This window comes from Amycolatopsis orientalis DSM 40040 = KCTC 9412 (assembly GCF_000478275.1).
GTDB classification, from domain to species: Bacteria; Actinomycetota; Actinomycetes; order Mycobacteriales; family Pseudonocardiaceae; genus Amycolatopsis; species Amycolatopsis orientalis.
In genome coordinates this window covers 339,462-395,359 of sequence record NZ_ASJB01000015.1, presented here as the reverse complement: position 1 = coordinate 395,359, position 55,898 = coordinate 339,462, and the positions used below count along the sequence as shown (strand labels likewise).

At 69.4% G+C, this 55,898-nt stretch carries 56 protein-coding genes and 1 tRNA gene (2 of these 57 cut by a window edge); 35 read left to right on the top strand and 22 right to left on the bottom strand.

The genetic code is table 11. The features are described 5' to 3' along the window. Positions 1-156 carry the 5' end (the start) of a CGNR zinc finger domain-containing protein gene (locus L324_RS04285; RefSeq protein WP_037304250.1) on the bottom strand. 393 nt of this gene lie to the left of the window's left edge, so only the first 156 of its 549 coding nucleotides appear in the window; its start codon is at positions 154-156; the stop codon falls past the left edge of the window. Positions 157-204: 48 nt separating this feature from the next. Between L324_RS04285 and L324_RS04280 the strand changes: the two genes are divergently transcribed. Together L324_RS04280 and L324_RS04275 are read left to right on the top strand one after the other, a co-directional pair. Further along, entirely contained in the window at positions 205-873 is a 669-nt protein-coding gene (locus L324_RS04280) for an AzlC family ABC transporter permease (protein WP_037304483.1), read from the top strand. Continuing rightward, positions 870-1,175 (top strand): AzlD domain-containing protein, encoded by a 306-nt coding sequence (locus tag L324_RS04275; RefSeq protein WP_037304249.1) that lies wholly within the window; start codon positions 870-872, stop codon positions 1,173-1,175. Before L324_RS04280 ends, L324_RS04275 begins: the two co-directional genes overlap by 4 nt. On the opposite strand, the gene merB is transcribed toward L324_RS04275, so the two are convergent. After that, complete coding sequence (gene merB / locus L324_RS04270) at positions 1,172-1,849, bottom strand: organomercurial lyase (protein ID WP_037304248.1); 678 nt, start codon at positions 1,847-1,849, stop codon at positions 1,172-1,174. The two genes, L324_RS04275 and merB, sit on opposite strands and share 4 nt — an antisense overlap. A gap of 137 nt (positions 1,850-1,986) precedes the next feature. Here merB and metF point away from each other — a divergent pair, with 137 nt between their 5' ends. The 3 genes from metF (at position 1,987) to L324_RS04255 (ending at position 5,781) form a co-directional block, all read left to right on the top strand. Further along, on the top strand, positions 1,987-2,871 hold the full coding sequence (gene metF / locus L324_RS04265; RefSeq protein WP_037304247.1) for a methylenetetrahydrofolate reductase [NAD(P)H]: 885 nt from the start codon (positions 1,987-1,989) through the stop codon (positions 2,869-2,871). A 42-nt stretch (positions 2,872-2,913) separates the two neighbouring features. Then, positions 2,914-4,599 carry a DUF885 domain-containing protein gene (locus tag L324_RS04260; RefSeq protein ID WP_037304245.1) on the top strand — a complete coding sequence of 562 codons (1,686 nt, stop codon included), beginning with the start codon at positions 2,914-2,916 and terminating at the stop codon, positions 4,597-4,599. Positions 4,600-4,899: 300 nt separating this feature from the next. Continuing rightward, on the top strand, positions 4,900-5,781 hold the full coding sequence (locus L324_RS04255) for a DMT family transporter (RefSeq protein ID WP_037304244.1): 882 nt from the start codon (positions 4,900-4,902) through the stop codon (positions 5,779-5,781). Here the strand turns inward: L324_RS04255 and L324_RS04250 are convergent. Both L324_RS04250 and L324_RS04245 read right to left on the bottom strand, forming a co-directional pair. Continuing rightward, a complete protein-coding gene (locus tag L324_RS04250; RefSeq protein ID WP_037304242.1) occupies positions 5,778-6,341 on the bottom strand; it encodes a GNAT family N-acetyltransferase in 564 nt (187 codons plus the stop codon). The genes L324_RS04255 and L324_RS04250 overlap by 4 nt on opposite strands. Further along, entirely contained in the window at positions 6,338-6,868 is a 531-nt protein-coding gene (locus tag L324_RS04245; RefSeq protein ID WP_037304239.1) for a YbaK/EbsC family protein, read from the bottom strand. Before L324_RS04245 ends, L324_RS04250 begins: the two co-directional genes overlap by 4 nt. 236 nt (positions 6,869-7,104) lie before the next feature. On the opposite strand from L324_RS04245, the gene L324_RS04240 reads away from it, so the two are divergent. The 4 genes from L324_RS04240 (at position 7,105) to L324_RS04225 (ending at position 10,462) form a co-directional block, all read left to right on the top strand. Next, the gene (locus tag L324_RS04240) at positions 7,105-7,587 is read left to right on the top strand and encodes an SAV_6107 family HEPN domain-containing protein (RefSeq protein ID WP_037304237.1); all 483 of its coding nucleotides are present in this window, start codon (positions 7,105-7,107) and stop codon (positions 7,585-7,587) included. Positions 7,588-7,786: 199 nt separating this feature from the next. Next, entirely contained in the window at positions 7,787-8,551 is a 765-nt protein-coding gene (locus L324_RS04235) for a maleylpyruvate isomerase family mycothiol-dependent enzyme (RefSeq protein WP_037304235.1), read from the top strand. Positions 8,552-8,612: 61 nt separating this feature from the next. After that, positions 8,613-9,281: a VOC family protein gene (locus L324_RS04230; RefSeq protein ID WP_037304481.1), complete on the top strand. Its 669-nt coding sequence runs from the start codon at positions 8,613-8,615 to the stop codon at positions 9,279-9,281. A 95-nt stretch (positions 9,282-9,376) separates the two neighbouring features. Next, positions 9,377-10,462, top strand: a complete 1,086-nt coding sequence (locus L324_RS04225) for a GNAT family N-acetyltransferase (protein WP_037304233.1) — start codon at positions 9,377-9,379, stop codon at positions 10,460-10,462. A gap of 63 nt (positions 10,463-10,525) precedes the next feature. On the opposite strand, the gene def is transcribed toward L324_RS04225, so the two are convergent. Together def and L324_RS04215 are read right to left on the bottom strand one after the other, a co-directional pair. Beyond that, positions 10,526-11,026 (bottom strand): peptide deformylase, encoded by a 501-nt coding sequence (gene def, locus L324_RS04220; protein ID WP_037304231.1) that lies wholly within the window; start codon positions 11,024-11,026, stop codon positions 10,526-10,528. A 37-nt stretch (positions 11,027-11,063) separates the two neighbouring features. Continuing rightward, positions 11,064-15,686, bottom strand: a complete 4,623-nt coding sequence (locus tag L324_RS04215) for an ATP-dependent helicase (protein ID WP_152546676.1) — start codon at positions 15,684-15,686, stop codon at positions 11,064-11,066. Positions 15,687-15,856: 170 nt separating this feature from the next. Between L324_RS04215 and L324_RS04210 the strand changes: the two genes are divergently transcribed. The 7 genes from L324_RS04210 to L324_RS04180 all read left to right on the top strand — a co-directional run bounded on the left by L324_RS04210 (position 15,857) and on the right by L324_RS04180 (position 21,811). Continuing rightward, positions 15,857-17,791: an Hsp70 family protein gene (locus L324_RS04210; RefSeq protein WP_037304229.1), complete on the top strand. Its 1,935-nt coding sequence runs from the start codon at positions 15,857-15,859 to the stop codon at positions 17,789-17,791. A 111-nt stretch (positions 17,792-17,902) separates the two neighbouring features. Continuing rightward, the gene (locus L324_RS04205; protein WP_037304228.1) at positions 17,903-18,097 is read left to right on the top strand and encodes a DUF3046 domain-containing protein; all 195 of its coding nucleotides are present in this window, start codon (positions 17,903-17,905) and stop codon (positions 18,095-18,097) included. Positions 18,098-18,303: 206 nt separating this feature from the next. Next, positions 18,304-19,344 carry a recombinase RecA gene (gene recA / locus L324_RS04200; RefSeq protein WP_020637646.1) on the top strand — a complete coding sequence of 347 codons (1,041 nt, stop codon included), beginning with the start codon at positions 18,304-18,306 and terminating at the stop codon, positions 19,342-19,344. A gap of 62 nt (positions 19,345-19,406) precedes the next feature. After that, a complete protein-coding gene (locus L324_RS04195; RefSeq protein WP_152546688.1) occupies positions 19,407-19,934 on the top strand; it encodes a regulatory protein RecX in 528 nt (175 codons plus the stop codon). Positions 19,935-20,164: 230 nt separating this feature from the next. Continuing rightward, complete coding sequence (locus tag L324_RS04190) at positions 20,165-20,791, top strand: VOC family protein (protein ID WP_037304224.1); 627 nt, start codon at positions 20,165-20,167, stop codon at positions 20,789-20,791. Between the two features lie 50 nt (positions 20,792-20,841). After that, positions 20,842-21,282: an iron chaperone gene (locus L324_RS04185; RefSeq protein ID WP_037304477.1), complete on the top strand. Its 441-nt coding sequence runs from the start codon at positions 20,842-20,844 to the stop codon at positions 21,280-21,282. Positions 21,283-21,373: 91 nt separating this feature from the next. Beyond that, a complete protein-coding gene (locus L324_RS04180) occupies positions 21,374-21,811 on the top strand; it encodes a GNAT family N-acetyltransferase (protein ID WP_037304223.1) in 438 nt (145 codons plus the stop codon). Positions 21,812-21,857: 46 nt separating this feature from the next. Here the strand turns inward: L324_RS04180 and eda are convergent, their stop codons facing one another. After that, entirely contained in the window at positions 21,858-22,478 is a 621-nt protein-coding gene (gene eda / locus L324_RS04175; RefSeq protein WP_037304222.1) for a bifunctional 4-hydroxy-2-oxoglutarate aldolase/2-dehydro-3-deoxy-phosphogluconate aldolase, read from the bottom strand. Further along, positions 22,475-24,364, bottom strand: a complete 1,890-nt coding sequence (gene edd / locus L324_RS04170; protein ID WP_037304221.1) for a phosphogluconate dehydratase — start codon at positions 24,362-24,364, stop codon at positions 22,475-22,477. The genes eda and edd overlap by 4 nt, the downstream gene beginning before the upstream one ends. A gap of 262 nt (positions 24,365-24,626) precedes the next feature. Between edd and L324_RS04165 the strand changes: the two genes are divergently transcribed. The 5 genes from L324_RS04165 to L324_RS04145 all read left to right on the top strand — a co-directional run bounded on the left by L324_RS04165 (position 24,627) and on the right by L324_RS04145 (position 29,143). Beyond that, complete coding sequence (locus L324_RS04165) at positions 24,627-24,914, top strand: Rv0250c family protein (RefSeq protein ID WP_037304220.1); 288 nt, start codon at positions 24,627-24,629, stop codon at positions 24,912-24,914. Continuing rightward, positions 24,911-25,741, top strand: coding sequence for a succinate dehydrogenase subunit SdhC (gene sdhC, locus L324_RS04160; protein ID WP_037304218.1), 831 nt, complete (start codon positions 24,911-24,913; stop codon positions 25,739-25,741). Before L324_RS04165 ends, sdhC begins: the two co-directional genes overlap by 4 nt. A gap of 56 nt (positions 25,742-25,797) precedes the next feature. Next, the gene (locus tag L324_RS04155; RefSeq protein WP_037304216.1) at positions 25,798-27,714 is read left to right on the top strand and encodes a fumarate reductase/succinate dehydrogenase flavoprotein subunit; all 1,917 of its coding nucleotides are present in this window, start codon (positions 25,798-25,800) and stop codon (positions 27,712-27,714) included. Continuing rightward, a complete protein-coding gene (locus L324_RS04150) occupies positions 27,711-28,463 on the top strand; it encodes a succinate dehydrogenase/fumarate reductase iron-sulfur subunit (RefSeq protein WP_037304215.1) in 753 nt (250 codons plus the stop codon). The genes L324_RS04155 and L324_RS04150 overlap by 4 nt, the downstream gene beginning before the upstream one ends. 608 nt (positions 28,464-29,071) lie before the next feature. Continuing rightward, positions 29,072-29,143 (top strand) — tRNA-Glu (locus L324_RS04145). A 147-nt stretch (positions 29,144-29,290) separates the two neighbouring features. Here L324_RS04145 and L324_RS04140 read toward each other — a convergent pair. The 5 genes from L324_RS04140 to L324_RS04120 all read right to left on the bottom strand — a co-directional run bounded on the left by L324_RS04140 (position 29,291) and on the right by L324_RS04120 (position 33,180). Then, the gene (locus L324_RS04140) at positions 29,291-29,734 is read right to left on the bottom strand and encodes a class I SAM-dependent methyltransferase (RefSeq protein WP_037304213.1); all 444 of its coding nucleotides are present in this window, start codon (positions 29,732-29,734) and stop codon (positions 29,291-29,293) included. A 122-nt stretch (positions 29,735-29,856) separates the two neighbouring features. Beyond that, positions 29,857-30,762 carry an amino acid ABC transporter permease gene (locus L324_RS04135; protein WP_037304211.1) on the bottom strand — a complete coding sequence of 302 codons (906 nt, stop codon included), beginning with the start codon at positions 30,760-30,762 and terminating at the stop codon, positions 29,857-29,859. Further along, positions 30,759-31,454: an amino acid ABC transporter permease gene (locus tag L324_RS04130; protein ID WP_235783392.1), complete on the bottom strand. Its 696-nt coding sequence runs from the start codon at positions 31,452-31,454 to the stop codon at positions 30,759-30,761. The genes L324_RS04135 and L324_RS04130 overlap by 4 nt, the downstream gene beginning before the upstream one ends. Before the next feature lie 84 nt (positions 31,455-31,538). Continuing rightward, the gene (locus tag L324_RS04125; RefSeq protein ID WP_173426346.1) at positions 31,539-32,396 is read right to left on the bottom strand and encodes a glutamate ABC transporter substrate-binding protein; all 858 of its coding nucleotides are present in this window, start codon (positions 32,394-32,396) and stop codon (positions 31,539-31,541) included. Positions 32,397-32,451: 55 nt separating this feature from the next. Then, positions 32,452-33,180, bottom strand: a complete 729-nt coding sequence (locus L324_RS04120; RefSeq protein WP_173426348.1) for an amino acid ABC transporter ATP-binding protein — start codon at positions 33,178-33,180, stop codon at positions 32,452-32,454. Between the two features lie 394 nt (positions 33,181-33,574). On the opposite strand from L324_RS04120, the gene L324_RS04115 reads away from it, so the two are divergent. Together L324_RS04115 and L324_RS04110 are read left to right on the top strand one after the other, a co-directional pair. After that, positions 33,575-34,264, top strand: a complete 690-nt coding sequence (locus tag L324_RS04115; RefSeq protein ID WP_037304205.1) for a response regulator transcription factor — start codon at positions 33,575-33,577, stop codon at positions 34,262-34,264. A gap of 4 nt (positions 34,265-34,268) precedes the next feature. Next, positions 34,269-35,678: a sensor histidine kinase gene (locus L324_RS04110; RefSeq protein ID WP_037304203.1), complete on the top strand. Its 1,410-nt coding sequence runs from the start codon at positions 34,269-34,271 to the stop codon at positions 35,676-35,678. Here L324_RS04110 and L324_RS04105 read toward each other — a convergent pair. After that, positions 35,668-36,573, bottom strand: coding sequence for a TAXI family TRAP transporter solute-binding subunit (locus tag L324_RS04105; protein ID WP_152546675.1), 906 nt, complete (start codon positions 36,571-36,573; stop codon positions 35,668-35,670). The genes L324_RS04110 and L324_RS04105 overlap by 11 nt on opposite strands. A gap of 16 nt (positions 36,574-36,589) precedes the next feature. Between L324_RS04105 and miaB the strand changes: the two genes are divergently transcribed. After that, positions 36,590-38,104 carry a tRNA (N6-isopentenyl adenosine(37)-C2)-methylthiotransferase MiaB gene (miaB, locus tag L324_RS04100; RefSeq protein ID WP_173426345.1) on the top strand — a complete coding sequence of 505 codons (1,515 nt, stop codon included), beginning with the start codon at positions 36,590-36,592 and terminating at the stop codon, positions 38,102-38,104. Then, positions 38,092-38,562, top strand: a complete 471-nt coding sequence (locus L324_RS04095) for an Rv2732c family membrane protein (RefSeq protein ID WP_037304198.1) — start codon at positions 38,092-38,094, stop codon at positions 38,560-38,562. The genes miaB and L324_RS04095 overlap by 13 nt, the downstream gene beginning before the upstream one ends. Here the strand turns inward: L324_RS04095 and L324_RS04090 are convergent. Both L324_RS04090 and L324_RS04085 read right to left on the bottom strand, forming a co-directional pair. Beyond that, positions 38,559-39,014 carry a hypothetical protein gene (locus L324_RS04090; protein ID WP_037304197.1) on the bottom strand — a complete coding sequence of 152 codons (456 nt, stop codon included), beginning with the start codon at positions 39,012-39,014 and terminating at the stop codon, positions 38,559-38,561. The two genes, L324_RS04095 and L324_RS04090, sit on opposite strands and share 4 nt — an antisense overlap. 188 nt (positions 39,015-39,202) lie before the next feature. Continuing rightward, positions 39,203-40,516, bottom strand: coding sequence for a DUF349 domain-containing protein (locus tag L324_RS04085; protein ID WP_037304196.1), 1,314 nt, complete (start codon positions 40,514-40,516; stop codon positions 39,203-39,205). A gap of 235 nt (positions 40,517-40,751) precedes the next feature. On the opposite strand from L324_RS04085, the gene L324_RS04080 reads away from it, so the two are divergent. From L324_RS04080 to dapF, 3 genes are read left to right on the top strand one after another with little or no spacing between them, the layout of a single operon-like run. Next, positions 40,752-41,441 carry a class III extradiol ring-cleavage dioxygenase family protein gene (locus L324_RS04080; protein WP_037304195.1) on the top strand — a complete coding sequence of 230 codons (690 nt, stop codon included), beginning with the start codon at positions 40,752-40,754 and terminating at the stop codon, positions 41,439-41,441. Beyond that, entirely contained in the window at positions 41,438-42,340 is a 903-nt protein-coding gene (gene miaA, locus L324_RS04075) for a tRNA (adenosine(37)-N6)-dimethylallyltransferase MiaA (protein ID WP_173426343.1), read from the top strand. The genes L324_RS04080 and miaA overlap by 4 nt, the downstream gene beginning before the upstream one ends. Before the next feature lie 10 nt (positions 42,341-42,350). Further along, positions 42,351-43,178: a diaminopimelate epimerase gene (dapF, locus tag L324_RS04070; protein WP_081736178.1), complete on the top strand. Its 828-nt coding sequence runs from the start codon at positions 42,351-42,353 to the stop codon at positions 43,176-43,178. Here the strand turns inward: dapF and L324_RS04065 are convergent. Further along, on the bottom strand, positions 43,175-44,431 hold the full coding sequence (locus L324_RS04065; protein WP_037304194.1) for an MFS transporter: 1,257 nt from the start codon (positions 44,429-44,431) through the stop codon (positions 43,175-43,177). The genes dapF and L324_RS04065 overlap by 4 nt on opposite strands. 61 nt (positions 44,432-44,492) lie before the next feature. Between L324_RS04065 and L324_RS04060 the strand changes: the two genes are divergently transcribed. The 3 genes from L324_RS04060 (at position 44,493) to L324_RS04050 (ending at position 47,689) form a co-directional block, all read left to right on the top strand. Continuing rightward, positions 44,493-44,990 (top strand): ArsR/SmtB family transcription factor, encoded by a 498-nt coding sequence (locus L324_RS04060; RefSeq protein WP_037304193.1) that lies wholly within the window; start codon positions 44,493-44,495, stop codon positions 44,988-44,990. A 43-nt stretch (positions 44,991-45,033) separates the two neighbouring features. Next, a complete protein-coding gene (gene hflX / locus L324_RS04055; RefSeq protein ID WP_037304192.1) occupies positions 45,034-46,467 on the top strand; it encodes a GTPase HflX in 1,434 nt (477 codons plus the stop codon). 220 nt (positions 46,468-46,687) lie between these two features. Beyond that, positions 46,688-47,689 (top strand): SdiA-regulated/phytase-like domain-containing protein, encoded by a 1,002-nt coding sequence (locus L324_RS04050; RefSeq protein ID WP_037304191.1) that lies wholly within the window; start codon positions 46,688-46,690, stop codon positions 47,687-47,689. 109 nt (positions 47,690-47,798) lie between these two features. On the opposite strand, the gene lexA is transcribed toward L324_RS04050, so the two are convergent. Next, entirely contained in the window at positions 47,799-48,515 is a 717-nt protein-coding gene (lexA, locus tag L324_RS04045) for a transcriptional repressor LexA (protein WP_037304190.1), read from the bottom strand. Positions 48,516-48,849: 334 nt separating this feature from the next. Here lexA and L324_RS43415 point away from each other — a divergent pair, with 334 nt between their 5' ends. From L324_RS43415 to L324_RS04030, 3 genes are all read left to right on the top strand, one after another. Next, the gene (locus tag L324_RS43415) at positions 48,850-49,344 is read left to right on the top strand and encodes a LysM peptidoglycan-binding domain-containing protein (protein WP_037304464.1); all 495 of its coding nucleotides are present in this window, start codon (positions 48,850-48,852) and stop codon (positions 49,342-49,344) included. 301 nt (positions 49,345-49,645) lie between these two features. Further along, positions 49,646-50,134 (top strand): transcriptional regulator NrdR, encoded by a 489-nt coding sequence (gene nrdR / locus L324_RS04035; RefSeq protein ID WP_037304189.1) that lies wholly within the window; start codon positions 49,646-49,648, stop codon positions 50,132-50,134. A 34-nt stretch (positions 50,135-50,168) separates the two neighbouring features. Next, complete coding sequence (locus L324_RS04030) at positions 50,169-52,985, top strand: vitamin B12-dependent ribonucleotide reductase (protein ID WP_037304187.1); 2,817 nt, start codon at positions 50,169-50,171, stop codon at positions 52,983-52,985. Positions 52,986-53,106: 121 nt separating this feature from the next. Here the strand turns inward: L324_RS04030 and L324_RS04025 are convergent, their stop codons facing one another. Genes L324_RS04025 through L324_RS04015 form a run of 3 tightly spaced genes read right to left on the bottom strand, consistent with a single transcriptional unit; the run spans position 53,107 to position 55,170 of the window. After that, a complete protein-coding gene (locus L324_RS04025; RefSeq protein ID WP_037304184.1) occupies positions 53,107-53,463 on the bottom strand; it encodes a DoxX family protein in 357 nt (118 codons plus the stop codon). Positions 53,464-53,502: 39 nt separating this feature from the next. After that, entirely contained in the window at positions 53,503-54,552 is a 1,050-nt protein-coding gene (locus L324_RS04020; RefSeq protein WP_037304182.1) for a DUF2293 domain-containing protein, read from the bottom strand. An 18-nt stretch (positions 54,553-54,570) separates the two neighbouring features. Beyond that, positions 54,571-55,170 carry a CGNR zinc finger domain-containing protein gene (locus L324_RS04015; RefSeq protein ID WP_051173606.1) on the bottom strand — a complete coding sequence of 200 codons (600 nt, stop codon included), beginning with the start codon at positions 55,168-55,170 and terminating at the stop codon, positions 54,571-54,573. A 55-nt stretch (positions 55,171-55,225) separates the two neighbouring features. On the opposite strand from L324_RS04015, the gene L324_RS04010 reads away from it, so the two are divergent. Then, positions 55,226-55,624, top strand: coding sequence for an SRPBCC family protein (locus L324_RS04010; RefSeq protein WP_037304180.1), 399 nt, complete (start codon positions 55,226-55,228; stop codon positions 55,622-55,624). Here L324_RS04010 and L324_RS04005 read toward each other — a convergent pair whose 3' ends face one another. Next, positions 55,625-55,898: the 3' end of a TetR/AcrR family transcriptional regulator gene (locus tag L324_RS04005; protein ID WP_037304178.1), read on the bottom strand. It continues 314 nt past the right edge of the window; the window shows 274 of its 588 coding nt (coding positions 315-588); the start codon falls outside the window, past its right edge; its stop codon occupies positions 55,625-55,627.

Below are 55,898 nucleotides of genomic sequence, written 5' to 3'. Positions count from 1 at the left end.
CCCCGCGCCGACCAGGACGACCCACTCGGACAGCCGCGCCGGATCCGAAAGCCGGTCTTTCCGCCTGGTGGGATCGCGGCGCCACGAAATGGTGTTGACCAGGTCCAACGGCACGCTCCCGCCGATGCTGTCGTACCCGTCCCAGTGGCCGTCCACCTGTCCTCCTAATGGTCAAAACTAGTTTAGCTTGTTAGGCTCGTGGTCATGACAACCCTCCGGCAGCGTTATCTCGCCGGTGCCCGCTTCGGGCTCGGGCTGGGTATCGCGACCTTCGTACTCGGTGTCACCTTCGGCGCCTACAGCCAGACCCTGGGTTGGGGCATCGCGGCCCCGATCGCCGCGTCGATCCTCGTGTTCTCCGGTTCGGCCCAGTTCGCGATGGCCACCGCGCTCGCGGGCGGCGGCAACCTCGCCGTCGCGGTGGGTGCCGCGGCCCTGATCAACGCCCGCTTCCTGCCGATGGGCGCCGCCGTCGCCGCGGACCTGCGCGGCGGGCGCCTGCGCCGCGCCTGGGAGGGCCAGGCCGTCGTCGACGGCTCTTGGGTCGCCGCCCACCTCGGCGAAGGGCGCTTCGACCGCGAGAAACTCATCGGCTGCACGATCGTCCAGCTGCCGGCGTGGGTGCTGGGCACGGTGCTCGGCGTCGTCGCCGCGCCACCGCCGGACGTCGTCACGCGTTTCGGTCTCGACGTCGTGTTCCCCGGCTTCTTCCTGGTCCTGCTCATCGAGGAGATGCGCCGTTCGCGTCAGGCGGTCTGGACGGCGGCGATCGCCACCTGCCTGGCCGGGGTCCTGGTCCTGTTCGTGCCGGTCGGCCTCGCGCTGATCGGCGCCTCGGCCGCCGCGCTGCTGGGACTGGGGGTCCGGCGATGACACTCTGGCTCGGCATCGCCCTCGTCGCGCTGATCAGCATCGGCTTCAAGGCCGCGGGCCCGGTCCTGCTCGGCGACCGCCCACTGCCGCCCCGGCTGACCGGCGTGATCGCCCTGCTCGCGCCCGCGCTCCTGGCCGGTCTCGTGCTCACCGACCTGACCGGGCCCGCCTGGTCGGCGGTCGACTGGACGCTGTGCGCGGGACTGGCCGCGGTCGCGGTGACCTGCCTGCTGCGGGTCACGATGCTCGCCGCGATCCTCTGCGGGGTCGCCGTCACGGCCGTTCTGCGCTTCTTGGTCTAGCTCCAGAACGGGCCGCTCAACCCGGCCTCCGCGAAGTACGCGGCCGCGGACGCCGGATCCCGGCGGGTGTAGCCGTGCTCGAGCCTGCCCTCGTACCAGCCGGCCGCGAGCCGCCACAGCGTCGCGAGGTCCATGACATGGCCCTTGTCCTGCCCCGTTTCGGTGAGCCATTCGTCCACACAGGACTCGCCGCAGAACAGCCGCTGGTTGGCGCACGTGTGCACCACGTCGTCCCACATCCGCGCCACCGGCACCAGGAAGTGCGCGACCAGCTCGCCCTTCGGCGGGGCCTGGTCGTCCACCATCAGCGCCGTCGGCTCACCGCAGCCGCGGCAGCGCGTGGCCACCAGCACCTCGGGTTCGGCCTTCACCAGATGCGGGATCGCGAACGCGTCCCACGCGCAGCCGCCCCACCACAGCGTGCCGGTGCCCATCACGGCGAACCCCAGCGGGATCGCCGCGAACGGATGGGCCATCACGACGTGCTCGCGGGCGTCGAGCACCAGATGCCGCTGCTCGGCGAGCCGGTGCAGCGCCTGTTTCGCCACCGCGAGCGATCCGTGGGCCGCGTCGGCCAGTTCCGGCGCCGTCGGCGGCCTCCCGTGCTCGGCGAACGCGCGGTAGACCGCGACGCGGACGTCCTCGTCCCAGCTGGTGTCGGTTTCGGCGCTCATGGCGGCTCCCTGGTGCTCGTCCCCGAGTCTCCCCAGCCGCGCGCCGCTCGGCAACCGTTCGCGCGTGGCTGAAGTCGCACGTCCATTGCCTGAGAGGGGGCTCCCAGGCAATGGACTTTCCCCCTTAACATGGCGGTATGACGTCGGTGGTCGAGCGGTTGCAGGGTGATGGACCCGTGTTCTCCATCGAGTTCTTCCCACCTCGCGACGCGGCCGACGAGGCCGTGCTGTGGAAGTCGATCCGGGAACTCGAGCCGCTGGACCCGGCCTACATGTCGATCACCTACGGGGCGGGCGGGTCCAGCCGCGACGGCACGATCCGCAGCATCGCCCGCGTCGCCACCGAGACCACGCTGGTGCCGATGGCCCACCTGACCGCGGTGAACCACTCGGTCGCGGAGCTGCGCAACGTCATCGGCTGGTACGCCGCCGTCGGCGTGCGGAACATCCTCGCGCTGCGGGGCGACCCGCCGGGTGACGTCTACGGCGACTGGGTCCCGCATCCGGAAGGGCTCAACTACGCCGAGGAACTCGTCGAGCTGGTGCGTTCGCTCGGTGACTTCTGCGTCGGCGTCTCGGCCTTCCCGTACGGCCACCCGAGGTCGGCGAACCTCGAGGCCGACACCGAGTACCTCGTGCGCAAGCTCCGCGCGGGCGCGGATTTCGCGATCGCGCAGCTGTTCTTCGAGCCCGAAGACTTCCTCCGCCTGCGGGACAGGGTCGCGGCCACCGGCTGTGAGGCGCTGGTCATCCCCGGGATCATGCCGCTGACCACGCTGCGGACCCTGCACACCACCATCAAGCTGTCCGGCGCGCCCGCGCCGCGGCGGCTCCTGGACCGGCTCGAACCGCTGGCCGACGACCCGAAGGCCTTCCGCGCCGCCGGGATCGACACGGTGACCGAACTCTGCGAGCGGCTCATCGCCGAAGGTGTCCCCGACCTGCACTTCTACACGTTCAACCGGTCCAAGGCCACGCGCGAGGTGGTCAGCAGGCTCGGCCTGGTCCCGGCCCGCGCGTAAGTCCGTACCGAAGTAGCCCGCCGTCCCGGTAGCGTGCCTGGCATGGCTTCAACTGCGCACGGTGTGCATGACATCTGTGACCGGTACGTCGACGAGTACGCCGCGGCCGACCCGGTCGCGGCGACGACGTTCGGCATCTCCGGATACGACGACCAACTGACCGACTACTCGCCCGCCGGGCACGCGGCGCGGGCCGCCATCGCCGCCCGCGCGCTGGCCGACATCGAAGCGGCCGAACCGGGCGACGACGGCGAACGCGCGGCCAAGGCGGTCTTCGTCGAGCGGACCGGGTTGCAGCTGGAGATCCACGAGGCGGGTCTCGACCTCGCGGCGCTGAACGTGATCGCGAGCCCCGTGCAGGACCTGCGCATGGTCTTCGACCTCATGCCCACCGACACCGCGGAGCACTGGGCGACCATCGCCGCCCGGATGGCGAAGGTGCCCGAAGCGCTCGACGGTGTCCGCGCCTCGCTGCTCGCGGCCGCGGGCGCCGGCCGGGTGGCGGCGTTGCGGCAGGTCGGGAAGGTCGCCGAACAGGCCGAAACCTGGGCGGGCCTCAAGGACGAGACCGGGTTCTTCAGCGCGATGGTGTCGGACGCGAAGGGCGTGAACGACCAGCTTCGCGCCGAACTCGACCAGGCCGCGAACGCCGCACAGGAGGCGTACGCGGAGTTCGCCGGCTTCCTCCGCGCGGAACTCGCCCCGCTCGCGCCGGTCAAGGACGCCGTCGGCGCCGAGGTGTACAAACTGTGGTCCCGGGTGTTCACCGGCGCCACGCTCGACCTGGACGAGGCCTACGCCTGGGGCTGGGCCGAGTTCACCCGCATCGAAGCGGAAATGCTCGAGGTCGCCGCCCGGATCAAGCCCGGCGCCACGCTGGCCGAGGCGGCCACCGCCCTCGACGCCGATCCGAAGTACGTCGTGCGCGGCCGGTCGGAATTCCAGACCTGGATGCAGAACCTGTCGGACAACGCGCTGAAGTCGTTGCGCGGCAAGCACTTCGACATCTCCGATCGGGTGATGGAGCTGGAGTGCAAGATCGCCCCGCCCGGCGGCACCGTCGGCGCGTACTACACCGGCCCCAGCGAGGACTTCTCCCGCCCCGGCCGCATGTGGTGGTCGCTGCCGCAGGGCCGGGACGAGTTCACCACCTGGCGCGAGGTCAGCACCGTCTACCACGAGGGCGCGCCGGGCCACCACCTGCAGATCGCGACCGCGGTCGACCAGTCGAAGTCGCTCGACAAGTACCAGCGGCTGCTCGCGTTCACCTCCGGGCACGCCGAGGGCTGGGCGCTGTACTCCGAGCGACTGATGCAGGACCTCGGATTCCTCGCCGACGACGGCGAACTGTTCGGCATGTTGTCCGAGCAGCTGTTCCGCGCCGCGCGGGTGATCGTCGACATCGGCATGCACCTGGAACTCGAGATCCCGGCCGGTACCGGATTCCACGAGGGCGAGCGGTGGACGCCCGAACTCGGCCTGGAGTTCATGCTCACCCGGACCGTGACCGACCCGGCCCACGTGCACGACGAGATCGACCGCTACCTGGGCTGGCCGGGGCAGGCGCCGTCGTACAAACTCGGCGAACGCCTGTGGCTCGCCGCACGCGACGAGGCCCGTGCCCGGCAGGGCGACGCCTTCGACATCAAGCAGTTCCACACGCGGGCGCTGGCGCTCGGCGGGATGGGGCTGGACACGCTGCGGGAGATGCTGGCGACGCTGGACTGACGCTTCTACTCGCGCGCGTTTCATGAGGGGTCCCCATAGGACGAATTTCGTCCTATGGGGACCCCTCATGACACTTGCCGCCTGCCCCGGCCACCGTGCCGCAATTCACGTGCACCCACCGCCACCCCCTTGATACGTTCGCCCCGTGCACCGGATTTTTCTCGTCACCCCACCCCCCGCCTCCTGAGCGGGGTGTCTCCGGCCGCGCGGCGTTCCAGCCGCCCGGCCTCCTAGTGCTGCACTGAAGCACCCCGCGTCGTCGACGTCCTTTCCGACAGACAGACGCAGGAGCGTTTCCCCATGTCCGTTGCCGTACCCACGCGCGCCCGATCGTCGGCCGCGCTCGTCCTCGCCGGTGTCCTCTGGGGGACCGGCGGCCTCGCCGGATCCCTGTTGGCGTCCCGCGCGGGACTCCATCCGCTGAGTGTCGCGGCCTACCGGCTGCTGATCGGCGGCGTGGCCGCCACCGGGTATCTCTGGCTCACCGGCGGTCTCCGCGGCCTTCCGCGCACGCGGGAGGTCCGCCGTCGCCTCCTGGCCGTCGGCGGCCTGTTCGCTCTCTTCCAGACCAGCTACTTCGCCGCTGTCTCGCTGAGTTCGGTGAGCGTCGCGACGATGACCACCATCGGCAGCGCACCCGTGCTGCTCGCCGTCGTGACGGTCGTCAGGGCCAGGAAACTCCCGACGCGCTGGACTTTGGTGTCGCTGGCCGGTTCCCTCACCGGACTCGCGCTGCTGCAGTGGACACCCGGCGAGAAGGCCGACGTCGCCGGGGTGCTGTTCGCCTTGCTCGCCGCGGCCGGGTTCGCCGCGCTGACCCTGGTGACCGCGACCCGCGTCGAGGGGCTGGAACCCTTGCCCACCACGGCTTTCGGCTGCCTGATCGGCGGCGCCGCGCTCGCACCCGCCGCGCTGTGGTTCGGGATGGCGGTGCCGCCCCACGCTGATGTTCTCGCGCTCGTCCTCTACTTCGGTGTCGTGCCCACGGCGCTGGCGTACGCCGCGTATTTCCGCGGCCTCGAAGGCGCGCATCCCGTGCTGGCCGCGTTGTCCGCCCTGCTCGAACCGCTGACCGCCGCGCTGCTGTCGATGGCCGTGCTCGGGGAACGGCTCGGCGCGGTGGGCTGGTGCGGCGCGGCGGTGCTCATCGCCGCGCTCGCCGTCGCCTATACGAAGCCCTAAAGGGGCAGCGTCCGGCCGAGGATCGCGAACGCCCGCGGATCCCCGGCGAAGTGGTAGTCCCGCAGCACATCGACGAATCCGACGCGCCGGTACAGGTTCCAGGCCCGGCTGGTGCCTTCCGGCGTGGAAAGGAGGACGTGGGCGTTGGGCACGCCGTCGAGCAGCCGTCGCAGGAGGTCCTCACCGATCCGCTTCCCCTGGCTTTCGGGGCTGACGTGGATCTCGGTGAGCTCGAAGTAGTCGGACATCCAGTGCTCGGCGGCGGCCTGGCCCTCGCGGCGGGTCAGGCCGTGGCGGACCTGCTCATGCCACCACTGGCCGCCGCGGCCCTTGTAGCCGTAGGCGAGCCCGAGCAGGACGCCGTCCGCGTCGAGCGCGGCCATGCAGCGCCAGCCCTCGCGCAGCGCGTGCGTGAGCCACATCGGCGCGCGTTGTTCCGCCGTGCCTTCGGGGTAGCGCATGGCGTTGACGTAGATGGTCAGCGCCTCGGGGAGCCGGGCGCGGAACTCGTCCGCGGACAACTGGACGTAGCGGGTGCATTCCGAGGACATCGCGGTCACGGGCGTCCATCCTGCCCGCCGCCCGCGACGGCCGCGGGAGTACCCCCGGTCAGCGCCACCAGCTCCTCGAATGTGGTGGGGAACACCGACTTCGGATGTCCGGCGGCGGCCCAGACGACGTCGTGGGCGCGCAACGCGGTGTCGACGAGGGTGGTCAGCGCCTTCGGGTGACCGACCGGGGCGACGCCGCCGATCGGCTGCCCGGTGTGCGCGCGGACGAACTCCGCGTCCGCCTTGCCGATCTCGTCCGCGCCGGTCAGCGTGGCCAGCAGCCCCGTGTCGGCGCGGTGCGCGCCGGAGGTGAGGGCGAGCAGGGCCGTCTCCGTTTCGCCGGTGCGGCTGCGGAACACGAGGCTGTTCGCGATCGCGCCGACCTCGACGCCGAGTGCTTCGGCGGCCTGCGCGGCCGTACGGACTTCGGCGGGGAGGATCCGGATCCCGTCCGCGGCGGCCTGCTGACCCGCCTCGGCGAGCGCGGCCGCGACCTTGGCCACCGAGGGATGGCCGGACTGGTCGATGGTGCTCATGGAGCTATGAGATCACGTGACCGATCCCGTGTCCCGCACCACATGCGGCGATCGCCCCGTTACGGGGTTGAGGCAGCCGGGGTTGAAGAAAGGGCCACTTCGGGGTTACATTGGACTTGTTCGAACAGACGTTCGACATTCGGTGAGCGCGCACCGGTAGGTGCCCGGAGCGGGGGCGGGGGAAGCGCCTCGGCGCCGGGCACCGGCCGGCGCTCACGTACAGGAGGAGGGTCGTCATGTCCGTTACGGTCGTGTCCCCTGACGAAGCCGAGAGGCCGGGGGGCTCCGCGCAGCCCGCCCTGCCGATGTCGTTGCGCCCGCCGGCACCACCCGCGGCGGTCTCCTTGTACGCACAGGCAAGGCGCGGCCTTGGCGAGGCAGAGCGGGAGAGTGATCCCGCGGAGCGGTTCATCGGGGCGTATCTCGCCGCGCTGCGGGGTGCGGCGGCGGTACTGGAGGCCCGCGGCCGTCCGCACCGGGGCCGGGCCCGGCCGGCGAGCGGCTGGGTGCTGCTCGAATCCGTCGCGCCCGAGCTGAAGGAGTGGGCGGCGTTCTTCGCGGCCAACTCCGCCACACGGGCCGCCGCGCAGGCGGGTATCACCGGCAAGGTCACCGTCGAACTGGCGGACGGACTGGTGAAGTCCTCCGCGGTGTTCCTGGAACTGGTGCGGCGGGTGGTGCACGGGCTGCCGATGGGTGACTCGGCGCATGTGGCCTGAGCGGCCTGTTGGCGGAGCTGGGGTTGTGTCGGGGAATGTGCCATATCCGTGAACCCGCCCGGCCGAAGGCCCCGCTATCGCGGTGGCAGGGCGCCTTCACCACCTTCGTGACTTGAAAGACCAGGTCGCGCCCTGCCGACGCCGATCGCGGACGCGGGTTCACCCATAGACAGAGTGCTCCACGGAGAGGGGGTGCCCGATGGCCGGGCAGGCCATGATCGACCAGGGCAGGTTTCTGGAGGTGATCGGCGCCGAAACCGAGCTGATGGCTCAGGTGGCGCACAGCGCGTCCGCCGACGCACCGGTCCCGACCTGCCCCGGCTGGACACTCGGCGAGGTGCTCCGGCACGTGGGCAGCGTGTACCGGGTCGCCCGCCGGTGGATCACCGACGGGCGCCGTCCCGAGCACTGGCAGCGCAAACCGGGGCCGGGACAGACCCTGGAGGAGTACTTCCGCGAGGGCCGGGACGAACTCGTCGCCGAACTGTCCGCGCACGACGCGGACGAACTGGCGCCGACCTGGTGGCCGGCGGACCGCAGCTACGGGTTCTGGCGGCGGCGGATGGCGCACGAGGCGACGATCCACCGGATCGACGCGGAGAGCGCGGCCGGACGGGACGTGTCGGAGATCCCCGAAGACGTGGCACTGGACGGGATCGACGAGGCGCTGACGCTCTGGTTCGGCCAGCGGTTGCCGTTGCTGGGACTGTCCGGAACGAAGACCGGATCGGTCGGCGTGCGCACCGCGGGCCACCACTGGATCGCCAGGGCCGGACCGACGGAAACGGTCGCCTGGCGGTGCTCGGACGCCGAGGCCCAGCGCGCGGACGACCTGGTCACCGGCCATCCGGACAAGATCTACCGCTGGCTCTGGGGCCGGGCGGGTCCGACGGCGGTGACGGTCAGCGGAGACCAGGACATGGCGGGACAACTCTGGGCCCTTCTGCGGCTCGCGACCCGATGACCGGTCGGTGGGGAAGCCAAACCGGTCAAAAGTGTCGGTGGTGCCGTCTAGGTTCACCGGTGTGGTGACACGCCTGGTGAACCTGGTCTTCGACTCGGCCCTTCCCAGAGATCTGGCGGGTTTCTGGGAAGGGCTGTTCAGCTGGGACGCCCCGTTCGAACCGGCCTTCCGCTCCGAGGCGGGGCCCAAACGGGGCAAGAACCGGCTGCACCTGGATCTGGCGAGCCGTTCGCCGGAGCACCAGGCCGAACTGGTGGACCGTGCGCTGTCCCTCGGCGCACGGCACATCGACGTCGGCCAGGGCCCGCCGGAGGAGAAGCGGGTGCCGTGGGTGGTGCTGGCGGATCCCGAGGGCAACGAGTTCTGTGTCCTCGAACCCCGCGAGCAGTACGCGGGCACCGGTGCGATCGCCTCGGTCGTCACCGACGCCCGGGATCCGGAGCGGCTCGCGCGGTTCTGGGCGGCCGCGCTCTGCTGGGAGATCGGCGTCCGGGAGGAGGCGATCGTGGGCCTGCGGCCGCCGGGAGGTCGCGGCCCGTGGCTCGAATTCCTCGCCACCGAGGAGGAGAAACGGCACCGGAACCGGCTGCGGTTCGAGATCGCGCCGCGGCGAGGCGGAAGCCGGGCCGCCGAGGTCCGGCGCCTGCGAGAACTCGGCGCGACAGGGGCACACGGCGAGGCCATGGTGGACCCGGAGGGCAACGAGTTCAGCGTGCTTTCCTCGCGCTGAGTGTTTCGCCGGGGTTGCGCGGGGGTGCCGAACGCTGACCTGAGCGAAACACCGGCGCCGTGGGCAGGCAACAACCGGCCGGGACCGTGGAGGCCATGGAGACCTATCGAGTCCGGCCCACCCAGGTTCATCCCGGTGAAGAGACGGCGGCCGCGTCGGCCTGGCGGGTGCGGATCCGCGTGGACGACCGGCCGGGCACCCTGGCCAGGATCGCGATCCGCCTGGCCGATCTGGAGTGCAACATCCTCGGCCTGTCGGTGCTCCCGGTCCCCGGCGGCGTGCTCGACGAGATCGTCCTGCGCCCCGCCGACGGCCTGCCGCGGCAACTGCTCATCGACGCCATCCGCGACGAAGGCTGCGAATGCTCCGCCGTCATCGACGCCGACCTGGCCGAACTGGTCGACCCGGCCACCGCGACGCTCACCGCGGCCAAACGGGCCGTCGAGGAGCCCAGCGGGCTGGTGGAGGTGCTCCGCGGCGTCCTCGCGGCCGACGTCGTCACGAGGGTCCCGTCGATCGAGGCGAACCCGGCGCGTACGGAGGGCGGGCACCGGGCGGTGTTCGCGGCCGGGGACGGCACGACGTTCGTCGCGCGCCGCCGATGGTCGCCGTTCGTCGAACTCGAACTGAGCCGGGCCGTCGCGCTGATCGGCCTGATGACCGCCGTCCGCGACAACGTGACCGGACCGGTCGTGCTCGACCGCCCCGACGGCGCCGCGATCGTCCTGAGGAAGGGCGTCCCCGGGGACGCGGACGCGGTGTCCGCTCTGCACCAGAGATGCTCGATGACCACGCTCTTCCACCGGTACCACACGGGGCTGCGCGCCGTGCCGCGTCGCTGGCTGCACCGGCTCCTGATGCCGCCGCGCGGGGTGAGCCTGCTCGCGGTCTGCGGCCGCGACGTGATCGGTCTCGGCCAGCTGATCCCCTCGGCCGACGGGAGTGCGGCCGAAGTCTCCCTCCTGGTCGAGGATTCCTGGCAGCGCCAGGGCATCGGCACGGCCTTGCTGTCCCGGCTCGCCGTCGTCGCCGCGGCCAAGGGGGAGCGCGAACTCGCCGCCGTCTGCCTGCCCGGCGACGACTCCCTCTACCGCACCGCCGCCCGGGTGGGGCTCCGCCCCGAACGGCTCACCGGCGACTCCGGCACCCTGCGCTTCCGCCTCCCCGACTCACGCGTTTAGTCCTCTTGATGCGGTACTTGCACGGGCAACGACCGCATTCAGAGGACGAAATGCGAGGGGAAGTCAGCGCTTCCAGAACCAGTCTTTGCCGCGGGCCTCGCCCAGTGCGCGCTTCTTGCGCTCGGGGGTGAGCCGGTCCAGGTACAGCTTGCCGTCGAGGTGGTCGACCTCGTGCTGCAGGCACTGCGCGAGTACGTCGACGCCCTCGACCTCGACTGGTTCGTTGCGCAGGTCGACACCGCGCACCACGGCCCGTTTCGCGCGGACGACCGGGAACCACAGCTCGGGCACGGAAAGGCAGCCTTCACCGATCTCGTGCGTCTCCTCGGAGAGTTCGGCGATCTCCGGGTTGATCACGTACCCCGTCAGCCCGCCGACGTCGTAACTGAACACCCGCAGGCCGACCCCGATCTGCGGCGCCGCGAGACCCGCGCGCCCGGCCGGTTTCACCCCGTCCATCAGATCGGTCACCAGCGACTCGATCTTCTTGTCGAATTTCGTGACCGGGTCGCATACGGTCTTGAGCACGGGATCCCCGAAGTAGCGCAGGTCGCGCATCACCATGTTCGAACGTCCTTCTCCGCAGGTCTGAGCGGCAATTCTAGGCCCGCAGCCGCAGGCCCTTGGGAGTCGCCCGGAATCCCGCCTCCTGAAGGACCGTCGAAAGCTCCGAGGTGAGCGCCACCTCGCCGTCGGCCTTCTGCACCGCGAGCTGCCCCAGCCACCCTTCCCGTACTGCTGTGGACAGTGCCCGCGCGGCCGAACGCAAGGTCTCCTGATCCTCGGTGAAACTCAGCAGCGACCGGCCGCCGCGTTCGACGTACATCGCCGGGACACCGTCCACGAGCACCGCCAGCGCGCCCGCTTTCCTTGCCGGGCGGTGCTTCGTGTCACCTGTCGCGGCAGGCCACGGCAACGCGGCGCCGTAGGGCTGGGCGGGGTCGGCGGCGGCGAGCACGACCGCCCCCTCCGGGGTGGTGCGCTGCGTCCCGGACTGCGCGCGCAGCCTGTCGACGGCGCCCTTCGCCGCGAACTGCGCGGCCCCGAGCCCCTCGACGACGTAGCCCCGGATGACCTGGCCCGAATCCTCCATCCCGCGCAAAACCTTGTAGATCCCGGAAAAACCGCCGGTCACCCGCTCGGTGTCGAGCGCGCCCCTGGTGAGGACACCGTGCCGTTCCAGGAACGCCTCGGTGCGCGCGTGCGCGCGCCTGGTCGGATCCGGTTCGCGGTCCGGGGTCAGCGCCCAGCGACCGGCGACCGTCGGCGGACCGGTCCGCGACGGCATCGCCGGCCTTCCGGCCCGAAGCCGCGCGTACCGGCCCCGGGGAGCTTGCCGCCGGGGCTTGTGCGCGGCGCCCGAACCGGAGACCTGCGCCCGCAGCGGCCCCAGCGTGTCCCCGGTGACGAGTCCGGCCCACACCAGATCCCACAGCGCGGCAACGACTTCACCGTCGTTGGGCGGCGTTTCGACCAACGGCGACGCCCGGTCGACGAGCTGGCGGAAGAACTGCGCTCCACCCTCCAAAGTGGACAGGATGGCCGCGTGGAGCGGGCCGGAGGGCAGATCGTCGTCGAGGTCGGGCAGCAGCAGATCGGCGACGTCGGTGGGCGCGAGCGCCAGCCAGCCGTCCCCGCCGGACAGGGAACCGCAGCCACACCAGGTGACCTCGCCCGCCGTGGTCAGTTCGTCGAGCAGCGACGGCGTGTAGCCGGGCAGCCTGCTCGGCAGGATCAGCGACTCGACCGCGCTCGCCGGGAGCGGCGCGCCCGCCAGCTGCTCGACCACGGACAGCACGTCGTCGGCCGTCGGCGCCGAACGCACTCGCGCGCCGATGCCGTGCCACGACGGCAGGAACCGGCCCAGTGCCGCCGGTTCGACCGGCTCCACCTCGGCCCGCAGCCGCGCCAGCGACGCCCTCCGGAGCCTGCGCAGCACCGAGGCGTCGCAGAACTCCATCCCGACGCCGTGGGTCTCCGGATGCCCGACCGGGCTCAGTTCCCCGCGGACCAGCCTGCCTTGGGCGGTCAGCCTGTCCAGCACGCCGGTGACCACGGCCGTGCCCAGCCCGAACCGCTCGGCGGCCTGCCAGGCACTGAACGGGCCACGACCGCGCGAGTAGCGCGACAGCAGGTCGCCGACCGGGTCCTCGACCGGTTCCGTGAACGCTTCCGGCACGCCGACGGGCAGCGCGGTGCCCAGCGCGTCCCGCACCCGGCCAGCGTCCTCGATGGCGATGAAACGTTCACCGCCGCCGATGCGGACCCGGATCACCCGCCGCGCGGCCTCCAGTTCCTCCAGCCACTCCCGCCGGATACCGCGGGCGGCGGCCTCCTCGATCGAGAGATCTCCGAGGAACCGCAACAGATCCGCGGCTTCTTCGGCGTTGCGGGCGTGCCTGTCGGGATCGAGCCGCTGCAGAGACCGCTCGACCTCGGCGACCACCTCGGCGTCCAGCAGTTCCCGGATCGCCTCGGTGCCGAGCAGTTCGGCCAGCAGCGTCGAATCCAGCGCCAGCGCCGCCGCGCGCCGTTCCGCGAGCGGGGCGTCGGTCTCGTACAGGAACATCCCGACGTAGCCGAAGAGCAGGCTGCGCGCGAACGGCGACGCCGAGGGAGTCTCGACCTCGACCAGCTTGACCTTCCGCGACCGGACGTCGGCCATCAGTTCGCGCAGCCCGCCGACGTCGTACACGTCCTGCAGGACTTCCCGCATCGCTTCCAGTACGACGGGGAACCGCTCGTACTTGGCCGCCACCGAAAGCAGTTGCGACGCGCGCTGCCGTTGCTGCCACAGCGGGGTGCGGCGGCGCGGATCCCGGCGGGGGAGCAGCAGCGAACGTGCCGCGCACTCCCGGAACCGAGCGGCGAACACCGCCGAACCGCCGACCTCGGCCACGATCAGCTGCTCGACCTCTTCCGGATCGAGCAGCACGTCTTCGACGCCGATGGTGATTTCCGAGCCCTCGGAGTCCAAGGCCTCCGGCAGCCGCAGCACGATGCCGTCGTCGGAATGCGCCACCTGCGCGTCGACCCCGCGGTTCTCCCGCAGCCGGGCCGCGATCGCGAGCGCCCACGGCGCGTTGACCTGAGCGCCGAACGGGGAGTGCAGGATGACCCGCCAGTCCCCGAGTTCGTCGCGGAACCGTTCCAGCAGAACGGTTTTGTCGTTGGGGACATGCCGGGTCGCCGACTTCTGTTCTTCCAGATACGCCAGCAGGTTGTCGCAGGCGTACTCGTCCAGCCCGGCGACGGCGGCGCGCTCCCTGGCCACCGATGGTTCCGAAGTGGACAGTTCACGGACGAACGCGCCCAGCGCCCGCCCAAGTTCCAGCGGGCGGCCGGGGGCGTCACCCTTCCAGAACGGCATCCGCGCGGGCTCACCCGGCGCGGGCACGACGATCACGCGGTCGTGGGTGATGTCGGTGACCCGCCAGGAGGAGGTGCCGAGCAGGATGGTGTCCCCGACGCGGGATTCGTAGACCATCTCCTCGTCGAGTTCACCCACCCGCGACCCGGGTTTGTCGTCGGCACCCGGCGTCATCACGGTGAACAGGCCGCGATCGGGGATCGTGCCGCCGGAGGTCACCGCCAGCCGTTGTGAACCGGGGCGGCCGTGCAGTTCGCCGCTGACCCTGTCCCAGGTGATCCGGGCACGCAGTTCCCCGAACTCCTCGCTCGGGTACCGGCCGGCGAGCATGTCGAGGACCGCCAGCAGCGCGTCGTCCGGCAGGGACGCGAACGGCGCCGCGCGGCGGACGAGGGCGGCCACGTCGTCGACCGTCCACGATTCCAGCGCCACCATCGCCACGATCTGCTGCGCGAGCACGTCCAGGGGGTTGCGCGGGTACCGCACCGCCTCGATCGCCCCGGAGGCCATCCGCTCCGCGACCACCGCGCAGGAGACGAGGTCGCCCCGGAACTTCGGGAACATCACCCCGCTCGACACCGCGCCGACCTGGTGCCCGGCCCGGCCGACCCGTTGCAGTCCCGAAGCGACCGTCGGCGGTGCCTCGATCTGCACGACGAGATCCACCGCGCCCATGTCGATGCCCAGTTCCAAAGAGGACGTCGCCACGACACAGGCGAGGCGGCCCGTCTTGAGCTCCTCTTCGACGTGGGTGCGCTGTTCCCGCGACATCGAGCCGTGGTGCGCCCGCGCGATCACCGGCGCCGCGCCGGTGGTGAGCCCGGACTGGCCGATCGCCTCGGCCGGATACCGCTGGTCGGGCTCCAGTTCGGACCGTTCCGCGACGAGTTCGTTGAGCCGCGCCGTCATCCGCTCGGTGAGCCGCCGCGAGTTCGCGAACACGATCGTCGACCGGTGGGCCTGGATCAGTTCGAGGACCCGTTCCTCCACGGCGGGCCAGATGGACGGCCTGCGCGGTGCGCCGTCGATCTCCTCCAGGGCACCGGGCAACCGGGCGAGACCCGCGTCGAGGTCTTCGTTCTGCTTCGGCCCCTGAGGTCCGTCGAGATTGGACATGTCCTCGACCGGGACCTCGACGCGGACCTCGATCGTCTTCGCGAGCTTCGGCTGGACGACCGTAACCGGCCTGCCGCCGGCGAGGAACGAGGCGACCTCGTCGATCGGGCGGACCGTCGCCGACAGGCCGATCCGCTGGGCAGGCTTCTCCAGCAGCGCGTCGAGCCGTTCGAGCGAGAGGGCCAGATGCGCGCCGCGTTTGCCGCCCGCGACCGCGTGCACCTCGTCGATGATCACCGTCTCCACGCCGCGCAGCGAATCGCGCGCGGAGGAGGTGAGGATGAGGAACAGCGACTCCGGTGTGGTGACCAGCACATCCGGCGGTGTCTTGCCGAAGGAGCGCCGCTCGGCCGCGGTGGTGTCGCCGGTGCGCATGCCGACGCCGATGTCCGGCACCGGCAGCCCCAGCCGCCGCGACGCCTGGGAAATACCGGCCAGCGGGGCCCGCAGGTTGCGCTGGACGTCGACGGCCAGCGCCTTCAGCGGCGAGACATAGAGGACACGGCAGCGTTTACGCGGTTCGGACGGCGGCGGCTCGACCGACAGCCTGTCCAGCGCCCAGAGGAACGCCGACAGCGTCTTACCGGACCCTGTCGGGGCCACCACCAGCGCGTGTTCCCCGGCGTGCGCGGCTCGCCAAGCCCCTTCCTGCGCGCGGGTGGGCGCGGCGAAGGCCCCGGTGAACCAGTCCCTGGTCGCGGGGGAGAAGAGGTCGAGTACGTCTGCCACGTCCTCCATAGTGCGCCGGACCCCCGACAGTTTCGCCCCGAGGCATCTCCGGTACCTGGTCGGGGACGAGTTTGGCGGGTCCGCACGTACGGTGACCTCGGTCGTGGGAACATCACGGCCAGCGCGGCCGGATCGTCGATCGGGGGCGGCCGCCGTTCGTCTTGTGAAGGGGAAGAGCTGTGCGGATCCTGTCGGTGGACCTCGGTACGTCCAACACCGTGGCCGTGCTGTCGGCGCACGGGAGGCCGCCGCGGGTGGTCGAGGTCGACGGTTCGGCCAATATGCCGTCCGCGGTGTTCGCGACCGAGGACGGCACGATCATGGTCGGCCGGGACGCCGAACGCCGTGCCCGGCTCGACCCGACCCGGTTCGAGCCCAACCCCAAGCGCCGGATCGACGAGCAGACGCTGCTGCTGGGCACCGACGTCATCCCGGTCACCGAGGTACTGGCCGCGATCCTGCGCCGCGTCCTCGACGAGACCACCCGCCAGCTCGGCGGTGAGATGCCCGACGAGGTCCGGCTCACCCATCCCGCGCAGTGGGGCCAGACGCGCCGCAACGTGCTGCTGTCCGCCGCCCGCCTCGCCGGGATGGGCGGCAACCTGGTGCTCGTCCCCGAGCCGGTCGCCGCGGCGGCGCATTTCGCGTCGTTCCCCGGCAAGACGCTCGCGCCGGGGCAGGCGCTCGCCGTGTACGACCTCGGTGCCGGCACCTTCGACGTCGCCATCGTCGGCGCGACGCCGAACGGCGGCTTCACCGTCGTCGCCGAAGACGGCCTTCCCGACCTCGGTGGTCTCGACGTCGACCAGGCCCTGCTGGTGCACGTCGGACGTGAGGTCTCGCACAAGGATCCCCAGCGCTGGCAGCGGGTTCTGCGGCCCGAGTCCACTCCGGACCGCCGCACGCGCCGCGCGCTGCAGGAGGACGTGAAGGCGGCGAAGGAGGCCCTTTCGCGGCACCCGCAGACCGAGGTCCCGATGCCGGAACCGTTCGAGGACGTACTCGTCACCCGCGGCGAACTCGAGGCGCTGGTACGGCCGTCGATGCTGCGCAGTGTCGAACTGATGGCCAGGGTGGTCCGTTCGGCCGGGATGACGCCGGACCGGCTCGCCGGTATCTACCTCGTCGGCGGTTCGAGCAGGCTCCCGCTGGTCGGCAGCCTGATCGCGGAGAAGCTCGGCGTCGTCCCCGGCAGCCTCGACCAGCCCGAGACCGCGGTGGCGCTCGGTGCCCAGCACGTCGCTTCCGACGGCATCAGCTCGCGTACGCAGGGCGTCGAAGGGCAGGTCGCGGCGGGAACCGGTGCGCACCAGACCGGTCCCGGCGCTTCGGGCGCGTACGCGCCGCCTCCGCAGCAGGTCGCGTCGATCCCCGGGTACTCGGGTGGGGGCCCCAGTCAGACCAGCGGACCCGGTCACTCCGGCGGCTTCCCGCAGTCGGGCTATCCGAACAGCGGCCCGCAGCAGGTGCAGCAGCAGCCCGCGCCGACGAACTTCCCGACGTACTCGCTGGCCGGCAACGACACCGGCGACAAGGCGAAGGCGGCCAAGAAGAAGCCGGTCGTCATCGGTGCGATCGCGGCCGTCGTCGTGCTGATCGCCGCCGGGCTCGTGTACTTCCTGACGTCCTCGTCGGCGACCACCTACACCGCCGACGAGTGCAAGACGCCCACCGCGGCCGACGACAAGGGCCTCACCGGCTGCCTGCGCCAGCTCGCCGGGAAGATCGCCGACACCGGCGACTGCAAGCCCGGGATGGGCAACGGGCCGGCGAAACCGGCGGAGGACCTCGGTGTGACGTCGACCTGCTCCGCGCCGGGCCGCGCCGGAACCCAGGTGACCTACCTGCAGAGCGACTCCGCGGAGAAGCTCAAGGCCTACACCGGCCAGCTGCTTGCCTTCGCCGGAGGCGACCGCACCGAGGCCAAGTGGGCGGGCAACGCCCTCGAGGGCCAGTACTCGTCGGCGGCGGGACGGAACGCGGCCGTGCTGGTGTTCACCGTGACCGACCGGCCGCTGGTCGGCTTCATCTACCAGGTCCCGGCCGAAGGACAGAACCCGACGCCGGGCGAACTGGCCGATTACTTCGAGAAGAGCGTCCAGCCCGGCGAGTGACTCGATGCCTGTCGTTCGCGGGCTGCGCGTTAAGGCCCCCTTCCCTCGGCTCAGCCGAGGGAAGGGGGCCTTCACGCGTTTCGGGCCGGGGGCGAGGCTAGACTCCGCCCGATGCGTATCACGGTCTTCCGGCGGCTGATGGCCGACGAATTCGGTCCCGGACGTGCGGAAACCCTCTCCAGGGATCACGTCTTCGGTGACCTCGGGGGCCGGACCGTCGAACAGGCCCTTGCCGCGGGAACCTCGGCCAAGGACGTCTGGCGGGCGGTCTGCGACGCCTTCGAGATCCCGCCGGAGCGGCGCTGACCTCGGAGAACGGCCGCACACTTCAGCGCAACGGCGTGTCGGTCACGTCCTCGAACACACGTTCGTCTATGGTGTTGTCCACAACGGGGTCAGCGATCCACAGCTTGGGCGCGAGGCCTGGAATTGTCGGTGGTCGCCCGTAGCGTCGGACCCGACAGCTCAGAACTGAACAAGCCCTACCCGGCTCAACCAACGAGGTGGACTCCATGGCACCAGCAGCACCCGACAAGGACAAGGCGCTCGAACTGGCCCTCGCCCAGATCGACAAGCAGTACGGCAAGGGCTCGGTCATGCGCCTCGGCGAAGAGGGCCGCGCCCCGATCGCCGTCATTCCGACCGGTGCCATCGCACTCGACGTCGCGCTCGGGATCGGCGGCCTGCCCCGCGGCCGGGTCATCGAGATCTACGGTCCGGAGTCCTCCGGTAAGACCACCGTCGCGCTGCACGCGGTCGCCAACGCGCAGAAGAACGGCGGCATCGCCGCGTTCATCGACGCGGAGCACGCGCTGGACCCGGAGTACGCCAAGAAGCTCGGAGTCGACACCGACGCGCTGCTGGTCTCCCAGCCGGACACCGGTGAGCAGGCGCTCGAGATCGCGGACATGCTGATCCGCTCCGGCGCGCTCGACATCCTGGTCATCGACTCGGTCGCCGCGCTCGTGCCGCGCGCCGAGATCGAGGGCGAGATGGGTGACAACCACGTCGGCCTGCAGGCCCGGCTGATGAGCCAGGCGCTGCGGAAGATGACCGGCGCGATGAACAACTCCGGCACCACCGCGATCTTCATCAACCAGCTGCGCGAGAAGATCGGCGTCATGTTCGGCTCCCCGGAGACCACGACCGGTGGTAAGGCGCTGAAGTTCTACGCGTCGGTCCGGCTGGACGTCCGCCGCATCGAGACGCTGAAGGACGGCGGCGAGCCCGTCGGTAACCGCACCCGCGTCAAGGTCGTCAAGAACAAGGTCGCGCCGCCCTTCAAGCAGGCCGAGTTCGACATCCTCTACGGCAAGGGTGTCTCCCGCGAGGGTTCGCTGATCGACATGGGTGTCGACCAGGGCATCCTGCGCAAGTCCGGTGCCTGGTACACCTACGAGGGCGACCAGCTGGGCCAGGGCAAGGAGAACGCCCGCAAGTTCCTGCTGGACAACCCGGACATCGCCAACGAGATCGAGAAGCGCATCAAGGAGAAGCTCGGTATCGGCGCCGTCGTCGACGCCGAAGCCGCCCCGGCGCCGGTCGACTTCTAAGGGCCCCCGGAGTCGGTCGCGTGATTTTCGTCTGGAGTGATGGCTGAATGCGAGCGCCCAAAGTGGATCCGGCGGAGTTGCCGCCGGACGAGCGGAGGAAGAAGGCCAAGGAGATCTGCTTCGATCTCCTGGCCGCGCGCCCGCGCTCCACGGAGGAACTCCGCCAGGCGCTGAAGCGCAAAGGCTTCGACGAGGAGACGTCGGAGACCCTGCTCGGTAAGCTGGACCAGGCAGGGCTCATCAACGACGCCGAGTTCGCCGAGATGTGGGTTCGTTCCCGTCATGCCAATATGGGCCTGGCGCGGAACGCCCTCGTGGCCGAACTCAAACGCAAAGGAATCGATGGGGATATCGCCGTCCAGGCCGCCGAAGAGGTGGACCGAGAGGCAGAGGAGCAGCGCGCCCGAGAGCTGGTACGGAAGCGCATGCGCTCCTTGGGCAACGTCGACGAGCAGACGGCGATCCGTCGCCTGCTGGGCTTCCTCGCCCGCAAGGGCTATCCCCAGGGGCTGGCCTACACCGTGATCCGCGACGAACTCCGCGAGTTCGGCGCGGAGGCGTCGCTTCTGGATGACGCCGCTCTCGACTGAGCCCCTTTCATCTCAGCGCTCACCGGCCGTGCGGCCGGTTTTGGCGTGCGGTGGGCTGAAAGCGTCCTTCACCGCGTGTGATGCGAGGAAAGCGTCCTTCGCCGCATCAGATGCGGTGAAGGGCCCCTTCAGCCCGGCCAGCACCGAGTCCACCCACGCTGACCAGCGCCGACACGACCGATCAGGAATCGAGAAGCACCGGACGGCCTCCCGGAAATAGCGTTACCGGCATGAACTTCATCGACGCCATCACCCTCGAAGTGGCCGACACCGCGGCCGCCGAACGCTTCTACACCACCGCCTTCGGGCTCGACACCCAGCTTCGGCTGCGGGCCTCGCAGGAGCCCACCACCGGCTTCCGCGGCTACACCCTTTCCCTCACGGTGTCCCAGCCCGCCAACGTCGACGCCCTGATCGAGGCGGCCGTCGTCGCCGGGGCGACCGTGATCAAGCCCGCCGCGAAGTCGATGTGGGGTTACGGCGGAACCGTCCAGGCTCCGGACGGCGCGATCTGGAAGATCGCCACCTCGGCGAAGAAGAACACCGGCCCGGCCACCCGCGAGATCGACGACATCGTCCTGCTGCTGGGCGTCGCCGACGTCGCCGCGAGCAAGAAGTTCTACGTCGAGCACGGTCTCACCGTCGGGAAGAGCTTCGGCCGTATGTACGTCGAGTTCGAATCCGGTTCCAGTCCGGTGAAGCTGGCGCTGTACCGGCGCAAGGCACTGGCCAAGGACGCCGGCGTCGCACCGGAGGGCACCGGCTCGCACCGGATCGCGGTCAGCGGCCCCGCCGCCCCGTTCACCGATCCGGACGGCTTCGTGTGGGAGACCTCCGCTCTCGCCAGCCAGTCCTGATGTGCCACTACCGCATGCCCCCGCTCGCCGCCTACCAGGGAGAGAACACCATGAGCACCACGTACGAAGGATTCACGGCCGAAGAGAAGGCCGCGATGAAGGAACACGCCCAGGACATGAAGAAGTCCGCGCGCCGGGGTTCGGCCGCTGACAAGGCCGCGGCGGCGGAGCAGGACGTCGTCGCGAAGATCGCCGAGATGCCCGACGAGGACCGGGTGCTCGCCGAGCGCGTCCACGCCATCGTGAAGGCCAACGCCCCGGCGCTCGCGCCGAAGCTCTGGTACGGCCAGCCCGCCTACGCGCTCGACGGCAAGATCGTCTGCTTCTTCCAGGCGAAGGCGAAGTTCAAGACGCGGTACGCGACACTCGGCTTCAACGAGGCCGCCCAGCTGGACGACGGCGAAATGTGGGCGACTGCCTTCGCGCTGACCAAGATGACCGCCGCGGTGGAGAAGCGGATCGCCGCCTTGGTGAAGCAGGCCGTCGGCTGACGGGCGGAGTGGCCGCTCGCTTTAGCGCGGGATTGGCCACTCGCCCGGCAGCGGCGAAACCCTAGGCTCGGGTGATCACTGGGAGGACCACATGATCACCATCGCCCCACTCGAATCCGAAGACCGCGAAGCCTGGGAAACCCTGTTCCGCGCGTACATCGCCTTCTACGAACGCGTTTCGCCCCAGGAGGTCTACGACCGCGCCTGGCGTGAATTCCGGACAGGGGAGCGGATGCACGCGCTCGGTGCCCACCTGGGCGGCGAACTCGTCGGGATCACGCACTTCCTGGTGCACCCCAGCACTTCCGCGCTCTCCGACGTCTGTTACCTGCAGGACCTGTTCACCGCGCCGGAAGCCCGCGGCAACGGTGTCGCACGGGCGCTGATCGACGCGGTCGCGGACTGGGCCCGTACCCGCGGATGCGAGAGGGTTTACTGGCACACCAAGGAATCCAACGCCACCGCGCGCCGCCTGTACGACCGGGTCGCGGTGAACCGGGGATTCATCCAGTACCAGCTCCCGCTGTGAAAACAGTGAGGGCCACCCGTCACCCGAGTGGCCCTCACCGGAAGGATCAGAGCTTCGACGCCGCCGCGGCGAAAGCCTCGATCTTCCCGAAGTCCTTGGCCGCCAAGGCATCCTTCGGCGTCAGCCAGGAACCGCCGATGCAGCCCACATTGGACAGTGCGAGGTAGTCCGGCGCGGTCTTCACGGTGATGCCGCCGGTCGGGCAGAAGCGCAGCCCGGGCAGCGGACCGCCGATCGACTTCAGGTACGCCACGCCGCCGCTGGCCTCGGCGGGGAAGAACTTCAACGCCGTCAGCCCTCGTTCGGCCAGCCGCATCGCCTCCGAAACGGTGCTCGCGCCCGGGAGGAAGGGCAGGCCGGTGTCGAACGCGGCGTCCAGGACCGAGTCCGTGCAGCCGGGGGTCACCAGGAACTTCGCGCCGGCGTCGGCGGCCTGCTTGGCGTGCTCCGGAGCGGTGACCGTCCCGGCGCCGATCACGATCTCCGGGACCTCCGCGGCGATCCGCTCGATGGAGGCGAGCGCCGCCGGGGTGCGCAGGGTCAGCTCGATCACGCCGATCCCGCCCGCGAGCAGGGCCCGCGCGGTGGGTACCGCGTCGGCGGCGTCGTCGAGCACGACGACGGGCATCACGGGGGACAGGCCGAGCAGGTCCGCGCCGGTGGTCACTGGGTTACCTCCACAGGGGTCAACGTGTGCGCCGGAGCGCCGAAGTGTTCCGGCGTGAGCGGTCCGAAAACGCTCGCGCCCTGATCGGCGGGTCCGACCGCGCGGCGCAGCGCCGCGAACAGCTCCCGGCCGGTGCCGGTCCAGGATGCCTCCGAAGGCGGGGAGTCCACCAGTTCACGACGGGCGAGTTCTTCGTCACCCACGAACACGTCCAGCGTCCCGGCCTTCGCGTCGAGCCGGACGACGTCGCCGTCGGCGATCCGCGCGATCGGGCCGCCCACGGCGGCTTCCGGGGTCACCTGGATCGCGGCGGGGATCTTGCCGGACGCGCCGGACATCCGGCCGTCGGTGAGCAACGCCACCTGGTGCCCGCGGTCCATCAGCACACCCAGTGCCGGGGTGAGCCCGTGCAGTTCGGGCATCCCGTTGGCCTGCGGGCCCTGCTGGCGGATGACCACGACGACGTCCCGGTCCAGCTCGCCCGCCTCGAAAGCGTCCTTGAACGACTTCTGGTCGGTGAACACCCGCGCCGGGGCCTGGACGATCCGGTGCTCGGGCGCCACCGCGGACACCTTGATCACCGCGCGGCCGAGGTTGCCCGCGACCATCCGCAGCCCGCCGTCGGCGGCGAACGGCCGCCACGCCGGGCGCAGGACGTCTTCGTCGAGGCTGCGCGTCGGCACGTCGCGCCAGACCAGTTCGCCCTCGGACAGGATCGGCTCCTGCCGGTAGCGGTGCAGGCCCGGTCCGACGACGGTCTGGACGTCCTCGTGCAGCAGGCCCGCGTCGAGCAGCGTGCCGACCAGGAACTGGATGCCGCCGGCGGCGTGGAAGTGGTTGATGTCCGCGCTGCCGTTCGGGTACACGCGGGCCAGCAGCGGGATCACCGACGACAGGTCGGAGAAGTCGTCCCAGGTCAGCTGGATGCCCGCGGCGGCGGCGATGGCGACGAGGTGCATCGTGTGGTTGGTCGAACCGCCCGTGGCGAGCAGCGCGATGACGCCGTTGACGACGGCCTTCTCGTCGATCACCCGCGAGACCGGCGTGTACTCCTCGCCGCGCGAGAGCCGCACGACGCGGCGCCCGGCCTCTTCGGTGAGCACCCGCCGCAGCGGCGAGTTCGGCTGCACGAAGCTCGCGCCCGGCAGGTGCAGGCCCATCACCTCGACGACCATCTGGTTCGAGTTGGCCGTGCCGTAGAAGGTGCAGGTGCCCGCCGAGTGGTACGAAGCCGCTTCGGCGTCCAAGAGGTCTTCGCGGGTCGCCTTGCCTTCGGCGTACAGCTGGCGCACACGCGCCTTCTCCTTGTTCGGCAGGCCGGAGTTCATCGGCCCGGCCGGTACCAGGATCGCCGGGAGGTGCCCGAAGGACAGCGCGCCGATCAGCAGGCCCGGCACGATCTTGTCGCAGACGCCGAGCAGCAGCGCCGCGTCGAACATGTCGTGTGACAGCGCGATCGCGGTCGACATCGCGATCACCTCGCGGCTGAACAGCGACAGTTCCATCCCCGGACGGCCCTGGGTGACGCCGTCGCACATCGCGGGCACGCCGCCGGCGAACTGGGCCACTCCGCCCGCCTGGCGGACCGACCCCTTCAGCATGGCGGGGTACTCCTGCATCGGCTGGTGCGCCGAAAGCATGTCGTTGTAGGAGGAGACGATCGCGACGCCCGGCGCCCGCGCGGCGCGCAGTGCCGCTTTGTCGACACCCTCCATCGCGGCGAAGCCGTGGGCGAGGTTGCTGCAGTCGAGGCCGCGCCGCACCGGACCTTCTTCGTGGGCGGCGGCGACGCGCTCGAGGTACGCGGCGCGGGTTTCGGCGCTGCGGGCGGCGATGCGTTCGGTGACTTCGGCGATGATGGGGTGGACGTTCGGGGCGGTGCTCATGTCCGGCTCCGGATCACTGGTCGTGGTGGTCCGCGGGACGGCAACGCTGACGTCGCTGGGTCGTGACAGTGGCCACAGTACCTCGGCGGAAAGCGCGAATCAAAATCGATACAGAAGATCGACTCGCGTGACCTCCGTCACGCCCCTAGGTTCTACTGTGCTACTTGTCACATTGCACAACGCGCGGCAGAGTCGTGAGGGCGAGGATCGCTTGCCTTCGAAGGCTCAAGCGGCCAACCGAACCGACCATCGGGAGGTACCGATGTCCACCACAGAGATCGCCGAGCTTCGGCGAGCCATCGGTCAGCTGAGGCAGTGCGTCGGCGCGCTGCGGTCCCGATACGGCGACGCTTCGGCGGTACGGCGCCTGGTGAACGACCTCGAGCGGCTCGACATCGACGCGACGGACCTCGACACGACCCCGATCGCGGTGCCCGCGCAGGCGAAGGCCGCCGATCGTGTCCAGGTGCCCGATACGCCGTACGACCCGGCGCTCTGGCACGGCGCCGATGACGAAGGCGTCGGCGGCTACAAGCGCGACCAGCGGTGAGCGCCCCCGCCGGCAACGAGGCCGGACGGGGTACGGGGGTCCGCGCAGCGTCGCGGGCCCGGATCGCCGAAAAAACGCTGCGCACCGACCGGTGGTGGCTCTCCCCGCTGCTGACCGTCCTCGGCCTCTCCGCCTTCATCGTCTACGCGACGATCAGGTCCTTCGTCCGCACCGCCTACTGGGTGCCCGAGTACCACTACCTGACGCCGTTCTATTCGCCCTGTGTCTCGGAATCCTGCGTCGAAGGCTCCCGGCATTTCGGGGCCTGGTTCGGCGAGCTGCCGGGGTTCATCCCGCTCGGCTTCCTCGTCCTGCCGTTCCTGCTGGGCTTCCGGCTGACCTGCTACTACTACCGCAAGGCGTACTACCGCGCGGTCTGGTTCTCGCCGCCCGCGTGCGCGGTCGCCGAACCGCACACCAAGTACACCGGGGAGACCCGCCTGCCGTTGATCATCCAGAACTCCCACCGCTACTTCTTCTACGTGGCCGTGGTCGTCTCGCTGGTCAACACCTACGACGCGATCACCGCGTTCCACGGCAAGACCGGCGGTTTCGGCTTCGGGCTCGGCAATATCGTGCTGCTCGGCAACGTGATCCTGTTGTGGGCCTACACGTTGTCGTGTCACTCGTGCCGTCACGTGACCGGCGGCAGGCTGAAGCACTTCTCGAAACATCCGGTCCGCTATTGGATCTGGACGCAGATCACGAAGCTCAACACCCGGCACATGGCGCTCGCGTGGACGACGCTCGGCACGCTCGTGCTGACCGACCTCTACGTGATGCTCGTGGCCAGCGGCGCGATTTCGGATCTGCGGTTCATCAACTAGCGGCGCGGGAATCCCCGTCCCCGACAACGGCGTCCAGCTTTGAGGTGGCTTTTTCTATGACCGAGGTCGAACGGCTCAACTACGACGTCGTGGTGATCGGTGCCGGTGGCGCCGGGCTCCGCGCGGTCATCGAGGCGCGCGAACGCGGCTTCAGCGTCGCGGTGGTGTGCAAATCGCTGTTCGGCAAGGCGCATACGGTGATGGCCGAAGGCGGCTGCGCGGCGTCGATGGGCAACGCGAACTCGAACGACAACTGGCAGGTCCACTTCCGCGACACCATGCGGGGCGGGAAGTTCCTCAACAACTGGCGGATGGCCGAACTGCACGCCAAGGAGGCACCGGACCGGGTCTGGGAACTGGAGACCTACGGGGCGCTGTTCGACCGGACGAATGACGGCCGGATCAGCCAGCGCAACTTCGGCGGGCACACCTACCCCCGGCTCGCGCACGTTGGCGACCGCACCGGGCTCGAACTGATCCGCACGATGCAGCAGAAAATCGTTTCGCTGCAACAAGAGGACTTCAAGGAGACCGGCGACTACGAGGCGCGGATCAAGGTCTTCGCCGAATGCACGATCACCGAGCTGCTGACCGACGACGGCCGGATCTCCGGTGCCTTCGGGTACTGGCGCGAGAGCGGCCGGTTCATCCTGTTCGAGTCGCCGGCGGTGGTGCTGGCGACCGGAGGTATCGGGAAGTCGTTCAAGGTCACCTCGAACTCGTGGGAGTACACCGGTGACGGGCACGCGCTGGCGCTGCGGGCCGGGGCGACGCTCATCAACATGGAGTTCGTCCAGTTCCACCCGACGGGCATGGTCTGGCCGCCGAGTGTGAAGGGGATCCTGGTCACCGAAGGCGTCCGTGGTGACGGCGGGGTCCTCAAGAACACCGAGGACAAGCGGTTCATGTTCGAGTACGTCCCCGACGTGTTCAAGGGGCAGTACGCGGACAGTGAGGAAGAGGCCGACCGCTGGTACACCGACCAGGAGAAGAACCGCCGCACCCCGGACCTGCTGCCCCGGGACGAGGTGGCGCGCGCGATCAACTCCGAGGTCAAGGCGGGCCGGGGATCGCCGCACGGCGGCGTCTTCCTCGACATCGCCAGCAGGCTGCCCGCGGAGGAGATCCGCAAGCGGCTGCCGTCGATGTACCACCAGTTCAAGGAACTCGCCGACGTCGACATCACGAAGGAACCGATGGAGGTCGGCCCCACCTGTCACTACGTGATGGGCGGGATCGAGGTCGACCCGGACACGGCGTCGTCGAGTGTGCCGGGCCTGTTCGCGGCCGGTGAATGCTCCGGCGGGATGCACGGGTCGAACCGGCTCGGCGGGAACTCGCTTTCGGATCTGCTCGTCTTCGGCCGCCGCGCGGGGCTCGGTGCCGCGTCCTACGTCGCGGAACTGAAGGAGCGGCCGAAGGTCAGTCAGTCCGATGTGGACGCCGCCGCGGCGATGGCGCTCGCGCCGTTCGACCCGCCGGGTGACGGCGTCGAGGAAAACCCGTACAGCCTGCACACCGAACTGCAGCAGTCGATGAACGACCTGGTCGGCATCATCCGCAAGGCCGACGAGATCGAGCGGGCGCTGGAGAAGCTCGGGGAACTGCGCGAGCGGATCAAGCGGGTCACCGTCGAGGGGCACCGGCAGTTCAACCCCGGCTGGCATCTCGCCGTCGACCTGCGGAACATGCTGATGGTCAGTGAGTGTGTCGCGCGGGCGGCGCTCACCAGGACCGAGAGCCGGGGCGGGCACACCCGGGACGACCATCCGGGCATGGATCCCCAGTGGCGCAACAAACTCCTCGTCTGCTCGGCCACCCCCGGTGACAACCCGGTGGTGCCGGACATCGGCGTCGAGGTCAAAGCGCAGACCCCGCTGCGGCAGGACCTGCTGGAGTTGTTCGAGCTGTCCGAGCTGGGGAAGTACTACACCGACGAAGAACTGACGTCGCACCCCGGGAGTCCGGCATGAGCTATAAGGCGAGTTTCCGGGTCTGGCGCGGCGACGCCGACTCGGGTGAGCTGCAGGACTACAGCGTCGAGGTGAACGAGGGCGAGGTCGTCCTCGACATCATCCACCGGCTGCAGGCGACCCAGGCCTCGGATCTGGCGGTGCGGTGGAACTGCAAGGCGGGCAAATGCGGTTCGTGCTCGGCGGAGATCAACGGCAAACCGCGGCTGCTGTGCATGACCCGGATGTCGACCTTCACCGAGGACGAGGTCATCACCGTGACGCCGATGCGGACGTTCCCGGTGATCCGCGACCTGGTGACCGACGTGTCGTTCAACTACACCAAGGCGCGGGAGATCCCGTCGTTCACGCCGCCCCCGGAGCTGAAGCCGGGGGAGTACCGGATGCAGCAGGTCGACGTCGAGCGCTCGCAGGAGTTCCGCAAGTGCATCGAATGCTTCCTGTGCCAGAACACCTGCCACGTCGTGCGTGACCATGAGGAGAACAAAGAGGCCTTCGCCGGGCCCCGGTACCTCATGCGCATCGCCGAACTGGAGATGCACCCCCTCGACGTCGCCGACCGGCGGGACGAGGCGCAGGAGGAACACGGGCTCGGCTACTGCAACATCACCAAATGCTGCTCGGACGTGTGCCCGGAGGGCATCCACATCACCGACAACGCGCTCATCCCGATGAAGGAACGCGTCGCGGACCGGAAGTACGACCCCATCGTGTGGCTGGGGAACAAGCTCTTCCGGCGGGACCAGTAGCCCGAGCCTCGTGAGTGGTAATGACGGTTCTAACCAACCCTCATTTGGGTACCTGCTCGTAGCCTGCGGCTTTGCTCGCGGTGAAGTACATGATGGCCCCCTTCCTTGCGCCTGGCGCAAGGAAGGGGGCCATCATGTACTGGGGAAGGTGTGAAGGTCGAGTTTCCTCGGCTGAGCCGAGGGAAGGGGGCCTTCACGCGCTACCGCTGTGACTGGTGGTGCCACTGAGCCTGGTGGCGATGGTCCGAGCCGTCCGTGAAGGACTCCTTGAGGGACCCTGAGTCCCTCAAGGAGTCCTTCACGGCCAGCCGCTAACGAACCTACCCCCGGTAGGTACCTAAAACACCCTTGGTTCTAACCGTCATTACCACTCACGAGGCTTTTAATCGTTTGCCCCTGCTCACCGGGCCGTCGCATACTTACGCCATGAACGTTGGTATGGAAGAGAAACACGGCTCTCCGCCGTCGCACTAGCGCGACGTCGACAAGGGAGCCGCCCTTCGGGAAACCGAACCGGGCGGCTTTTTCGTTGTGCGTTCTTCCCCTTTTACTTCTGGAACGAAACGTCCTCGGTGCACGGTGTGCGCCGGAGACGTGTTCCAGGCCAAGGCGCATTGGTCCAGCGGTACGGATACCGGGTTTTCACCCCGGTGACAGGGGTTCGACTCCCCTATGCGCTACGCCCCGGCACGGCGGGGAAACCTGTTCCGTCGTTCCGGTGCGGCGGTGTGGGGTCCGTGTGGTCCACACCGCCAGACGCGCACGGTCCGGTGACCGGCCGGGATTCATAGCCCCGGCCAGCCTGGCTCGACACCAGGGTGCGCGACTCAGGCGCCTTTGCGGGCGCTGTGCACATCGCCTTGTTCGTGGCGATGCAGCACGATGTCCTGGAAACCGTTGTCGCGCAAGCCCTTTTCCAGGGTGAGGCCGTTCGTGGCGACGACCACCAGCTGTCCGCCCGCCACCAGGCTCGCGGCGATGCGGCCAAGGTGGTCGGAGGCGTCCAGGAAGGCCAGGACGATGTCGAAGGTCCCCATCACCGGCAGCCGGTCGAGGTGATGGACCTCGTACGAGATCCCGGCGGGATCGCGTTCTTCTTCGCGCTGCGCGACCGCGATCAGCCTCTGGTCCGCGTCGACCCCGACGACCCGGCGGGCGCCTCGGGCGCGGAACAGCCGGGGATAGCGGCCATCGCCGCACCCGACGACCAGGACCGACCTGCCCGCCAGGTCCGGAAGCGCTTCGAGCAGCGTCGTGGCCTGGTCCGCCATACGGCCGACGCTAGCCGAGAGGTCACCGTCCGGACAGGACCAAGAGGCCGTATCCCGGAGTACATGAAGGCCCCCTTCCTGTACCTGGGCGCAAGGAAGGGGGCCTTCATGTACTTATGGAGCTACAGTGCGCCACCGCTCGCGTCGTCGCGCTGCATGACAACGCTGGACGGAGCGTCGTGCATCGGCTTCGCGCCCTTGGGCGCCTTCTTCCGCCGGGCCAGCTTGTTTTCCAGCCAGCCCGCCAGCGTGGTCAGAAGCAGGTTCAGCACGATGAAGATGATCGCGATGACGATCAGCGTCGGGATCGTGTTGCTGTAGAGGCCGGTGAGCGGTCCGGAGGAACGGATCAGCTCATTGAAACCAATCGTCAACTGACCAGCCAACGCGGTGTCCTTGAGAATGACGACCAGCTGACTGACCAGGGCGGGCAGCATCAAGGTGACCGCCTGCGGTAGCAGGACAGTCATCATGATCTGGGTCTTACGCATGCCCAGTGCGGACGCGGCCTCACCTTGGCCTTTGGGCAGCGACAGGATACCCGCGCGGAACACCTCGGCCATGACCGAGCCGTTGTAGAGGACCAACCCGGTCACCGCGGCGAACAGCGGCCGGATCTCGGCGTCAATGCCGGTGTAGAAGGCGTAGAACGCCGCGGCGAAGACCATCAGCAGCAGCACGGGGATAGCCCGGAAGAACTCGACGACCGCGCCGACCGGAACCCGGATCCACTTGTGCTCCGACAGCCGCCCGATACCCAGCAGCGCGCCGATCGGCAAAGCGATCACGATGGAAAGCCCGGCCGCCTTCAAGGTGTTGAGCAGGCCCGGGAGGAGGAACTGCGTCCACGTCGCACCGTCGAGGAAGGGCTTCCACAGAGCGCCCGCCCACTGGCCCTTCTCGTCGAAGCCCGCGTAGATGTAGTAGATGACCAACGCCAGGACGAGCACGAAAAGTACGCTGTAGAGCCAGTTTCGCGCCCGCGCCTTGGGGCCGGGGATGTCGTAGAGAACGGTCTGCGCGCTCATCGCTTGACCTCGACCTTCTTGGCGACCCAGCCCAGCAGCAGGCCGAGGGGGAGGACCAGGATGACGAAACCGGCGGCGAAGAGGAGGAAGACCAAAAGCAGCGAGTCGGACTCGTTTTCGATCATCTCCGACATCAGAAGCGATGCCTCAGCCACACCGATGATCGACGCGACCGTGGTGTTCTTCAGCAGCGCGATCATGACGTTCGCCAGCGGCGCGATCACCGATCGGAACGCTTGCGGCAGCACGATCATCGTCAGCACCTGGAGGAAACCGAGACCCAGTGCGCGGGCGGCTTCGGCCTGACCGACCGGCACGGTGTTGATACCCGACCGTAGCGATTCGCAGACGAACGTCGCGGTGTAGGCGATAAAACCGAGGATCGCGAGCCGGAAAGCGTTGTCCTCCAGCGACGTCGTCGACTCGGACGAGGCCAGGCTGACTCCCAGGGTGGAGGACAGTCCCAACGACGTGAAGACGATGATCACCGTCAGCGGGGTGTTCCGGAAGATGTTGACGTAGGCGGTGCCGAACGCCCGCATGATCGGAACCGGGCTCACCCGCATCCCCACCAGGATCGTGCCCCAGATCAGGGAACCGATCGCGGAGAAGAAGGTGAGCTTGATCGTCATCCAGAAGGCGCCGAGCAAGTCGTAATTGGGATTGTCGAGGAAATCGAACAAGGTGCTCAACCCAGCCTCGGTACGGGAACGGTGCGCCGCGGTACACGGCGCACCGTTCGATTCCTTCAGTTCAGCGGCTCAGTGAGCCGGGTGTCAGGAGATGGCCGGGGGCTCCGGGATCTTGTAGCCCGACGGACCGACGTTCTTCTCCAGAGCGGCCTTCCACGCGCCGTCCTGCTGCATCTTCTTGATGGCGTTGTTGATCGCGGTGACACTCTCGGCGTCGTCCTTCTTCAGGCCGACGCCGTACTTCTCGTCGGTGAAGCCCTTGCCGACCAGTTTCAGCTTCCCAGGCTGCTGCGCGGCGTAGCCACCGAGGATCACGTCATCGGTCGTCATGGCGTCGACGGTTCCGTTGAGCAGATCGGTGACGCAGTCGGTGTACTTGCCGCGCTCCTGGAGCTGCACCTCCTTGGCGTACTTCTCCTTGACGTTCTGCGCCGGGGTCGAACCCTTGACCGAGCAGAGCTTCTTGTTGCCGGTCAGCGACTCCGGGCCGGTGATGTCGGTGGAGTCGGCGCGGACCAGCAGGTCCTGGTGGGCGATGAAGTACGGGCCCGCGAACGAGACCTCGTTCTTGCGCTTGTCGGTGATCGAGTAGGTGGCGACGATGAAGTCGACCTCACCCTTCTTGATCAGGTCCTCACGCTGCGCGGACTGCGCTTCCTTCCAGGTGATCGCCGACTCCTCGACGCCGAGCTCCTTGGCGATGTACTTCGCCACGTCGACGTCGAACCCGGCGTAGGTGCCATCGGCCTGCTTCTGGCCGAGACCCGGCTGGTCGAACTTGATGCCGATGGTCAGCTTCTTGTCGTTCTTGGCCTTCGCCACCACGTTCTTGGCGCCGCTGGAGCCGCTGCCGGCGTCCGACCCGCCGCCACCACAGGCGGAGAGGGCGAGACCGGCCGCCACGACGGCCGCGCTCATTCGCAGAACTCGGTTCAACCGCATTCTTCTCAGTTTCCTTCCGAATCTTGTCCAGCCATACCGGCCGGCGGGGAAGTCCTTAGTGGGTAAGGATCTTGCCGAGGAAGTCCTTCGCCCGGTCGGTCTTGGGCTTGGTGAAGAACTCGTCCGGGGTGGAGTCCTCGACGATCTCGCCGTCGGACATGAACACCACCCGGTTCGCCGCACGCCGCGCGAAGCCCATCTCGTGGGTGACGACGAGCATCGTCATCCCGTCCTTCGCGAGCGTCGTCATCACGTCGAGGACCTCCTGGACCATCTCCGGGTCCAGTGCCGAGGTCGGCTCGTCGAACAACATCACCTTGGGGCGCATCGCCAGCGCGCGGGCGATCGCCACACGCTGCTGCTGCCCGCCGGAAAGCTGCGCCGGGTACTTGTCGGCCTGGTTGGCGATGCCGACCCGTTCGAGCAGGTCCATCGCGGTCTTGCGGGCTTCGGCCGAGTTGACCTTGCGGACCTTCATCGGCGCGAGCATGACGTTCTCGACGATCGTCTTGTGCGCGAACAGGTTGAAGGACTGGAACACCATGCCGACGTCGGCCCGCAGCGCCGCCAGGGCCTTGCCTTCGGCGGGCAGCGGGACGCCGTCCACGGCGATCTCGCCGGAGTTGATGGGCTCCAGCCGGTTGATCGCGCGACACAGCGTCGACTTGCCAGACCCGGACGGCCCGAGCACGACCACGACCTGCCCACGCGGCACCTCGAGGTTGATCTCCTTGAGCACGTGCAGGTCGCCGAAGTACTTGTTCACGGCGGCCGCCTTGATCATCGGCGCCGCCACCTCCGCGGTCATCTGGCCTCCAGGAGCGTTCGTTTGCAGGGGACTGCGGGGTCAGGCACCACGCGATGGCGGAAACCTACTCCCGTCGGACCGCTTGTAAAGGCGGCTTGACCAATACTTAGGGTTTCAAGTCCGTATCGTTCTCAAGCCACCGGACGGCCCCGGTCACGCCCGTCCGGCGCTGATCAGCCTAGACAAGGCGGGGGTGTCCCGTAAGCGGGGTCACACAAGATCTGTGACGCATCGTGACCGTTACCGCGTGCGGCAGGTCACTCACTGGGCCGGACGGCCCAGCGGTACGGGCAGCGCGGGAGGTGACTCACCCCATAGAGTCGTTCTTCCAGTCGTCGCTGTGCGGGGATGGCGTGAAAGGGAAACACGGGTGCGGGTACTGCTGGTGGAGGACGACGACCGGGTCGCGGGTGCCTTGACGCCCGCGCTGACCCGGCGTGGCCTGACGATCAAACGCCTTGCCTCCGGCGCCGGGGTGCTCGACCTGGTGCACGAGGTCGACGTCGTCCTGCTCGACCTGGGGCTTCCCGACGTCGACGGGATCGTGCTGTGTCGCCGGATCCGCGCGGTCAGTGACGTCGCGGTGATCGTCGTTTCGGCGCGGGGAGAGGTCGACGACCGGATCCAGGGCCTGCGGTCCGGCGCCGACGACTACCTGGTGAAGCCCTACGACGTCGACGAACTCGTCGCCCGGGTCGAGGCCGTGCGCCGCCGCCGGGGCGAGCGCCCGGCCGCCTCCGAACCGGCCGGGGTCATCCGGGCGGGTGATGTCTCGGTCGATATCGGGCGACATGAGGTGCAGGTCGACGGGCAGCCGGTTTCGTTGTCCCGCAAGGAGTTCCAGGTGCTCGCGCTGGTGGTCTCCGCGCGCGGCGCGGTCTGCGCCCGTGACCACGTGCTCAGTGAGGTCTGGGGACACCGCGGTCCCGCGGAGAGCCGCTCGCTCGACGTCCACGTCGCCACCCTGCGCACCAAACTGGGCAGGCCCGCGATGATCGAGACCGTCCGCGGCGTCGGGTACCGCCTCGGCGGCGCCTACGGCCCGGCGGAAGAGGGCTGAGCCGGTGCGCGTCCGGCTCCAGGCGATCGTGCTGACGCTGGTCGCGGCGCTCGTGTTCGGCCTCGGCATCCCGCTCGCGCTCAGCGTGGCGGCCAGTGTGCAGCTCGACCTCTTCCTCGACAGGCTCACCGACACCTCGCGATTCGCTTCGCTGGCGCAGCGCCCGCTGGTGGAGAACCGGCCGGACCTGATCGAGGACGAACTCCGCCGCTACACCGAGGTCTACAACGTCCCGGTGGTGATCGTCGACCAGGACGGCGAGGCCGTGGTGAGCGCGCTCGGCGGACCCGGCGCGGCCGCCCGGATCAACCTGAAGGACGCCGCCATCGCCTCGCATATCCAGGCGGCGCTGGCCGGACGGCGGTCGGAACCCGGCCCGCTGCTGATGCCGTGGAACACCGAGCCTCTGGTGCTCGCCGAACCGATCCTCATCGACGGCGAGGTGCGGGGCGCGGTGATCACCCTGTCCTCGACCGAACGCGCCCGGACCGAGCTGCTGTGGTGGTGGCTGCTCATCGCGGCGGGCGCCGTGCTGGCGTTCGGGTTCGCGCTGGTCATCGCCGTGCCGGTGGTGCGCTGGATCCTGCGTCCGGTCCGCCGCTTGGACGAGGCGACCGGGGAACTGGTCGCCGCCGTCGTCAGCGGCCGGGAGGTGCAGCGGGTGGGGGAGACGGGCGGGCCGCCGGAACTGCGGCAGCTCGAACGGTCCTTCGACCGGATGGCCGCGAGCGTCGACGAGGCACTCTCGGCGCAGCGTGCCTTCGTCGCCGATGCCTCCCACCAGCTGCGGAACCCGCTGACCGCGCTGAAGATCCGGCTCGGCAACCTCGACGGGCACGTCGACGACGATCTGGCCGCGGCCGACCTCGAAGCCGCCGTCGTGGACGCGCGGCGGCTGAACCAGATCCTCGACGAACTCCTCTCTTTGGCCCGCGCCGAGGCCTCGGGCGGAGAACTGGTGCCGGTCGCCCTCGACGAGGTGGTGGGTGCCCGGGTCGCCGACTGGACGGTGGTCGGCCGGACCAGGGACATCTCGCTGACCGCGTCCGGGCTCGGCGGCGGGCTGCGGGTGCTCACCCCGGCGCGCGGGCTCGAAGTGGTGCTCGACGCGCTGCTGGACAACGCGCTGAAGTTCACCGAGCCGGGGACCGAGGTGCGGGTCACCGTCACCGAGGCGGACGGGAAGGTCGACATCGCCGTCCGCGACCACGGGCCCGGCCTGCGCGAAGACGAACTCGAGCGGGCCGCGGACCGGTTCTGGCGCAGCACCTCGCATCAGAACGTCCCCGGATCCGGGCTGGGCCTGGCGATCGTCACCGAGATCATGGCCCGCTCCGACGGCTCGCTGCGGCTCGGCTCACCCGAGGGCGGCGGGCTCGAAGTGACCGTGACGCTGCCTGTCGTCAGTCCTTGAGCGAGCGGAAGTAGCGCAGCGCGCCGGGATGCAGCGGCAGCGGCGAGGTCTCGATGGCCGGGTGGACGTCGATCGACAACGCGGCCCCGGCGGCCTTGACCAGCTCACCGCGTGCGTCGAACAGCCCGCGGACCAGCGCTTCCGCGAGGTCGTCCGGCATCGTGGCCGGTACGACCAGGAAGTTCGGCAGCACGAGCGTGGTCACCGGCGCCTGCAGGTGATAGGCCGTCACCGGGATGGTCGCCGTGCGGTACACCGGATTCCTCGCGCGCAGGTCGTCCGCGAGATCGGTGATGTCGAGCAGCCGGACCTTGCTCGCGCGCTCCGTGATCGACGGCGTCGGCAGGCCACCGGACCAGATGACGGCGTCGATCTGGCGGTTCTCCAGCGCGGGGAGCGCTTCGGTGAGCCCGAGGTTGCGCCGGTCCACCGCGCCGGTCAGCCCGGACACCTCGAGCAGCTGTTTCGACAGGAACTCGACGCCGGAGTCGGGGGAGCCGATCGCGACCTTGAGGCCCCGCAGCTGTGCGAACGAGGTGATCGTGGAGTCGGCCCGGACGACGACGTGCAGGTAGTCGTCGTGCACCCGGGCCAGCGCGGCCAGCCCGGCGGTCTTCTCGGTGGCGACGTCGGCGGCCACGAAGGCGACGTCGGCCTTGCCCGCGCGGACGCGGCCGATGTTGTCCGGCGAGCCCTGGGTCTCCTGGATCTCGGGCCGTTCGGCACCGAGCTGCGCGGCCCACGCGTCGGCCAGCGCCTCGGCCAGCTTGTCGTAGACGCCGCCGTTGAGCCCCGCCGCGATCCGCACGTGTGCCCCGGACAGGTCCGGCCCGCACCCGGCGACCAGGGCGCACACCACGACGAGCACCGCCGCCAGCACACCCGGTCTCCTCATGAGGGTCGATCGTGCCATGGAACCCCGCCCGCGTACCCTCGAAGGCGAGATGAGCGCGCGCACATACCAGATCCGCACCTTCGGCTGCCAGATGAACGTGCATGACTCCGAACGTCTTGCCGGGCAGCTCGAGGACGCCGGCTACGTTCCGGGTGACGGCGAGGCCACACCCGACCTGATCGTGTTCAACACCTGCGCCGTGCGGGAGAACGCGGACAACAAGCTGTACGGCACCCTCGGCCATCTCCGGCCGCAGAAGACCGCGAAGCCGGACATGCAGATCGCCGTCGGCGGCTGCCTCGCGCAGAAGGACCGCGGCGAGATCGTCAAACGCGCGCCCTGGGTCGACGTCGTGTTCGGCACCCACAACATCGGTTCGCTGCCGACGCTGCTGGAACGCGCGCGGCACAACGCCGAGGCCGAGGTCGAGATCCTCGAAGCGCTCGAGACCTTCCCGTCGACGCTGCCGGCCCGGCGCGAGTCCGCGTACGCGGGCTGGGTGTCGATTTCGGTGGGCTGCAACAACACCTGCACCTTCTGCATCGTCCCGGCGTTGCGCGGCAAGGAACGCGATCGCCGTCCCGGCGAGATCCTGGCCGAGGTCGAGGCGCTCGTCGCCGAGGGCGTCCTCGAAGTGACCCTGCTCGGCCAGAACGTGAACTCCTACGGCGTCGAATTCGGCGACCGGCTCGCGTTCGGGAAGCTGCTGCGCGCCTGCGGCGCGGTGGAGGGCCTGGAGCGGGTCCGGTTCACCTCGCCGCATCCGGCGGCGTTCACCGAGGACGTCATCGACGCGATGGCCGAGACGCCGAACGTCTGCCACCAGCTGCACATGCCGCTGCAGTCCGGCTCGGACCGGGTGCTGCGCGAGATGAAACGGTCCTACCGTTCGGCGCGCTATCTCAAGATCCTCGACCGCGTGCGCGAAGTGATGCCCGAGGCCGCGATCACCACGGACATCATCGTCGGCTTCCCCGGCGAGACCGAGGAGGACTTCCAGGCCACGCTCGACGTCGTCGCGCAGGCGCGGTTCTCCAGCGCGTTCACCTTCCAGTACTCGATCCGGCCCGGTACGCCCGCGGCCGAGATGGAGGGGCAGCTGCCGAAGGAGGTCGTGCAGGAGCGCTACGAACGGCTCGTGAAGCTGCAGAACGACATCTCCTGGGAAGAGAACAAGAAGATCGTCGGCCGCCGCGTCGAGCTGCTGGTCGCCTCCGGCGAGGGCCGCAAGGACACCGAGACGCACCGGATGAGCGGCCGCGCCCGTGACGGCAGGCTCGTCCACTTCACACCGGCGGGACCGCTGGTGGACCGCGCCGTCCGGCCGGGCGACGTCGTCGAGACCGTCGTGACCTACGGCGCCCCGCACCACCTCGTCGCGGACGGTGATCTGCTGTCGCACCGCCGGACGAAGGCGGGCGACAACTCCGAGGCCGGGCTCCGGCCGAAGACCAACGGCGTGACCCTGGGCCTGCCGGGCTTCGGTGCCCCGGCCGTCACGCCGGAACCGGTGAGCGGATGTGCGCTGTGACCGAACCGAAGATCGACCAGCTCGCCGCCGAGATCGACGAGGTCGGCGAGCGCGCGGCCAAGACGGTCGAACTGGGCAGGCGCGGCTTCTCCATCGCCGTGCTGATGTTCGTGCTGCTGATCGCCCAGCTGCTGCCCTGGGTCGGTGACCACGCCGGCTGGGAGGTGCTGGCGGGCCGCGGCGGCGGGATCCCGCAGCTGTTCGCCGCGACCTCCACCGGGATCGGGGTACTCGCCTCCGCCGTCGCGCTGGTGACCCGCCGCTGGTGGCTGGCCTGGGTCTGCGCCGCGGGCGGCTGGTTCGCCTCGGTCGACGGCCTGCTCGCGATCTGGTCGCAGCAGTCCTCCCACGCGACCGGCGCGGCCGGTGGCGGTCCTGGCTTCGGCCTGATCGTCGCCTGGATCGCCACCGTCGCGCTGGCCGTGTACTGGATGCGCGCTGCCTTCTCGCGCAGCTAGCCGACGCGCAGGGTGAGGTTGCTGGACGTGTACGCGCTCGCGTAGAGCGTCGTCTCGGGGTGGTAGGCCCTCAGCGTGATCACGGCGCTGAAGGAGAAGCTGAGCCTCAGGGAGAAAGTCGAGTTCGGCCGGCAGGTGGTGTCGGCGATGTTCACCCAGACACTGCCCTGAAGCTGCTGGACGATGATCGCTTCGAGGCTGTCCGTCCCGTCGGAGCGGGCGCCTTCCTCCTTCAACGTGCCCTTGAGGGTGACGTTTTCGTTGACCTTGGCCTGCTTCTTGCTGAGCGAGGCGTCGAGTTTGACCTTCTTCTTGCTGATTTCGGGAGAAGCCGGGACCGGTGCCGGAGAACCGATCGCCGACGCGGCCGGGGCGAGCCCGGCCACCAGGGCGCAACTGATCGCCAGGGCGGCGAGCGCCCGGCGGACTGGGGGAATCAGTGTCTGGTTCATGATCGAAGTTGAGCACGGTTGAGCGCGGAGAGCGCTCGAATACGCACTAACGAGCGACACGTCCCTCCACAGTGGAATTAAGCGAGGGCTGTGTCCGTCGCAAGTAGTCGGTCCAGGACTCGTGAGTGGTAATGACGGTTAGAACCGTCATTACCACTCACGACCGCCCCGCCCAGAGCCGCGAAGAGCTACCGGTCCGCGATGGCCGCTTCCGCCGCCTCGAGCCACTCACGCCACTGCGCGGCCTGCTCGTCCGCCTTCTTCGCGCGCCGCTCGTCGCCCGCCGCACGGGCCTTCGCCGCCTGCGACTCGAACTGCTCGACGCGCTCGCGGAACTGCGCCGCCCTGGCCTGCGCCTCCGGGTCGGTCCGCCGCCACTTGCTGTCCTCGGCCGACTTGACCGCGTCCTGCACGGCCTTCAGGCGCCCGTCCAGCTCACGGATGCGCTCGCGCGGGACCTTGCCGATCTCGTCCCACTGCTCCTGGATGCGGCGCAGATGCTGCTTCGCCGCTTCGAGGTTCGACGCGGGGTCGATCTTCTCGGCCTCGACGAGCAGTTCTTCCTTCCGCTGCGCGTTGGTCGCGAATTCGGCGTCCCGCTCGGAGAACACCGAGGACCGGCGCGCGAAGAACTTGTCCTGCGCGGCCCGGAAACGCTGCCAGAGCGCTTCGTCGCTGTCCTTGGGCGCGCGACCGGCGGCCTTCCACTCGGTCATCAGGTCCTTGTAGCGGCCCGCTGTGTCGCCCCAGTCCGAGGACTCCGACAGCGCTTCGGCTTCGGCGATCAGCTCTTCCTTGCGCTGCTTGGCCCCGGCCCGCTGCTTGTCCAGCTCGGCGAAATGCGACCCGCGGCGCCGGTTGAACGCCTCGCGGGCCTTGGAGAACCGCTTCCACAGCTCGTCGTCGGTCTTGCGGTCGACGCCCTTGACGGTCTTCCACTCGTCCAGGATCGCGCGCAGCCGATCGCCGGCGGCCTTCCACTGGGTCGACTCGGCGGCGAGCTTCTCGGCCTCGTCGGCGAGGGCCTGCTTGCGGACGACGGCGGCCGCGCGGGCCTCTTCGCGTTCCTGCTTGGCTGAGGCCAGCGCCTTTTCGGCGTGGGCGATGACCTGCTCGATACGTCCGCCCAGTGCGGCGATGTCGCCGACGACGGCGGCTTCGGCGAGGCCGTCGCGCAGCTGCGTGGCCGTCGCCAGCGCGTGCTTCGGGTCGCCCGCGCCGGATTCCAGCCGCGTTTCGAGCAGCTCGACCTCGGTGCGCAGGTCGTCGAACCGGCGCGCGTAGTGGAGCAGACCCTCGTCCGGGCTCCCGGCCTGCCAGACACCGACCGCGCGTTCGCCGTCGGGCGTGTTGACGTACACCGTGCCTTCGTCGTCGACCCTGCCCCAAGCGGACGGGCTGGGCTCGGCGGGCGGCACCGGGGGTGCGGGATGCCCGCCACCGAGCGCGTGCGGCACCGGGTGCGGAGCCGGGGTACCGGTGGACGTGTTCTCCTGGGCCATCGCAGGCTCCTTATCGCCTGTACGCCCGCTGGCGCGGGCGCCCCGCCTAGCGGCGGGGCCGGGTAATGCGTTGCCGTCTTGCTTCCGGGGTATCGACCCCTTGCGGCATTCAAGCAGCTCAGCGTCCGCCGTGGAACCGGATGGACCACCAGAGGGCAGTGATCCTACTTCCGGTGGACGTTCCGTGTCGGTCGGTTGCGGGCCCGCCGGGGCCGGGAAGGTAACGTCGGCGGCCGTGATCCGCCGTGTCGCCGTGCTCCCGCAACCCCCGCTGCTCATCCCCGAACTGGCCGCCGGAGCGGCGGACGAGTGCGCCGAGCTGCGCGAAGCCTGTCTGCAAGCCGTACAGCGCCTGACCAGCGCTTCGCCGGACTGGCTCGTGGTCGGCGCGGCCGCCGGGGCGCCCGCGGTGCCGGAGCACGCGAGCGGCTCCTTCCGGGGATTCGGCGTCGAACTCGGCGTCTCACTCAGCCGGGTGACAGCCCCCGAAACCGAACTGCCGCTGCCCGCGCTCGTGGCCGGCTGGTTGCGCGCACAGGCGGACGCGTCCTCGGCCCGGGTCCGCCTCGTCGATCCCGCGCTCCCGCCCGGCGAATGCGCTCTGCTCGGCCGTGAGCTGGGGGAGCCCACCGCGGTGCTGATCCTCGGCGACGGTTCGAGCCGGCACGGTCCGCGGTCGCCCGGTGGCGAGGACGACCGCGCGGAGGGCTTCGACGCCGGGATTCGCGACGCGCTGGCCAAGGCCGACACCGGCGCGCTGGCCGCGCTCGACCCGGCCCTCGCCGCCGGACTCGGCGCGGGCGGCCGGGCGCCCTGGCAGATCCTCGCCGGGCTGGCGGCCGAGGGCGAGTGGAGCGCCGAGGTCCTCTACTCGGCCGCGCCGTTCGGCGTCGGCTACCACGTCGCCGTCTGGGAGCACGCGTGATCCGGCCGGTCGCGGTCGTCGGGCCCACGGCGACCGGGAAGACGGCGCTGGCCGTCGAACTCGCCCTCGCCCTCGGGGGTGAAGTGGTCAACGCCGACGCGCTGCAGCTGTATCGCGGGATGGACATCGGGACGGCCAAGGCGACCGCCGAGGAGCGGCGAGGCGTGCCGCATCACCTGCTGGACGTCCTCGACGTCACCGAGACGGCGTCCGTGGCCGCGTACCAGCGCGACGCGCGCCAATGCGTCGAAAAGCTTCTCGCGGCCGGCCGGGTACCCATTCTCACCGGCGGGTCGGGTCTCTACGTGCAGGCGGTGCTCGACGACCTCAAGTTCCCGGGCACCGATCCGGAAGTGCGCGCCCGGCTGACCGCCGAAGCCGACGAGGTCGGCGCCGCCGCGATGCACGCCCGGCTCACCGAACTGGACCCGGTCGCCGCCACGGCCATCCTGCCGACCAACACCCGCCGGATCGTGCGCGCGCTGGAGGTCATCGCGATCACCGGCGAACCGTTCTCGGCGAACCTGCCGAAACCGGGGCCCGCGCGCTATGGCACGGTCCTGATCGGCGTCGACCGCGAACCCGCCGAACTCGACGCCCGGGTCGACCGGCGCGTGGAGATCATGTTCGAAACCGGTCTCGTCGACGAGGTCCGGACCCTGCTCGGTCAAGGGCTCCGCGACGGGCTCACCGCGTCGAGGGCGCTGGGCTACCAGCAGGTGATCGCCGCACTCGACGGCGACGGCGACTTCGGGGCCGCCGCCGAGGCCACCGCGCAGGCCACCCGGAGGTTCGTGCGGAGACAACGTTCCTGGTTCCGGCGGGACAAGCGCGTCGAGTGGTTCGACGGCGGTTCTGAGCGGCTGGCCGAGCGCGTCCTCGAAGTGACGGCCCAGTAATCTTGAGGCCATGGGCGGCATCGAATTCCTTAAGGGACACGGCACACAGAACGATTTCGTGCTGCTTCCCGACGCTGAAGGCCGCCTCGAGCTGACCGAGGCGCGGGTCGCGGCGCTGTGCGATCGCCAGCGTGGTCTCGGCGCCGACGGCGTGCTGCGCGTCGTGCGGTCGGCCGCCCTGGGCATGGAGTCCGCGGGCGAATGGTTCATGGACTACCGCAACGCCGACGGCTCCATCGCCGAGATGTGCGGCAACGGCGTCCGCGTCTTCGTGCGCTACCTGGTCGATTCCGGGCTCGTGACCGAGCACGACTTCGTCATCGGCACCCGCGCCGGCGACCGGCCGGTCCAGCTGCACGACGACGGTTCGGTGACCGTGCTGATGGGACCGGCGACGATCACCGGCACCTCGGTCACCGTGGTCGCCGGGAAGCCGTTCTCCGGCGTCGCGGTCAACGTCGGCAACCCGCATCTGGTGTCGGTCGTCGAGGACGACGTCGACGAACTGGACCTGCGTGACCAGCCGGACTTCGACTCCGACGTGTTCCCGGACGGGGTGAACCTCGAGTTCATCAACCTGCTGGGCGACAACGCGCTGAAGATGCGCGTCCACGAACGCGGCGTCGGCGAGACGCGGTCCTGCGGCACCGGCACGGTCGCCGCGGTCGCGGCCGCCCTGCACCTCGCGGGCACCGACACCGGCGAAGCGACCGTCGACATCCCAGGCGGCCGCGTCGTGGTCGGGATCCGCCGGGGCGCGTCCACGCTGACCGGACCGGCGGAGATCGTCGCCCGCGGCGAACTCGACGAAACCTGGTGGGCCGGGCTCGGCGCTTAGGCCATCTTCTGGCCGACCGCGACCGGCTCTTTGGGAAGGTCGCGAAGCTTCCGGATCGGCGAGAAGACCACCCACAGCAACGCGGCCGTCTCGCCGACCGCGACGAACCACAGCGTCCCCCGGATCCCGATCGCCTCACCCAGCACACCGCCGATCAGCCCGCCCAGCGGCAGCATCCCCCACACCACGAAGCGCACGCTGGCGTTCATCCGGCCGAGCAGCCTGTCCGGGCAGACGGCCTGGCGGTACGAGACCTGCGCGACGTTGTAGACGATGATCCCGAACCCCGCGATCGCCAGCGCCGCGGGGAAAAGCACGATCCGCCAGCCCGGCGCGGCCAGCGGGAGCAGCAGCTGGAACGGCCAGGTCAGCAACGGGACGAACCAGATCGACCGCGCCTGCCCGATCCGCCGGGTGATGCGCCCGGCCACGATCGCCCCGATGATCCCGCCCACGCCACCGGTCGCCAGTACGAGGCCGACGGCCGCCGGTGACAGACCGAGTTCCCGGTTCAGGAACAGGATCTCCACCGCGGTGAAGGCGCCGTTGAACAGGTTGGCGGTCGCGGTGCAGGCGACGATCGAGCGCAGGGCCGCGTCGGTGAACACGAACCGCAATCCCTCGGCGATCTGGGGGAGCAGCTTCGCGTCTTCCTGCCGCTCGGGCACCTCTTCGACGGTGCGGATCCGCAGCAGGCACAGCGCGGAGGTCAGGAAACCCACCCCGGTCATCAGCACGGCGTTGGCCGCGCCGGCCAGCTGCACCAGCCCGCCGCCGATCCCGGGGCCGGTCAGGAACGCGACCGACTGGCTGGCCTGGAGTTTCGCGTTGCCTTCGAGCAGCTGCTCCCGGCCGACCAGTGACGGCAGATACGACTGGTACGCGACGTCGAAGAACACCGTCGCGACGCCGACGAGCGTGGCGACCACGATCAGCTGCGTCAGCGAAAGGACCCCCGCCCACCAGGCGAGCGGGACGGTGAACAGCAGCGCCGCGCGGACGAAGTCGGCCCGCAGCATCAGCGTCCGCCGCCGCAGCCGGTCCACCCAGACCCCGGCGGGCAGGCCGATGATCAGGAACGCGACGGTCTCGGCCGCGGTCAGCAGGCCCATCTGGAACGGCGTCGCCGCCAGCACGGTGGCCGCGAGCAGGGGGATCACCGTGTGACCGGCGAAAGCGCCGACCTGACTGGCCGTGTCGCCGGCCCAGAGCCGCCGGAAGTCCGCGTGGAAGAAGAGGGAGTCTCTGCGCACTCCGCCACCTTGGCCCGAGTGATTGGAAACTGTCAATCACTTATCGCCTTAGGCTGTCCCCGTGCCCACTCAACGACGCGCCGCCACCGAGGCCGAGATCGCCGCGATGGCCTCCGGAATAAGGCTGCGCATCATCCGGTTGACCTATTCCGAGGCGCTGACCAACAAGGAACTCGCCGAGCGGCTCGACCGCGACCCGGCGACGACGCTTCACCATGTCCGCAAGCTCGTCGACACCGGGTTCCTCGAAGCGCTCCCGCCGAGACGCGGCACGCGCGGTGCGAAAGAAATTCCGTATCGCTCGACCGGGTTGTCCTGGCATCTTGATTCCCGCGACAGGGGGATCGATCAGGCGATCTTCGAGGCATACCTGGCCGAGATCGCCGACGTGGGATTCGACGAGGTGCAGCAGACGCGCATGGTCGTCCAGGTACCGGACGAGCAGATCGCGGAGTTCGAAACACGGCTGATGGAGCTTCTCGACGACTTCATCTCCCGGCCGGTCGACCCGGACGCGAAACGCACGGCCATCTACCTGTCGAAGTATCCCAGCAGGTAATGAATTCGGTCCCGCCGCCGAAACGTGGGACCATGGAGGCACGATGACGGAACTGACACACAACGATCTGAACGACATGGACCCTTCGACCGGCGAACTGGAGCTCGAGGACCGCGCCTCGCTCCGCCGGGTAGCGGGCCTGTCCACCGAACTCGCGGATGTCACCGAGGTCGAATACCGGCAGCTGCGCCTGGAGCGCGTCGTTCTGGTCGGTGTGTGGACGGAGGGCAGCGCCCTCCAGTCCGAGGCCTCGCTCGCCGAACTCGCCCGGCTGGCCGAAACGGCAGGCTCCGAGGTGCTGGAAGGCCTGGTGCAGCGGCGGATCCGCCCGGATCCCGCCACCTACATCGGCTCGGGCAAGGTCAAGGAACTGCGCGGCATCGTGGAGGCCACCGGGGCCGACACGGTGATCTGCGACGGTGAACTCTCGCCCGGCCAGCTGCGCCAGCTGGAGGAGAAGGTCAAGGTGAAGGTCATCGACCGCACCGCCCTGATCCTCGACATCTTCGCGCAGCACGCGAGCTCCAAGGAAGGCAAGGCACAGGTCGAGCTGGCCCAGCTGCAGTACCTGATCCCGCGGCTGCGCGGGTGGGGTGCGGCGCTGTCCCGGCAGGCCGGTGGCCGCGCCGGTGGCGCCAACGGCGGGGTGGGCCTGCGTGGTCCCGGTGAGACGAAGCTCGAAACCGACCGGCGGCGGATCAGCAAGCGCGTCTCGAAGCTGCGCCGGGAGATCGCCGCGATGGACACCATCCGCGAGACCAAACGCGGTCGCCGGGTGGCCAACGAGGTGCCGAGCGTCGCGATCGTCGGCTACACCAACGCCGGCAAGTCGAGCCTGCTCAACGCCCTGACCGGCGCCGGGGTGCTGGTCGAGGACGCGCTGTTCGCCACGCTGGACCCGACGACCCGGCGGGCTCAGACGCCCGACGGACGCACCTACACGCTGACCGACACCGTCGGTTTCGTCCGGCACCTGCCGCACCAGCTGGTGGACGCGTTCCGCTCGACGCTGGAGGAGGCGGCGAGCGCCGATCTGCTCGTGCACGTCGTCGACGGGGCCGACCCGACGCCGGAAGAGCAGGTCAACGCGGTGCGTGAGGTGCTCGCGGAGATCACGAAGCGCCGTTCCGAACCGCTTCCGCCGGAGCTGCTGGTGATCAACAAGGCCGACGCCGCCGACGAGGTGTCGCTGGCCCGGTTGCGGCACCAGCTGGCCGGTTCGGTGCAGGTGTCGGCGCGGACCGGCACCGGGATCACGGAGCTGGCCGAGGCGATCGCGGAGCGGCTGCCGAGGCCGGAGATCGTGGTAGAGGTGCTGATCCCCTACTCGCGGGGCGAACTCGTCTCCCGCGCCCACGCCGACGGCGAGGTGCTGGAAGAGGAGCACGTCGAGACCGGCACGCGGTTGCTCGTCCGGGGACGGCCCGAGCTGGCCGCGGCGCTGAGCGACTTCCAGACGAACGGCTCACCTCTGTAGTCGTGAGTGGTAATGACGGTTCTAACCGTCATTACCACTCACGAGCCCTGTACCGGCTGCGTGGCCCTTCAGCTCCTCCTTGGTGCGCGGGCGTGTGTCGGGGTGGTCGTGAGTGGCAAGTGCCGTTCTAACGTCACTTACCACTCACGAGTCAACTGCACGCCGTCTCGGACGTCTCCGTAGTGTGGGGCTTCAGGGGTTCCACGGTACGGAGGTGGATGTGCGGGGGATTGTCGCGGCGGCGGTCGTGCTGGGGACGTTCGTCGGCGGGACGGCTCCCGCCATGGCACAGGAGGTCCCGGCACCGCAGCCGGTGTGCGCGAACCGCGATTCCCGGCTCAGCGAGCTGTCCGGCCTCGTTTCGGACGGCGAGCACCTGTACGCCCTCAACGACGGCGGCACCAAGACGCAAATCTTCGTACTCGGCCGCGACTGCAAGGTGCAGAAGGTCATCTCGTCCCCGACGGATCCCTACGATCCCGAAGACCTCGCCCGCACCGCCGACGGCACCTTCTGGCTCTCCGACACCGGCGACAACCGCAAGAAGCGGGACACCGTCGCCCTGATCTCCCTGACCCCGCAGGGCAAGGCGACCTTGCACCGGCTCACCTACCCCGACGGCCAGCACGACGTCGAAGCGCTGATCATGGACCGTTCGGGTACGCCGTACCTGATCACCAAGGACGTCTTCGGCGACGCGAAGGTCTACCGGCCCACCGGTCCGCTCGCCAGTCCCGGCCCGACCCCGCTGGAAAGCGTGGGTTCGTTGCAGATCAAGGAAACCTCGACCCCGGGTGGGCCGGTCGGCTCGATCGGTTCGATGACGGTGACCGGGGCGGCGTCGATGGCCGACGGGTCGGTGGTCGCGCTGCGCACCTACACCGACGCTTATCTCTACGCCGTCACCGACGGCGACCTGGCGGGTGCGCTGCAACGAGAACCCCTGCGCGTGCCCCTGCCGAACGAGAAGCAGGGGGAGGCGCTCGCCTTCGATCCGGACGGGACCCTGCTGTCCGGCGGGGAGGGGGTCGGAGAGCAGATCCGCGCGGTGAAGGGCGCGGCGGCACTCGCCGCGGCCACGGGCGGCACCTCGGGCGGGACCGCCGCGGCCGGTGGCAAGGGCCAGGGATCCGACTTCCCGTACGCGCAGGCCGGTATCGCCGCGATCGTGGTGATCGGCGGCCTGCTCCTGGTCGGCAGGCTCCGCAAGCGGCGGGCCTGACCGACTCGTGAAGCGGTGGTCGAGCCGGCCGAAGCTTGCCGGGTCTGACCCGTGGTCTCCTGACCCGGGATCCCGGCGTGCTCCAGCTCTGGACTGAAAGGGCTCCTGACTAAAGCCTGCGAAGAACGGCGACGACCTTGCCGAGGATCGTGGCGTCGTCACCCGGGATGGGCTCGTACGCCTCGTTGTGCGGCATCAGCCAGATGTGGCCGTCCTTGCGCTTGAACGTCTTGACCGTGGCTTCGCCGTCGATCATCGCCGCCACGATCTCGCCGGGATCGGCCGTGGGCTGCTGGCGCACGACCACCCAGTCGCCGTCGGTGATGGCGGCGTCGACCATCGAGTCACCGGTGACGCTGAGCAGGAACAGCTCACCCTCGCCGACGATCTCCCGCGGCAGCGGGAAGACGTCTTCGATCGCCTGCTCGGCCAGCACCGGCCCACCGGCGGCGATGCGGCCGACGAGCGGCACATACGCGGCCTTCGCAGCCGACGGCGGCTGCTCGACGTCGATGCCCATCGGGTTGTCGTCCGTCGCGGCGAGAACACCCACCGCCCGCGGGCGGTTCGGGTCGCGTCGCAGATAACCCTTGCGCTGCAGGGCCTGCAACTGGTGCGACACCGACGAGGTGGAGGTCAGCCCGACCGCCTCGCCGATCTCACGCACACTCGGCGGGTAGCCGAACCGGCTCACCCACAGCTTGATCACGTCGAGCACCTGCTGCTGCCGCACGGTCAGGGTCTCGTCCACCTCGTAGACCTCGGGCAAGGCGCGCACCTTGCCCGAGCGCCTAGGCGCGTTCCCCGCCTTGCTCTCCTTAGCCACCGTCTCGCTCCTTCATCTCCTGCGTCGCCTCCCAGTACGTCCGGTCGCCCGGACCGACTTCGCGTGTCCTCGTCTGTCTTCGCCGGTGACGGACGATCTTCACCGCCCCATGGCACCGGCGGCGTCCGCACAGCAGACGCCCTGGTCAACGACGTTAGCCCGCCGGGACGACGATTTCAAACATCTGTTCGATGGACACGCCGTGTCGCTCGATTTTTGTCGGGGGGAGGTGGTACACATTCGCACGGGCGTTCGATAGAACGCGTGTTCGATCTTGATCGCCGGGCCCGCCCGGCGCTGGACCTGAGTGAAGCAGGACTGCGAGGAGGTTCCGATGTCGATCCTGGCCGATCGAGGACTGGTGCGAACCAGTGCCCCCGGGCCCGTTCCGGCAGGGGTCACCCGGCCCGTACGGGTGGTTCGCGGCGGGCGTGCCGAGTCGCTGCGGCCGCCGTCACGGGCGCGGGTCGTGGCGGGCCGCCGCCCCGGCGTCGCCACCGCCTCCCCGGGCTGTCCGGCGCCCCGGAGGCTCCCGCTCCGCTGGCCGTCCCTGGTCGCGATGGCTCTTCTCGTCGCCGGCGTCGTCACCGGATTGGGTCTGTTCTTGGCGGGCACTCCCGGCGCCGCGGTGCCCGAGCGGACCACCACGGTGTCCGTTTCGGGCGGTGAGTCGCTGTCGGATCTCGCGGCGCGATTCGCGCCAGGAAGCGACACTGGCGCGGTCGTCGCCAAGATCAAGGAGCTCAACTCCCTGCAAGACGCCGTTCTCGTGCCCGGACTGCCGCTCACGGTGCCGGTCGCGGCCGACGTCGCCGAGGGTGGGAGGTGAGCCTGGAAGCCACTCTCACCCACCGCGGGTGATGTCCCCTTTCGTGTCCGATCGGCCCCGTGGTTGCGCTTGCGTGCGCCTCACCTGCGATCTAGTCTCCACCGCTATATGTAGTAGTTACATGGCTGTAGTTGGTCCATAGCTTGGGGTAGACTCGGTATCAGTTGTCCACAGCTGGCCGGTGTTCACCCACCGGATGTCCACAGACCGATCCACAGATCGATCTTTCCCGTCGTTGCGTGGCGATGGGGCGGGCGTCCACTCGGGGACCGGCCGGCGCGGAGGGGAAGGTGATCGGCGGATGAGGTGCCCGTTCTGCCGGCATGCGGACTCTCGGGTCGTCGACTCCCGAGAGGTGGATGAGGGTCAGGCGATCCGGCGGAGGCGCTCGTGCGCCGCTTGCGGCCGGCGCTTCACCACTTCGGAGACGATGGTGCTCGCCGTCGTCAAGCGGTCCGGGGTCACCGAGCAGTTCAGCCGGGACAAGGTGGTCCGGGGGGTGCGACGCGCCTGCCAGGGCAGGCCGGTCGACGACGACGCGCTGCAGCAGCTCGCGCAGCGGGTCGAGGAATCGATCCGGTCGGCGGGGCTGGCGGAGATCCCGAGTCACGAGGTAGGCCTGGCGATCCTGGGCCCCCTGCGTGAACTCGACGGCGTCGCGTATCTCCGGTTCGCCAGTGTCTACCGCTCCTTCTCCTCGGTCGAGGACTTCGAGAAGGAGATCTCGGACCTTCGTGAGGCCATGGCTGCCGCACCGGACGAGAGCGATCAAGACGCGAAAGACGGCTGATGCCGCCTCCCGCGTGGGAGTGAGGGAAAGACCCATGACCGAGACCGTGGGAACAGGTAACCCGGCCACAACGCGGACGAACGGGAAGAAGAAGCAGGCCGGCGGGCTCACCGTGCGGCGCGTCTTCACCACCGAGGGCGTCCACCCGTACGACCAGGTCACCTGGGAGAAGCGGGACGTCGTGATGACGAACTGGCGCGACGGCACGGTCAACTTCGAGCAGCGCGGTGTCGAGTTCCCCGACTTCTGGTCGGTCAACGCGACGAACATCGTCACCAGCAAGTACTTCCGCGGCGCCGTCGGTTCGGCCCAGCGCGAGCAGAGCCTCAAGCAGCTGATCGACCGCGTCGTCCACTCCTATGTCAACGCAGGCCGCGAACACGGCTACTTCGCGAGTCCCGCCGACGCCGAGGTCTTCGAGCACGAGCTGACCTGGATGCTGCTGCACCAGGTGTTCAGCTTCAACTCGCCGGTGTGGTTCAACGTCGGCACGACGTCGCGGCAGCAGGTCTCGGCGTGTTTCATCCTCGCGGTCGACGACACCATGGAGTCGATCCTCAACTGGTACCGCGAGGAAGGCCTGATCTTCAAGGGCGGCTCCGGGGCGGGCCTGAACCTCTCCCGCATCCGTTCTTCGCGTGAGCTGCTGTCCTCCGGCGGTACCGCGTCCGGTCCGGTCTCGTTCATGCGCGGCGCGGACGCCTCCGCGGGCACCATCAAGTCCGGCGGCGCCACCCGGCGCGCGGCGAAGATGGTCGTGCTCGACGTCGACCACCCGGACGTCGAGGAGTTCGTGCAGACCAAGGCCCGCGAAGAGGAGAAGATCAAGGTCCTCCGCGACGCCGGGTTCGACATGGACCTCTCCGGTTCCGACATCACCTCCGTCCAGTACCAGAACGCGAACAACTCGGTCCGCGTCTCCGACGAGTTCATGCAGGCCGTCGAGACCCAGGGCGAATTCGGCCTGCGGGCCAGGATGACCGGCGAGGTCATCGACCGGGTCGACGCCAAGAAGCTGTTCCGCACCATCGCGCAGGCCGCCTGGGAGTGCGCGGATCCGGGGCTGCAGTACGACGACACGATCAACGACTGGCACACCTGCCCCGAATCAGGCCGGATCACCGCGTCCAACCCGTGTTCGGAATACATGCACCTGGACAACTCCAGCTGCAACCTGGCCTCGCTGAACCTGCTCAAGTTCGCCACCGCCGACGGCGGTTTCGACGCGCCGTTGTTCGCGAAGGCGGTCGAGCTGGTCATCACCGCGATGGACATCTCCATCTGCTTCGCCGACTTCCCGACCGAGGCGATCGGCGACACCACGCGCAAGTTCCGCCAGCTGGGCATCGGGTACGCGAACCTCGGCGCCCTGCTGATGGCGCTGGGTCACGCCTACGACTCCGACGGGGGCCGCGCGCTCGCCGCCGCGATCACGTCGCTGATGACCGGTGTCTCGTACCGGCGTTCCGCCGAACTCGCCGCGGTCGTCGGGCCGTACGAGGGATACGCGCGCAACGCCGAGGCGCACCAGCGGGTCATGCGCAAGCACGCCGCCGCCAACGAACTGGTGCGGACCTACCACGCGAACGACGCCGCGGTCCGCGCGCTCGCGACCCAGGAATGGAAGCGCGGCATCGAACTCGGCGAGACCAGCGGCTGGCGCAACGCGCAGGCCTCGGTGCTCGCGCCCACCGGCACCATCGGCTTCATGATGGACTGCGACACGACCGGTATCGAGCCGGACTTCTCGCTGGTCAAGTTCAAGAAGCTGGTCGGCGGCGGGTCGATGCAGATCGTCAACCAGACCGTCCCGCGCGCTCTGGCCGCGCTCGGCTACCAGGGCGAACAGATCGAGGCCATCGTCGAGTACATCGCCCAGCACGGCCACGTCGTCGACGCGCCCGGCCTGCGCCAGGAGCACTACGAGGTGTTCGACTGCGCGGTGGGCGAGCGGTCCATCGCGCCGATGGGGCACGTCCGGATGATGGCCGCGGTGCAGCCGTTCCTGTCCGGCGCGATCTCCAAGACGGTCAACATGCCGGAGTCGGCGACCGTCGAAGAGGTCGAGGAGATCTACTTCCAGGGCTGGAAGTACGGCCTCAAGGCGCTCGCGATCTACCGCGACAACTGCAAGGTCGGCCAGCCGCTGTCCACCGGCAAGAAGGAGAAGGCTGAACCCGAGGCCGAAAAGGTCGTCGAGTACCGGCCGGTCCGCAAGCGGCTGCCGAAGAAGCGCCCGAGCCAGACGGTGTCGTTCACCGTCGGCGGCGCCGAAGGTTACCTGCACGCCGGCTCCTACCCGGACGACGGGCTCGGCGAGATCTTCGTGAAACTCGGCAAGCAGGGTTCGACCCTCTCGGGCGTGATGGACGCGTTCTCGATGTCGATCTCGGTGGGCCTGCAGCACGGGATCCCGCTGGAGTTCTACGTTTCGAAGTTCTCCAACCTGCGTTTCGAGCCCGCCGGGATGACCGACGACCCGGACATCCGGATCGCCACCAGCGTCATGGACTACCTGTTCCGCCGGCTGGCGCTGGACTACCTGCCCTACGAGAAGCGTTCGCAGCTCGGCATCTTCACCGCCGACGAACGCTCGGCGCAGGTCGAGGCGAACTACGGCTCCGCTCCCGCCACGGAACCGGAGAACGTCGACATCGACGCACTCCGGTCCACTGTGGACTCATCCGCCGCGGAGCCCGCCAGGGTGGCGCATTCGACGGCGGAACTGGTGGAGCTGAACCTCGGCACCGCCTCCGACGCGCCGCTCTGCATGACGTGCGGTACCAAGATGAGGCCCGCCGGCTCCTGCTACGCCTGTGAAGGGTGCGGAGCGACCTCCGGCTGCAGCTGACATTTGATGCCTGCTTCGGCGGACGACCCCCGTCGTTCGCCGAAGCAGGCGTCGGCGAATCCGGTTGTGCGGTGGTTCGTCCGGTGCTGAACGGCTCGAAGGACGCCGACCACTTCGGTCCCTATCCGGTCTGAGCGAGATCGAGGACGAAGGTCGCCACCGCCAGCGCGAGGAAACCGGCGGGGAAGGCGATGTTGTAGAGCACCCGGGCACGCACGTGGGTGAGGACGGCGCCGAGGTAGAACAGCACGAGCCCGGCCGCCGCGGCCGTCCCGACGAAAGGCACGCCGAGGAGGCCGAGCAGCAGCCCCGCGGCTCCCGCCGCCTTCAGTGAGGCCAGGGGCGGGATCCAGGATCGCGGGACGTTCACCTCGGCGGAGTTCTTGAGGACGAAGGGGGCATGGGCGAAGTCGGCGGCGGCGATCCCGGTGTTGACCACGATCGTCACGATGGCGACGGTGAGGTAGGCGGAGAACATGCTCTCTGGACGAGACCCGCGCCCGGGACGTGACAGGCCTCAGGAACGCCAGCGTTCGAGCACCGCGTCGATGGTGGAGTGGATCCGGTCGCGGGCGGCCTGCCGCTCCACCCCGGCCATGAGGAGATCGTCGTAGTCGGTGTCCAGATGCCGGATCGAGGCGACGACGGCGAGGAACACCGCTCGTTCGGCCAGTTCCCGTCCGGCGGCCGATCGGCCGACACGGCCGCTGCCACGCTGACCCGCGTGTTCGGCGATGGCGCGCGCCCGCTCCGGCGGGCAGCCGGGGAACATCTCCGTGATCGCGGTGTGGAACCGGGCGATGAATTCGACGTCCTCGTGGGCGCGGCGTTCGCGATCACGCACGCGACGTCGTTCACGGACGTCCTCGTCGGCGAAGCACTGTTCTTCGGCGCCGCGGAGTGCCTCTTCTTCGACCAGGATTCCTTGCCGTTCCTGGCGTTTCCGTGATCGGTTGAACCGCGTGACCACGGCGGAAAGGCGGCTCGCCTTCTTGGCCCGGCGGGTCAGGGTCGCGTCACCGGACGGCAGGAAGACCAGGTGGCCGAGGTCGGCGCAGTCGAGGCAATGCGGTACCTCCTTCTCCAGGTACTGCAGATCGCCGGTCCCGCCGCACTCGGCGCAGGTCCACTCCTTGAGCGCGACCCAGACGATGAGGTCGGGGGCCTTTTGCCGTCTGGCCACGACTTGAGCCCGTTTGGCCTCGGAGAGTCCCGGCATGATCCAGTGCGTCCGGAAAAGCGGTTCGAGACCGGCGAATTCTCCCGAAGCGGCCGTCAGGGTGGCCCGGTCACGAGTCGCCGCGACGTGTTCGATTTCTGTGCCTTCGAGCCCGTTCGCGCCGGCCCAGCGCTGAAGCGTTCCGAGGGCGAAGCCCAGTTTTTCCGTACTGACCGGCAGTGCCGTCGTCAGATCGGGGATCCGGCCCTGCTGCCAGGACTTGACGACGTTCTCCGGGAGCCAGCCGATGCCGGTCAGGACGTCGAGCGCGGTCACCGACTTCCGTTTGGACAGTAGCTTTTCCGCCGTCTCGACGACGCGCTGTTCCAGTTTCGCCTCACCTTGCATCGCCGGGAATCGTAGCGATCAGGTGCTCTCGGTCCGCGCGCGGTACGCCCGGATCTTGGCGCGGTTGCCACAGCGTTCCATGGAGCACCACCGGCGGTTGCCCGAGCGCGAGGTGTCGAAGAAGAGCAGATGGCAGTCGTCCGCGGAACACTCGCGGACCCGGCCGGACCGGTCACCGGCGACGAGGCCGATGGCGTCGCGGGCGACGGCGCCGAGGAGTTGCTCGCCGGTGACGGGCGGCGCCCAGGCGAGCCGCCGGGTCTTCAGGTCGACGAGCGGCCTCGGGGTCTTCGCGGTCCCGCTGTTCAGGAGGGCGAGGTCGTCGTCCGACGGCGCTTCGCCACGGGCGAGGGCGGGTGCCACGCGGTAGAGGGTGTCCCGGAGTTCCTTGAGCGCGGCGAGTTCGGCGGGCCGGATCCGGACGTCGGGCAGGGGAGCGGTCAGCGCCAGCCGGGAGCCGGTGAACCACTCGGCGAGGGCGGCCGGAGTGTGCGCGATCTCGTACCGCTCATAGGGACCCGGGCCGCCCGTCAGCATGAGTTCGAGGCTGAGGCTGCCCGGATCGAACCGGTACCGCTCACCCTGGGCACTGACGAGCAGTCTTGTTCCCGGAGTCATGTAACCACTATAGTCGGTTTCAGAAACCAGGTAAGACGGTTACGACGGAGGCGGGATGATCGGCAAGACGAAGGACGCGGGCTGGGAGATCGGCGTGTCCAAGACAATGGCGTATCCGCTGGAGCGGGTTTGGGAGTACCTCTCAGGGCCGGGTCTGGCGACCTGGCTGGGCGATGTGCGGCTGGAGCCGGAGAAGGGCGCGCCGTACGAGACGGCCGAAGGCACCGTGGGCGAGGTTCGCGGCTATCGCGAACAGGAGAAGATCCGTCTTACCTGGCGGCCGAAGGACTGGGATCACGAGAGCACGGTCCAGGTCGGACTCCGTCCGGCCGGGCCGGACAAGACGGTCGTGGTCTTCCATCAGGAGCGGCTCGCCGGGCCGGAAGAGCGCGCCGCGCAACGTGAACACTGGCAGGCCGTGATGAAGGCCGTCGCCGACGGCCTCGCCGGCTGATCAGGACAACGCGCGCCGCGCCTGCTCGCTGAGCGCGTCGGTGATCCGCTCGGGACTCAGGCCCAGCTCGCCCGTCTGGTAGAGGAACACCTCCGGGGCGAGCGGGGCCAGCAGGATGTCGGCGAGCGCGTCCGGATCCTTCGCGCCCGCCTGTTCGGCGAGGAAACGGACATGGGTGCGCCAGAGCCGGTACGGGCCGGTGGTGAACCGCGAATGCCCGACCTCGGTGCCGAGCACCAGATGGGCGTGCCGGCCGAGGAGTCCGGTCATCGCC

Coding starts and splice junctions, on each gene's coding strand:
- L324_RS04240 (WP_037304237.1), top strand. CDS start 7,105: ATGTCCGTTACGGTCGTGTCCCCTGACGAAGCCGAGAGGCCGGGGGGC.
- L324_RS04180 (WP_037304223.1), top strand. CDS start 21,374: ATGATCACCATCGCCCCACTCGAATCCGAAGACCGCGAAGCCTGGGAA.
- L324_RS04245 (WP_037304239.1), bottom strand. CDS start 6,868: ATGAGCACCATCGACCAGTCCGGCCATCCCTCGGTGGCCAAGGTCGCG.
- hflX (WP_037304192.1), top strand. CDS start 45,034: ATGACGGAACTGACACACAACGATCTGAACGACATGGACCCTTCGACC.
- metF (WP_037304247.1), top strand. CDS start 1,987: ATGACGTCGGTGGTCGAGCGGTTGCAGGGTGATGGACCCGTGTTCTCC.
- L324_RS04150 (WP_037304215.1), top strand. CDS start 27,711: ATGAGCTATAAGGCGAGTTTCCGGGTCTGGCGCGGCGACGCCGACTCG.
- L324_RS04125 (WP_173426346.1), bottom strand. CDS start 32,396: ATGCGGTTGAACCGAGTTCTGCGAATGAGCGCGGCCGTCGTGGCGGCC.
- nrdR (WP_037304189.1), top strand. CDS start 49,646: ATGAGGTGCCCGTTCTGCCGGCATGCGGACTCTCGGGTCGTCGACTCC.
- L324_RS04085 (WP_037304196.1), bottom strand. CDS start 40,516: ATGGCCCAGGAGAACACGTCCACCGGTACCCCGGCTCCGCACCCGGTG.
- L324_RS04030 (WP_037304187.1), top strand. CDS start 50,169: ATGACCGAGACCGTGGGAACAGGTAACCCGGCCACAACGCGGACGAAC.
- L324_RS04215 (WP_152546676.1), bottom strand. CDS start 15,686: ATGGAGGACGTGGCAGACGTACTCGACCTCTTCTCCCCCGCGACCAGG.
- L324_RS04020 (WP_037304182.1), bottom strand. CDS start 54,552: ATGCAAGGTGAGGCGAAACTGGAACAGCGCGTCGTCGAGACGGCGGAA.
- recA (WP_020637646.1), top strand. CDS start 18,304: ATGGCACCAGCAGCACCCGACAAGGACAAGGCGCTCGAACTGGCCCTC.
- L324_RS04140 (WP_037304213.1), bottom strand. CDS start 29,734: ATGGCGGACCAGGCCACGACGCTGCTCGAAGCGCTTCCGGACCTGGCG.
- L324_RS04155 (WP_037304216.1), top strand. CDS start 25,798: ATGACCGAGGTCGAACGGCTCAACTACGACGTCGTGGTGATCGGTGCC.
- L324_RS04185 (WP_037304477.1), top strand. CDS start 20,842: ATGAGCACCACGTACGAAGGATTCACGGCCGAAGAGAAGGCCGCGATG.
- L324_RS04235 (WP_037304235.1), top strand. CDS start 7,787: ATGGCCGGGCAGGCCATGATCGACCAGGGCAGGTTTCTGGAGGTGATC.
- dapF (WP_081736178.1), top strand. CDS start 42,351: ATGGGCGGCATCGAATTCCTTAAGGGACACGGCACACAGAACGATTTC.
- L324_RS04255 (WP_037304244.1), top strand. CDS start 4,900: ATGTCCGTTGCCGTACCCACGCGCGCCCGATCGTCGGCCGCGCTCGTC.
- L324_RS04025 (WP_037304184.1), bottom strand. CDS start 53,463: ATGTTCTCCGCCTACCTCACCGTCGCCATCGTGACGATCGTGGTCAAC.
- edd (WP_037304221.1), bottom strand. CDS start 24,364: ATGAGCACCGCCCCGAACGTCCACCCCATCATCGCCGAAGTCACCGAA.
- L324_RS04105 (WP_152546675.1), bottom strand. CDS start 36,573: ATGAGGAGACCGGGTGTGCTGGCGGCGGTGCTCGTCGTGGTGTGCGCC.
- L324_RS04260 (WP_037304245.1), top strand. CDS start 2,914: ATGGCTTCAACTGCGCACGGTGTGCATGACATCTGTGACCGGTACGTC.
- merB (WP_037304248.1), bottom strand. CDS start 1,849: ATGAGCGCCGAAACCGACACCAGCTGGGACGAGGACGTCCGCGTCGCG.
- L324_RS04090 (WP_037304197.1), bottom strand. CDS start 39,014: ATGAACCAGACACTGATTCCCCCAGTCCGCCGGGCGCTCGCCGCCCTG.
- L324_RS04015 (WP_051173606.1), bottom strand. CDS start 55,170: ATGACTCCGGGAACAAGACTGCTCGTCAGTGCCCAGGGTGAGCGGTAC.
- L324_RS04095 (WP_037304198.1), top strand. CDS start 38,092: ATGTGCGCTGTGACCGAACCGAAGATCGACCAGCTCGCCGCCGAGATC.
- L324_RS04190 (WP_037304224.1), top strand. CDS start 20,165: ATGAACTTCATCGACGCCATCACCCTCGAAGTGGCCGACACCGCGGCC.
- L324_RS04120 (WP_173426348.1), bottom strand. CDS start 33,180: ATGATCAAGGCGGCCGCCGTGAACAAGTACTTCGGCGACCTGCACGTG.
- L324_RS04275 (WP_037304249.1), top strand. CDS start 870: ATGACACTCTGGCTCGGCATCGCCCTCGTCGCGCTGATCAGCATCGGC.
- L324_RS04280 (WP_037304483.1), top strand. CDS start 205: ATGACAACCCTCCGGCAGCGTTATCTCGCCGGTGCCCGCTTCGGGCTC.
- miaB (WP_173426345.1), top strand. CDS start 36,590: ATGGAACCCCGCCCGCGTACCCTCGAAGGCGAGATGAGCGCGCGCACA.
- def (WP_037304231.1), bottom strand. CDS start 11,026: ATGGTGATGCGCGACCTGCGCTACTTCGGGGATCCCGTGCTCAAGACC.
- L324_RS43415 (WP_037304464.1), top strand. CDS start 48,850: ATGTCGATCCTGGCCGATCGAGGACTGGTGCGAACCAGTGCCCCCGGG.
- L324_RS04205 (WP_037304228.1), top strand. CDS start 17,903: ATGCGTATCACGGTCTTCCGGCGGCTGATGGCCGACGAATTCGGTCCC.
- L324_RS04010 (WP_037304180.1), top strand. CDS start 55,226: ATGATCGGCAAGACGAAGGACGCGGGCTGGGAGATCGGCGTGTCCAAG.
- L324_RS04225 (WP_037304233.1), top strand. CDS start 9,377: ATGGAGACCTATCGAGTCCGGCCCACCCAGGTTCATCCCGGTGAAGAG.
- L324_RS04135 (WP_037304211.1), bottom strand. CDS start 30,762: ATGAGCGCGCAGACCGTTCTCTACGACATCCCCGGCCCCAAGGCGCGG.
- L324_RS04165 (WP_037304220.1), top strand. CDS start 24,627: ATGTCCACCACAGAGATCGCCGAGCTTCGGCGAGCCATCGGTCAGCTG.